This is a genomic window from Bisgaardia hudsonensis (assembly GCF_004345785.1).
Taxonomy (GTDB): domain Bacteria; phylum Pseudomonadota; class Gammaproteobacteria; order Enterobacterales; family Pasteurellaceae; genus Bisgaardia; species Bisgaardia hudsonensis.
On sequence record NZ_SLXI01000002.1, the window covers coordinates 433,792 to 477,311 of the forward strand.

The 43,520-nt window shown below is 32.6% G+C and carries 44 protein-coding genes, 1 pseudogene and 1 riboswitch (1 of these 46 running past the window's edge); of the genes and pseudogenes, 15 read left to right on the top strand and 30 right to left on the bottom strand.

What is annotated here, in order from left to right; genetic code table 11:
- Positions 1–1,126: the 3' portion of an oligopeptidase A gene (gene prlC / locus EV697_RS04555; protein WP_132023085.1), read on the top strand. 917 nt of this gene lie to the left of the window's left edge; 1,126 of the gene's 2,043 nt are visible here — the last part of the coding sequence; its start codon lies beyond the left edge, outside the window; the stop codon is at positions 1,124–1,126.
- Positions 1,127–1,264: 138 nt separating this feature from the next.
- On the opposite strand, the gene degS is transcribed toward prlC, so the two are convergent.
- The 3 genes from degS to nrdR are packed head-to-tail and all read right to left on the bottom strand — an operon-like array spanning position 1,265 to position 3,874.
- Entirely contained in the window at positions 1,265–2,293 is a 1,029-nt protein-coding gene (degS, locus tag EV697_RS04560) for an outer membrane-stress sensor serine endopeptidase DegS (RefSeq protein ID WP_132023087.1), read from the bottom strand.
- A gap of 4 nt (positions 2,294–2,297) precedes the next feature.
- Complete coding sequence (gene ribD / locus EV697_RS04565; protein ID WP_132023089.1) at positions 2,298–3,422, bottom strand: bifunctional diaminohydroxyphosphoribosylaminopyrimidine deaminase/5-amino-6-(5-phosphoribosylamino)uracil reductase RibD; 1,125 nt, start codon at positions 3,420–3,422, stop codon at positions 2,298–2,300.
- Positions 3,422–3,874, bottom strand: coding sequence for a transcriptional regulator NrdR (gene nrdR / locus EV697_RS04570; protein ID WP_132023091.1), 453 nt, complete (start codon positions 3,872–3,874; stop codon positions 3,422–3,424). Before nrdR ends, ribD begins: the two co-directional genes overlap by 1 nt.
- Before the next feature lie 190 nt (positions 3,875–4,064).
- Here nrdR and tehB point away from each other — a divergent pair, with 190 nt between their 5' ends.
- Positions 4,065–4,925 carry an SAM-dependent methyltransferase TehB gene (gene tehB / locus EV697_RS04575; RefSeq protein ID WP_132023093.1) on the top strand — a complete coding sequence of 287 codons (861 nt, stop codon included), beginning with the start codon at positions 4,065–4,067 and terminating at the stop codon, positions 4,923–4,925.
- Positions 4,926–4,996: 71 nt separating this feature from the next.
- On the opposite strand, the gene serS is transcribed toward tehB, so the two are convergent.
- From serS to EV697_RS04610, 7 genes are all read right to left on the bottom strand, one after another.
- Positions 4,997–6,286: a serine--tRNA ligase gene (gene serS / locus EV697_RS04580; protein WP_132023095.1), complete on the bottom strand. Its 1,290-nt coding sequence runs from the start codon at positions 6,284–6,286 to the stop codon at positions 4,997–4,999.
- Between the two features lie 78 nt (positions 6,287–6,364).
- Positions 6,365–7,708, bottom strand: coding sequence for a replication-associated recombination protein A (locus tag EV697_RS04585; protein WP_132023097.1), 1,344 nt, complete (start codon positions 7,706–7,708; stop codon positions 6,365–6,367).
- 124 nt (positions 7,709–7,832) lie between these two features.
- The gene (gene lolA, locus EV697_RS04590) at positions 7,833–8,450 is read right to left on the bottom strand and encodes an outer membrane lipoprotein periplasmic chaperone LolA (RefSeq protein WP_132023099.1); all 618 of its coding nucleotides are present in this window, start codon (positions 8,448–8,450) and stop codon (positions 7,833–7,835) included.
- A gap of 136 nt (positions 8,451–8,586) precedes the next feature.
- Positions 8,587–11,355 carry a DNA translocase FtsK gene (locus tag EV697_RS04595; protein ID WP_132023101.1) on the bottom strand — a complete coding sequence of 923 codons (2,769 nt, stop codon included), beginning with the start codon at positions 11,353–11,355 and terminating at the stop codon, positions 8,587–8,589.
- Positions 11,356–11,364: 9 nt separating this feature from the next.
- Entirely contained in the window at positions 11,365–11,841 is a 477-nt protein-coding gene (lrp, locus tag EV697_RS04600) for a leucine-responsive transcriptional regulator Lrp (RefSeq protein ID WP_132023103.1), read from the bottom strand.
- Positions 11,842–12,060: 219 nt separating this feature from the next.
- Positions 12,061–13,437 (bottom strand): DNA repair protein RadA, encoded by a 1,377-nt coding sequence (gene radA / locus EV697_RS04605; protein ID WP_132023105.1) that lies wholly within the window; start codon positions 13,435–13,437, stop codon positions 12,061–12,063.
- A 10-nt stretch (positions 13,438–13,447) separates the two neighbouring features.
- The gene (locus EV697_RS04610) at positions 13,448–14,497 is read right to left on the bottom strand and encodes a CYTH domain-containing protein (RefSeq protein ID WP_132023107.1); all 1,050 of its coding nucleotides are present in this window, start codon (positions 14,495–14,497) and stop codon (positions 13,448–13,450) included.
- Between the two features lie 221 nt (positions 14,498–14,718).
- Here EV697_RS04610 and EV697_RS04615 point away from each other — a divergent pair, with 221 nt between their 5' ends.
- The 7 genes from EV697_RS04615 (at position 14,719) to EV697_RS04645 (ending at position 21,289) form a co-directional block, all read left to right on the top strand.
- Positions 14,719–15,399 (top strand): TIGR00153 family protein, encoded by a 681-nt coding sequence (locus EV697_RS04615; protein ID WP_132023109.1) that lies wholly within the window; start codon positions 14,719–14,721, stop codon positions 15,397–15,399.
- Positions 15,400–15,439: 40 nt separating this feature from the next.
- The gene (locus EV697_RS04620) at positions 15,440–16,702 is read left to right on the top strand and encodes an inorganic phosphate transporter (RefSeq protein WP_132023111.1); all 1,263 of its coding nucleotides are present in this window, start codon (positions 15,440–15,442) and stop codon (positions 16,700–16,702) included.
- A gap of 99 nt (positions 16,703–16,801) precedes the next feature.
- Positions 16,802–17,413 carry a TIGR04211 family SH3 domain-containing protein gene (locus tag EV697_RS04625; RefSeq protein ID WP_132023113.1) on the top strand — a complete coding sequence of 204 codons (612 nt, stop codon included), beginning with the start codon at positions 16,802–16,804 and terminating at the stop codon, positions 17,411–17,413.
- 23 nt (positions 17,414–17,436) lie between these two features.
- The gene (locus EV697_RS04630; protein ID WP_132023195.1) at positions 17,437–18,699 is read left to right on the top strand and encodes a multifunctional CCA addition/repair protein; all 1,263 of its coding nucleotides are present in this window, start codon (positions 17,437–17,439) and stop codon (positions 18,697–18,699) included.
- Positions 18,700–18,736: 37 nt separating this feature from the next.
- On the top strand, positions 18,737–19,375 hold the full coding sequence (gene lolB / locus EV697_RS04635) for a lipoprotein insertase outer membrane protein LolB (RefSeq protein WP_132023115.1): 639 nt from the start codon (positions 18,737–18,739) through the stop codon (positions 19,373–19,375).
- Positions 19,375–20,280 carry a 4-(cytidine 5'-diphospho)-2-C-methyl-D-erythritol kinase gene (gene ispE, locus EV697_RS04640; RefSeq protein WP_132023117.1) on the top strand — a complete coding sequence of 302 codons (906 nt, stop codon included), beginning with the start codon at positions 19,375–19,377 and terminating at the stop codon, positions 20,278–20,280. Before lolB ends, ispE begins: the two co-directional genes overlap by 1 nt.
- Before the next feature lie 61 nt (positions 20,281–20,341).
- The gene (locus EV697_RS04645; protein WP_132023119.1) at positions 20,342–21,289 is read left to right on the top strand and encodes a ribose-phosphate pyrophosphokinase; all 948 of its coding nucleotides are present in this window, start codon (positions 20,342–20,344) and stop codon (positions 21,287–21,289) included.
- Positions 21,290–21,366: 77 nt separating this feature from the next.
- On the opposite strand, the gene mepM is transcribed toward EV697_RS04645, so the two are convergent.
- Positions 21,367–22,851 carry a murein DD-endopeptidase MepM gene (mepM, locus tag EV697_RS04650; RefSeq protein ID WP_132023197.1) on the bottom strand — a complete coding sequence of 495 codons (1,485 nt, stop codon included), beginning with the start codon at positions 22,849–22,851 and terminating at the stop codon, positions 21,367–21,369.
- 192 nt (positions 22,852–23,043) lie between these two features.
- Between mepM and znuC the strand changes: the two genes are divergently transcribed.
- Both znuC and znuB read left to right on the top strand, forming a co-directional pair.
- Positions 23,044–23,835: a zinc ABC transporter ATP-binding protein ZnuC gene (znuC, locus tag EV697_RS04655; RefSeq protein ID WP_132023199.1), complete on the top strand. Its 792-nt coding sequence runs from the start codon at positions 23,044–23,046 to the stop codon at positions 23,833–23,835.
- The gene (gene znuB / locus EV697_RS04660) at positions 23,835–24,620 is read left to right on the top strand and encodes a zinc ABC transporter permease subunit ZnuB (protein ID WP_132023121.1); all 786 of its coding nucleotides are present in this window, start codon (positions 23,835–23,837) and stop codon (positions 24,618–24,620) included. Before znuC ends, znuB begins: the two co-directional genes overlap by 1 nt.
- Positions 24,621–24,674: 54 nt before the next feature.
- On the opposite strand, the gene modC is transcribed toward znuB, so the two are convergent.
- The 3 genes from modC to modA form a co-directional block, all read right to left on the bottom strand.
- On the bottom strand, positions 24,675–25,733 hold the full coding sequence (gene modC, locus EV697_RS04665; RefSeq protein ID WP_132023123.1) for a molybdenum ABC transporter ATP-binding protein ModC: 1,059 nt from the start codon (positions 25,731–25,733) through the stop codon (positions 24,675–24,677).
- Positions 25,720–26,448 (bottom strand): molybdate ABC transporter permease subunit, encoded by a 729-nt coding sequence (modB, locus tag EV697_RS04670; RefSeq protein WP_132023125.1) that lies wholly within the window; start codon positions 26,446–26,448, stop codon positions 25,720–25,722. The genes modC and modB overlap by 14 nt, the downstream gene beginning before the upstream one ends.
- 61 nt (positions 26,449–26,509) lie before the next feature.
- On the bottom strand, positions 26,510–27,271 hold the full coding sequence (gene modA, locus EV697_RS04675; protein WP_418883949.1) for a molybdate ABC transporter substrate-binding protein: 762 nt from the start codon (positions 27,269–27,271) through the stop codon (positions 26,510–26,512).
- A 142-nt stretch (positions 27,272–27,413) separates the two neighbouring features.
- On the opposite strand from modA, the gene EV697_RS04680 reads away from it, so the two are divergent.
- Entirely contained in the window at positions 27,414–28,187 is a 774-nt protein-coding gene (locus tag EV697_RS04680; RefSeq protein WP_132023127.1) for a TOBE domain-containing protein, read from the top strand.
- 49 nt (positions 28,188–28,236) lie between these two features.
- Here EV697_RS04680 and EV697_RS04685 read toward each other — a convergent pair whose 3' ends face one another.
- The 10 genes from EV697_RS04685 to EV697_RS04730 all read right to left on the bottom strand — a co-directional run bounded on the left by EV697_RS04685 (position 28,237) and on the right by EV697_RS04730 (position 36,604).
- Complete coding sequence (locus tag EV697_RS04685) at positions 28,237–28,539, bottom strand: ArsR/SmtB family transcription factor (RefSeq protein WP_418883955.1); 303 nt, start codon at positions 28,537–28,539, stop codon at positions 28,237–28,239.
- 90 nt (positions 28,540–28,629) lie between these two features.
- Entirely contained in the window at positions 28,630–29,160 is a 531-nt protein-coding gene (locus EV697_RS04690) for a rhodanese family protein (RefSeq protein WP_132023131.1), read from the bottom strand.
- Positions 29,161–29,195: 35 nt separating this feature from the next.
- A complete protein-coding gene (locus EV697_RS04695; RefSeq protein ID WP_132023133.1) occupies positions 29,196–29,411 on the bottom strand; it encodes a YgaP family membrane protein in 216 nt (71 codons plus the stop codon).
- Between the two features lie 133 nt (positions 29,412–29,544).
- Positions 29,545–31,731, bottom strand: coding sequence for a DNA helicase II (gene uvrD / locus EV697_RS04700; RefSeq protein WP_132023135.1), 2,187 nt, complete (start codon positions 31,729–31,731; stop codon positions 29,545–29,547).
- Between the two features lie 139 nt (positions 31,732–31,870).
- The gene (locus EV697_RS04705; protein ID WP_132023137.1) at positions 31,871–32,641 is read right to left on the bottom strand and encodes a hypothetical protein; all 771 of its coding nucleotides are present in this window, start codon (positions 32,639–32,641) and stop codon (positions 31,871–31,873) included.
- Positions 32,642–32,748: 107 nt separating this feature from the next.
- Positions 32,749–33,411 (bottom strand): thiamine phosphate synthase, encoded by a 663-nt coding sequence (gene thiE, locus EV697_RS04710; RefSeq protein ID WP_132023139.1) that lies wholly within the window; start codon positions 33,409–33,411, stop codon positions 32,749–32,751.
- A gap of 72 nt (positions 33,412–33,483) precedes the next feature.
- Positions 33,484–34,137, bottom strand: a complete 654-nt coding sequence (gene tenA, locus EV697_RS04715; protein WP_132023141.1) for a thiaminase II — start codon at positions 34,135–34,137, stop codon at positions 33,484–33,486.
- A gap of 16 nt (positions 34,138–34,153) precedes the next feature.
- Positions 34,154–35,098: an ABC transporter substrate-binding protein gene (locus EV697_RS04720; RefSeq protein ID WP_132023143.1), complete on the bottom strand. Its 945-nt coding sequence runs from the start codon at positions 35,096–35,098 to the stop codon at positions 34,154–34,156.
- Between the two features lie 8 nt (positions 35,099–35,106).
- On the bottom strand, positions 35,107–35,859 hold the full coding sequence (locus tag EV697_RS04725; RefSeq protein WP_418883948.1) for an ABC transporter permease: 753 nt from the start codon (positions 35,857–35,859) through the stop codon (positions 35,107–35,109).
- Positions 35,849–36,604, bottom strand: a complete 756-nt coding sequence (locus EV697_RS04730) for an ABC transporter ATP-binding protein (RefSeq protein WP_132023147.1) — start codon at positions 36,602–36,604, stop codon at positions 35,849–35,851. Before EV697_RS04730 ends, EV697_RS04725 begins: the two co-directional genes overlap by 11 nt.
- An 85-nt stretch (positions 36,605–36,689) precedes the next feature.
- A riboswitch (TPP riboswitch) is annotated at positions 36,690–36,778 on the bottom strand.
- 150 nt (positions 36,779–36,928) lie between these two features.
- Between EV697_RS04730 and EV697_RS04735 the strand changes: the two genes are divergently transcribed.
- A complete protein-coding gene (locus tag EV697_RS04735; RefSeq protein ID WP_132023149.1) occupies positions 36,929–37,255 on the top strand; it encodes an HI1450 family dsDNA-mimic protein in 327 nt (108 codons plus the stop codon).
- A 131-nt stretch (positions 37,256–37,386) separates the two neighbouring features.
- On the opposite strand, the pseudogene EV697_RS04740 reads toward EV697_RS04735, so the two are convergent.
- A pseudogene (locus EV697_RS04740) lies at positions 37,387–38,688 on the bottom strand (IS3 family transposase).
- A gap of 449 nt (positions 38,689–39,137) precedes the next feature.
- Between EV697_RS04740 and EV697_RS04745 the strand changes: the two are divergent.
- Positions 39,138–39,821, top strand: a complete 684-nt coding sequence (locus EV697_RS04745; RefSeq protein ID WP_132023151.1) for a hypothetical protein — start codon at positions 39,138–39,140, stop codon at positions 39,819–39,821.
- Positions 39,822–39,823: 2 nt separating this feature from the next.
- The gene (locus EV697_RS04750; RefSeq protein ID WP_132023153.1) at positions 39,824–40,018 is read left to right on the top strand and encodes a hypothetical protein; all 195 of its coding nucleotides are present in this window, start codon (positions 39,824–39,826) and stop codon (positions 40,016–40,018) included.
- A 477-nt stretch (positions 40,019–40,495) separates the two neighbouring features.
- Here EV697_RS04750 and EV697_RS04760 read toward each other — a convergent pair whose 3' ends face one another.
- From EV697_RS04760 to EV697_RS09820, 5 genes are all read right to left on the bottom strand, one after another.
- Entirely contained in the window at positions 40,496–40,945 is a 450-nt protein-coding gene (locus EV697_RS04760) for a contact-dependent growth inhibition system immunity protein (protein WP_132023155.1), read from the bottom strand.
- A gap of 1 nt (position 40,946) precedes the next feature.
- A complete protein-coding gene (locus tag EV697_RS10040; RefSeq protein ID WP_257793051.1) occupies positions 40,947–41,075 on the bottom strand; it encodes an endonuclease toxin domain-containing protein in 129 nt (42 codons plus the stop codon).
- Positions 41,041–41,640 (bottom strand): hypothetical protein, encoded by a 600-nt coding sequence (locus tag EV697_RS04765; RefSeq protein ID WP_132023157.1) that lies wholly within the window; start codon positions 41,638–41,640, stop codon positions 41,041–41,043. Before EV697_RS04765 ends, EV697_RS10040 begins: the two co-directional genes overlap by 35 nt.
- A gap of 187 nt (positions 41,641–41,827) precedes the next feature.
- Positions 41,828–42,328 carry a contact-dependent growth inhibition system immunity protein gene (locus EV697_RS04770; protein ID WP_132023159.1) on the bottom strand — a complete coding sequence of 167 codons (501 nt, stop codon included), beginning with the start codon at positions 42,326–42,328 and terminating at the stop codon, positions 41,828–41,830.
- Position 42,329: 1 nt separating this feature from the next.
- Positions 42,330–43,520 (bottom strand): endonuclease toxin domain-containing protein (locus tag EV697_RS09820; protein ID WP_481748680.1); only part of this gene is annotated, 1,191 nt, incomplete at its 5' end.

Sequence of the window (43,520 nt, forward strand, 5' to 3'; positions counted from 1 at the left end):
ACAAGGTGAACGTGAATTAGACGAATTAAAAACATTTTGTGAAAAAGAATTTAATGTAACTCAGTTAGCCCCTTGGGATATTAGTTTTTATAGTGAAAAGCAAAAACAGCATTTATATGCAATCAATGATGAAGAATTACGTCCTTATTTCCCTGAAAATCGTGTTATCTCTGGTTTATTTGAACTTATTAAACGCATTTTTAATATTCGTGCCGTTGAACGCTTTGGGGTAGATACTTGGCATAAAGATGTACGTTTCTTTGATTTAATTGATAGCAAAAATAATATTCGTGGTAGCTTTTATTTAGATCTTTATGCTCGTGAAAATAAACGTGGTGGAGCATGGATGGATGACTGTGTCGGTAGAAAAATTAAAGCTGACGGAACAATACAAACACCAGTAGCCTACTTAACTTGTAATTTTAATGCACCTATTGGTGATAAACCTGCATTATTTACTCACGATGAAGTTACGACCCTATTCCACGAGTTTGGGCATGGGATTCATCATATGCTCACACAAATTGATGTTAGTGATGTAGCAGGTATTAATGGTGTACCTTGGGATGCGGTAGAATTACCAAGTCAATTTTTAGAAAATTGGTGCTGGGAAGAAGAAGCTCTTGCATTTATTTCAGGACATTATGAAACGGGTGAACCATTACCAAAAGAAAAACTAACACAATTGCTAAAAGCTAAAAACTATCAAGCAGCAATGTTTGTATTACGTCAATTAGAATTTGGTTTATTTGATTTCCGTTTACATCATACATTTGATCCTGAAAAAGAAAACCAAATTTTAGATACTTTAAAACAAGTGAAAGATGACGTATCTGTCATAAAAGGGGTTGATTGGGCAAGAATACCCCATAGTTTTAGTCATATCTTTGCTGGTGGTTATGCTGCTGGTTATTATAGCTATCTATGGGCTGAAGTGCTTTCTGCAGATGCTTTCTCTCGGTTTGAAGAAGAAGGAATTTTCAATCCAGTTACAGGACAATCTTATCTTGATGAAATACTTACCCGTGGTGGTTCAGAAGAACCGATGGAATTATTTAAACGCTTTAGAGGTAGAGAACCAAGATTAGATGCTTTACTAAGACATAAAGGGATTTTGGTTAACTAATAGTTAAAAGCAAATAAAAAGTCAATCATATTCTTAAATGATTGACTTTTCTTTTATACATATAAATTATAAGATTTTACTTTAACGGAAATAGTAATTTTAATCACTTTACAATTAATTGATTGTAATTGCCGTTAATTAACTCTGAATAATATATTCTTGAATAGTTACAGGCAGTTTTATCGTTTTTCCCATTCGTAATATAACTACTTCTATTGTTGTTCCCGGCTTAGTATTTAAAATCGCTTTCATCATTTGTACTGGCGAGGTTGCTTTTGTATTATTAAATTCAATAATAATATCACCCGCTTCTATACCTGCATTATCAGCAGGACTTCCTGCTTGTACATTACTGATTAAAATACCTTTATTTGAGATACCTTGACCATTGTTAAATAACACATCACTTTGTACACCAAGATAACCACGAATCACACGACCATCTTGAATGATTTTTCTCATTATGTCATTAGCTAATTCAATAGGAATTGCAAAACTTAACCCTTCTGCAATCTCGGTAGAATCTTTCCCAATACTTAAGGTACTAATTCCTATGAGCTCACCTTTTGAATTAATTAATGCTCCACCTGAATTACCTTTGTTAATTGAGGCGTCAGTTTGAATAAAGTTTTGTCTTCCTATATAGTCGCCTACCGCATTTCTTCCTAAAGCACTAATAATTCCCTGTGAAACACTTTGTCCCAAGTTATAAGGGTTACCAATAGCTAATACAACATCACCAACATGGGAGTATCTATTCTTTTTCTGTGGTATGGTAGATAAATTATTTGCTTTAATTTTTAATACTGCTAAATCTGTTAAGCTATCAGAACCGACTAAATCAGCCTCATAAATATGCCCATTTTGTAAAGCTACAACAATTTGATCTGCATCTTGAATCACATGTTTATTTGTCAAGATATACCCATCTTCTGACATAATTACCCCTGAACCTAAATTATTTACTTTGGTCTGGTAATTACTATTTGCAGTGGTAAAGGATTGGTTATATACATTGACAACAGCAGGAGACGCTTTTTGCACAGCTGTTCGATATGAGATTACCCCATCATCAAATAAAGTATGATTAATTTGTGGTAATATATATAAAATAATAGCTGCCGTAGCTAATCCAATTAATGCGGAATGAAGCAGTTTTTTTAACATATCATTATCCCTTACGATGATAGATTATTTTTATATCTGATGATAATTGCATTAATTTTTCTAATTGCCATTCTGGTGCATCAGCTAATTTTGTTAGCTGTGGTAAATAACACAAGCCTTTTGCATTAGAACCTAATAGTTTAGGGGCAATATAAACAATTAACTCATCAACTAAATATTCATTAATTAATGCCCCTGCAAGTGTTGCCCCAGCTTCAACCCAGATACTATTAATTTGTCTTTTTGCTAATTCGATTAATAATGTTTGCAAATAACTGGCTGAATTTTCTACGTTAAGCTGAATATGTTTGCAAAAATCAGGAAAACCTGCAAGCTCTCTTTCCTTTTCACTAACAAGCCATACTGGCGAATTAATTTGAAATAATTTGTGTGTAGGCAAAACTTGATGGTGATTATCTAAGATAATACGAACTGGCTGTCTTAACGTTTCTTTTGGATAATCTTGTTGTAACTGTTCAGAAAATTGTTCCCAACGAATATTTAAGAGAGGATCGTCTGCTAATATAGTTTGGCTTGTTGATAAAATAGCTGAACTTTTGGCTCTTTCTTGTTGTACATCTTGGCGAGATAATTCATTAGTAATCCATTTACTTTCACCACTTGCCATTGCAGTTTTACCGTCAAGGCTCATTGCCATTTTTAGTTGCACAAAAGGTTTGCCTGTTCGCATTCTTGTTAGAAAACCTTTATTCAATAATTCAGCTTGATCGGCTAATAATCCTACTTTCGTTTCAACGCCTACATCGGAAAGCATTTTTAATCCTTTACCTGCTACAGTAGGATTAGGATCTGCCATAGCTGCAATAACTTTACCTATTCCCGCATCAATTAATCCTTTAGCACAAGGGGGGGTTCGTCCATAATGTGAGCAAGGTTCTAAGGTAACATAAGCAGTAGCACCTTTAGCATTCTCTCCTGCTTCTCGTAATGCCATAACTTCCGCATGTGCTTCACCCGCTTTAAAATGAAAGCCTTTACCCACAATATTACCATTTTTTACAATAACACAGCCAACGGCGGGATTAGGTGCGGTAGTAAATTGCCCTTTTTTTGCTAACTCAATAGCAAGCTGCATAAACTGTTTATCTTGTGCTGTAAATTGTTGCATTAAGAATCCTTTAATTTTTCAATTTCCGCACTAAACTGATTAATATCATCAAAACTTAAATAAACTGAAGCAAAGCGAATGTACGCTACTTTATCTAAAGTTTTTAATTCTTCCATTACCAGTTTACCCACTTCTTTACTTGCTATTTCACGCTCTCCTGTCGCTCGTAATTTATAGATAATATGGTTAATTGATCTTTCTATATCATCAGAACTAACAGGACACTTTTCTAGTGCATGTAAAATACCATGACGTAATTTGTTTTCATCAAATGGTTGTCTTGACCCATCATTTTTTATCACTTTGGGAAGTAATAATTCTGCCGCTTCAAAAGTAGTAAACCGTTCATGGCATACGCCACATTCTCGACGGCGGCGGACTTGATAACCATCAGCGATTAACCGACTATCAATGACTTTTGTTTCTTCGGTTAAACAAAAAGGACAACGCATATTTTTACCTAATTTACTCTATAAGAAGATTTACTCATTTTAACAAAGTTTACATAAGTTTACGATTGATTTATAAAATTGAAAATACCCACTTAACAATTAAAATCTGAAAGATTCAAAAATATAACTATTGCACATCAAATAAAATTAACCTACTATTACAGTCAAGTATTTTACTTGGAGAAAAATAATGAAAAATCAGCTAATTTGTTATAAAAAAATGCCTATTTGGACAGCGACGACCCTCCCTAAAATGTTTCAAGAAAAACATAATACAAAATCAGGAACTTGGGCGAAATTAACTGTACTAAAAGGAAAAATTAAATTTTATGTTCTCAATGAAAATGGGGATGTATTAGAAGAACATTTATTTACTAGTGAAAAACAAGCAGACTTTGTTCCACCACAGTTATGGCATCGTGTAGAAGCAATTTCAGATGATTTAGAATGTTATCTTGAATTCTATTGCACTAAGGCTGATTATTTTAATAAAAAATATAATCTCACTGCGACACATTCTGAAGTAAAAGAAGCCGTCAAATTAATTAATCCTTGTAAAACTTTAGATCTTGGCTGTGGACAAGGGCGTAATGCTTTATATTTGAGTTCTCTTGGTTACGATGTTACAGCTTGGGATCACAACGAGCAGAGCATTTCATTTCTCAATGAAATAATGAATAAAGAAAATCTTAAAATTAATACCGCACTTTATGATATTAATTCTGCTAACATTCAGGAAAATTATGATTTTATTTTATCTACTGTTGTTTTTATGTTTCTAAATAGACAAGCTATTCCTAATATTATTAAAAATATACAACAACATACTAATAGTGGTGGTTATAACCTTATCGTAGCCGCAATGGATACAAAAGATTTTCCTTGTAGCGTTCCTTTTTCTTTTACCTTTAAAGAAAATGAATTAAAAGAATATTATCAAGACTGGGAATTTATAAAGTATAGTGAAGATATTGGTGAATTACATAAAACAGATGTGAATGGTAATCGTATCAAGTTAAAATTTGTTACAATGCTTGCTAAGAAAAAATAATCAATTTACTTTATAAAAAAATCCCTTTAGTAATACACTTAAAGGGATTTTCTATAAGCAATAATCTTTAATTATCGACCAACTACCGTTAGTCCGCCCATATATGAACGTAATACTTCTGGTACAGTGATCGAGCCATCTGCATTTTGGTAGTTTTCTAAAATAGCGACTAATGTACGACCTACTGCTAATCCAGATCCATTTAAAGTATGCACTAAATTCGTCTTTTTATCGCCTTTAATACGGTAACGCGCTTGCATACGGCGTGCTTGGAAATCCCACATATTTGAGCAAGATGAGATTTCACGATAAGTATTCTGTGCAGGTACCCAAACCTCTAAATCATAAGTTTTTGTTGAGCCAAAGCCCATATCTCCAGTACATAACAGAACTTTACGATATGGTAGGTTTAATAATTGTAGTACTTTTTCCGCATGCCCTGTTAATTCTTCTAGGGCTTCCATTGATTTTTCTGGTTCAACAATTTGTACTAATTCCACTTTATCAAATTGGTGCATACGAATTAAGCCACGTGTATCACGACCATAAGATCCCGCTTCTGAACGGAAACAAGGTGTATGTGCTGTCATTTTAATTGGCAAATGACTTGCATCTAAAATTTCATCTCGCACAAGGTTGGTAACTGGCACTTCCGCAGTTGGGATTAATGCGTAAGGCTGTTCTCCCTCTAATGGGTTGGTGTGGAATAAATCCTCTCCAAATTTTGGTAGCTGTCCTGTACCATAGAGGGTGTCATGATTCACTAAATAAGGCACATAAGTTTCTAAATAACCATGTTGTTCGGTATGAAGATCTAACATAAACTGCGCTAAAGCACGGTGCATTTTTGCAATATGTCCTTTCATCACAACAAATCTTGCGCCACTTAATTTTACGCCAGAGGCAAAATCAAGCCCTTGTAAATTCTCGCCTAAACTAACATGATCTTTTACGTCAAAATCAAAGGTCCTTGGGGTTCCCCAGCGTAAGATTTCTTTATTTTCAGAATCATCTTTACCTAAAGGCACTTCATCAGATGGAATATTTGGGATCGTTAAGGCAATATGATTAATTTCTTTTAACACTTCTTCTAAGCGTGCTTTTGCCATACTTAACTGAATTCCCATATCATCAACTTCTGCTAATAATGGCTCAATATCCTCACCCTTTGATTTCGCAATACCAATCGCTTTTGAGCGAGTATTACGCTCCGCTTGTAAGGTTTCTGTTTTTACTTGTAACTCTTTGCGTTGTTCTTCTAGTTGAGTAAATTTTTCTACATCTAAGATGAAGCCACGTCTAACTTTTAATTTTTCTGCCACTTCTGCAAGATTATTGCGTAGTAAATTCGGATCAATCATTTCATACCCTTAATATTTAATTGTCATAAATTCTTTCTATTCTAGTGAATACCGAGATAACTGTAAACCGCTAAGCCATTATTTATAACGAACTTTATCACTATTTTTATCTAATTCTCTTAATCTTGTTAATTTTTCACTAATTTGAATTTCCATTCCTCTTGACATTGGGAAGTAAAATTGTGTATTTTTTAGTTCTTCAGGAAAATAATTTTCTCCTGCTGCATAAGCATTGTCTTCATTATGTGCATAACGATATTCGGCTCCATAACCTAAATTTTTCATTAAATTTGTTGGCGCATTTCGTAAATGTTCAGGTACATCATAATCAATGCTTTCTTTTACTAATTTTTTTGCTTGATTAAATGCCACATAAACCGCATTACTCTTTGGTGCAACGGCAAGATAAACAATCGCTTGTGCAATGGCTCTTTCACCTTCTGCCGCCCCTACTCGAGTAAAACAATCCCAAGCAGCTAAGGCTACTTGCATCGCTCTTGGATCGGCATTACCCACATCTTCCGAAGCAATAGCTAATAAACGTCTTGCCACCGTTAAAGGATCGCCTCCAGCATTAATAATTCTTACATACCAATATAGTGCAGCATCAGGAGCTGAGCCTCTGATAGATTTATGTAAAGCAGAAATTAAATCATAAAAACGATCACCTTGTTTATCAAAACGAGCTTGTCTTTCACCTAGAACTTCGCTTAATAAAGTGCGGTCTAAAATTTTCTCATTTTGTTCTTCTCTCGCCATATCAACCATTAGTTCTAGGCAATTTAATGCAAAACGAGCATCACCATTCACATATTCAGCTAATCGCTCAAGAATATTCTCTTGAAAATTTAACCGCTCTTTACCTAATCCTCTTTCTTTATCTTCAATGGCTTGAGTTAAAACTTGTAATATATCTTGTGATTCTAATGATTTTAATAAATAGACTCTTGCCCTAGATAGCAAAGCATTATTTAATTCAAAAGAGGGGTTTTCTGTTGTTGCACCAATAAAAATGATCGTTCCATCTTCAATATGTGGTAAAAAAGCATCTTGCTGACTTTTATTAAAACGATGTACTTCATCAACAAATAAAATCGTTTGTTTGTTCTCTAGAAGACGTTGTTTTGCTCGTTCAATCGCTTCTCTAATCTCTTTAATACCACTTGTTACCGCAGAAATATTTTCTACATTTGCATTAATTCTATTCGCTATAATTTCAGCAAGAGTCGTTTTCCCTGTTCCTGGAGGGCCCCAAAGAATCATTGAATGAATACGCCCCGTTTCTATTGCTCGTCTTAAAGGTTTTCCAATCCCAACTAAATGCGATTGCCCATAATATTGTTCTAAAGTGATTGGACGCATTCTCGCCGCTAATGGTTTAAAATCATTATTTGAAAAATCAAAACTAAGATTATCTGTCATATCATACTCTTTAAAGACTTGTCGAAATTATATTGGCATTAATATTTTTAGCACTAATAGGGCTATTCTTCATAAAATTAACCCCATACAAATGTATGGGGTAGTAAATATTATAATATATTAATTATTTGTTACGTTGATCATCCACTTCAACGCCTTTTGGAACATCAAATGTGAACAACTTATTCGCTAAACTTGTATTAGTAATATTACGTAAAATATAAAGATTAGATTGCCCATCTTTCTCCGTTGTACTAAAGTTTTTTAATACACCGTCTTTTTCAATACGAATATTAAATTGTTTAATTGTACTTTTCGCTGACTTCGGTTTGAGAATAAAGGTATCAAACTCTTGCGTTATACTATATTGTTGCCAATGATTAGTATCTGTACTAGTTAATAATACAAATGGCGTATTATTAATAGCTTCTTTTACCCAATTTATCGTTACTTGTTCAACAAAGGGATCATAAAACCATAATGTTTTACCATCAGCTATAATAGTTGTTTCTTGAGGTGTTTTATTTTCCATTCTAAATAAATTAGGACGTTTTATTTGTAATTTACCCGATCCTTGTTGTACTTCTTTTCCCATTGGATCACTGACTTTTTGTGTATAATCCGCTGTTAATTCTGTTATTTTACTTAGTCTAGACTGTAATTCAGTTTTAGCATCCGCAAAAGCAAAATTTGTACTAAAAATTAGTAAAAGTGCGGTTAATTTTATAGCTATTTTTTTCATTATTTTTATCCTTAAGTTATCTTGGCTTATCATCATACCAATGTGTAAAAACGTTATATTAAATGTTAACGATAAAATTTAGAGCCTTATTTTTTAAAATAATTCCATTTATTTATTTTTATCTAAAAAAACAAAGTTAATAATCAGTATAAGTTCTTGATAATATCTCTCGTTTACCATTTTGCATTTCAGAAACAATGCCTTGTTCTTCTAATTGCTCCATTATCCGTGCAGCTCGATTGAATCCTACTCTAAAACGGCGTTGAACAGCAGAAGTCGATGTGGTTCCTGTGCTTGTGACAAATTCAACCACTTGATCAAAAAGATCATCAACCTCATCCGAACTCTCTCCAAATCCTAAATTTTCATCAGTATCATCTTCGGTGCTTTCTAAGATATTATCAATATAATCTGGTTTGCCTCTTGCTCGCCAATCATCTGCGATTTTTGCCACTTCATCGTCGCTCATAAAAGCACCATGTACACGAATAAGTTCTGAAGACCCTTGCCCCGAATAAAGCATATCACCACGTCCGAGCAATGCTTCCGCTCCAGCTTGATCAAGAATCGTTCTTGAGTCAATTTTACTCGCAACAGTAAAGGCTATTCGACTTGGAATATTGGCTTTTATTAAGCCGGTAATGACATCAACGGAAGGACGTTGTGTTGCTAAAATCAGATGAATACCTATTGCTCTGGCTTTCTGAGCTAAACGTGCAATCAGTTCTTCAACCTGTTTACCTGCAACCATCATTAAATCAGCAAACTCATCAACTATAACAACAATATAACTTAATTTTTCTAATGCTGGAGGCAAGGTATCCATTGTATCACCAGGTTTCCAAACAGGATTAGGAATCGGCATACCTAAAGCATTATATTCATCAATTTTATCATTAAATCCCTCTATATTACGTACTCTTAAAGCGGAAAGTAACTGGTAACGACGTTCCATTTCATCAACACACCAACGCAATGCATTAGCTGCTTTTTTCATATCCGTTACGACTTCTGTCAAAAGATGCGGAATGTCATTATAAATTGATAATTCTACGACTTTAGGATCAATCATAATAAATTTAACTTGTTCAGGTTTAACTCTGAAAAGCAAACTTAGAATCATTGTATTGACACCAACTGATTTACCCGATCCTGTTGCACCCGCAACTAATAAGTGTGGCATTTTAGCTAAATCAACCACTACAGGCTTACCACTAATATCTTTACCTAATGCCATTGTTAACAACGAATTAGCATTTCTAAATTCATCACTATCAAGCACATCTTTCAAAGGAACGGTTTGTCTATGCGTATTCGGGGTTTCAATACCAATGTAAGGTTTACCTGGTATTACCTCCGCAACACGAATAGAACGAAACATTAATGCACGAGATAAATCTGTATCAATATTTGTTACTTTTGATGCTTTTACACCAGGTTGTAGTTCTAATTCATATCTTGTAACCACGGGACCAACTAGCACATCTCTTACATTTGCTTTTACGTTAAAATTACGTAATTGTTGCTCAATTCGTTGTGATGTTTCTAAAATTTCTTCTTTGGTAATAGTATGAGCCTCCACTGGTCTATCTTCTAATAGATCGAGTGAGGGCATTGGTGTTGTTGGCTTCGCATTAGTAACGGCTTTTTGCTGTAATGCGGGATGAATTAGTGTATCCTTATAAGAAGCATAATTAACCACTTTATTTTTATCTTCGTCTGTTGGAATTGACGTATCAGCCATAAGATCTTGGCTTTCATTTACAATACGGTTAAATGCATCTTCAGCATTGATTTCCTTTGCTCGTTTAGCCATTTGTTGAAGACGTTGCTCTTCTAACTGAGCAAATTCAAGCGCTAGATGATTATCTTCTTCAATATCATCAATTATATTTTGGATATTATCGACTTCTGATACTGATTTATTCAATAATTCCCTCTCTTGTGAAGGTAAAATTCTTACCTTAGGTAATACCTCTTCCGTTGTATTATGAGAAAAATCAAGATCACCAATATTATCTATAGCAGGTGGAACTAGATCTATGTTTTTCTGTTGTACTAGATTATCTGGTATATCAGGTATCACTGATACCGAAGCATTAATATCAGTCGTTAAATCTTGTTCTTTAGGCTGTTCTTTATTTCTTAGTCCGTTGATATTAATAAACTGATTGACATCAACTAAATTATCTGAGGCTTTTTGTTCATTTTGTTGCAAATGCTTGGGATTATAAAAAATAATTTCTTCTAATTCTGTTGTCTTATTTATATTACCATCATTCTTTAAAGCCAAATCTGTCTCATTTTCTTCTTGTATTGAAAGATCATCATTTTTCATAATCAGCCAATGATAAAATCTTACTAATAAATTAATCATTGAAATACCAGAGCATAACAAAAATCCAATGATGATAAAAATTGTAGAAAAAAAGAGTAGTCCAAATTTACCTAATATTGTATAAAAATAGCTAACAAGAAACGAGCCTAACACGCCACCAGAAAGATAATGCTCAATATCAGAATAACTGGTAGTAAAATAAATTGTTAAAATAACAGAAACACCCGATAAAAATAAAATTAGTCCAACGCCTCCTAATGCGATCTTTAATTTCGTGATATTTTCACTACCATTTAATAATATATAAATTGGTATAAATACCATTAAAAAAGGAATTAAATTGCCAGAATAGCCTAAAAAAGTAAATAATAAATCAATTATCCAAGCACCTAAAAAACCTGCTTTATTAATCGTGTATTCATAAGAATTGGCTACCGACCAAGAATTGTCAAAAGGACTATAACTAGACCAAGCTACAACCAAATAACAACCTATAAATACAGCCAAAATTAGCAAAAGTTTCACAATATATTGTTGTGGAGAAAGTCTTTCTATAATAAGTTTCATTGTTATAAATTATTTTAATTGTAAAAAGCTGGTTTGTTTAACTTCTTCCATTACAACGTAAGTTCTCGTGTCATTAACACCGGGTAAACGTAGTAATGTTGTTCCTAATAATTTTCTATATTCCGCCATATCTGCCACTCTCGTTTTCAATAAATAGTCAAAATCACCAGAAACGAGATAGCATTCTTGAATTTCATCTAATTCAAGTACTGCTTTATTAAACTCTTCAAAAACATCTGGTTTTCCTCGAACTAATGTTATTTCAACAATTACCAATAACGGTGAATTTAAAAGTTCTGGATTTAAAATAGCTCGATACTCGGTAATAATACCTTGACGCTCTAATCGTTTCACTCGCTCTAAACAAGGCGTTGGTGAAAGCCCGACTTTTTTTGATAAGTCAATATTAGAAATTTTCCCATTTCGTTGTAATTCATTCAGAATAGCTATATCAATACGATCTAATGCTTTCATTTTTTTATCCATAATTAACTGACTCTCCCTAAATATATATTTTTTTAAATGATTATTATAAATCTTAGAACATTATGCTATTTTTTAACAAAAATGCTACCACTTTTATAGAAAATACTGTTGTAGAGAAAGATTACTATAGATAAATAATAAAATACAGGCTTCAGAGTAAAATTAAAAGTCTAGATAATGATTGTAGTGAAAAATCACTACAAATAAACAATAAAATCATTAAAAATCATCTAAAATAGACAGAACATCAGCTAATTTCTTTACTGTAAAAACTTGCATATTTTGTAAGCTATTCTTAGGTTTATTTGCAAAAGGAACAATGGCTCTTTTGAATCCATGTTTAGCTGCTTCACTAATACGCTCTTGTCCACTTGGCACTGGTCGAATTTCACCAGCTAATCCAACCTCGCCAAAAACCACTAGATCTCGTGGTAAAGGCACATTTCTAAAACTCGAGATAAGCGCTAATAATAATGCTAAATCAACGCCCGTTTCTGTCGCTTTTACCCCACCAACAACATTAACAAAAACATCTTGATCCGACATTTGTAATCCACCATGTCGATGTAATACTGCCAGTAATAATGCTAAGCGATTATGCTCTAAACCAACAGCAACACGTCTTGGATTAGCTAACATAGAATGATCTACTAACGCTTGTATTTCCACCAATAAAGGACGAGTGCCTTCCCAAAGTACAGTAACTGAGCTACCTGCGGTTTGCTCCTCTCCACGACTTAAAAAAATGGCAGAGGGATTTTTCACTTCTCGCAAACCTTGTTCTGTCATACCAAAAACCCCAAGTTCATTGACTGCACCAAAACGATTTTTATGGCTACGCAATGTTCTATAGCGTGAATCCGTTTCTCCTTCGAGTAATATAGAACAATCAATACAATGTTCTAATACTTTAGGTCCCGCTAACGTACCATCTTTTGTTACATGCCCCACCATAAAAATAGAAACTTGTTTGGTTTTAGCATAACGTGTCAAAAATGCAGCACATTCTCGTACCTGAGCGACACTACCAGGTGATGATTGAATATCAGCTAGGTGCATTACTTGAATTGAATCAATCACCATAATTTGTGGTTTTAGTTGATCAGCTAAATTACAAATTTTTTCCACTGATGTTTCAGATAACATATTTAACCGATCAGTAGGTAACCCTAACCGATTTGCTCTCATCGCAACTTGTTGTAAACTCTCTTCGCCTGTTACATAAAGTGCGGTCATATTTTTAGCCAAATTACACATTACTTGTAATAATAAGGTACTTTTACCTGCTCCAGGATGTCCTCCAATTAAAATCGCACTTCCAGGAACAATCCCACCACCGAGTACTCGATCCAATTCCTGAAAACTACTATTAAAACGTGGCACTTCCTGTAAACTGATTTCGGATAAAGTTTGAATTTTAGCCTGTGTATCGCCTGCATAGCCACTAAAACGATCGCCTTTACTTGGCTGAACCGAAATCATTCTTACTTCAGTAATCGTATTCCAGGCTTTGCAAGCAGTACATTGTCCTTGCCAGCGAGAAAACTCCGCTCCACAATCATTACATACATATGCTTTTTTAGGAGATTTAGCCATCTATTTATCCTTAAACAGTTAATAAAATTAGGTCAAGTTGACGCTTAACAAAACGTCCTGTTTCTAACAATGTAAATAACTTATCTATTGCTAACTGATTATTTTTGGTTTTACTATGCTGAGATATAATTTCTTGTATTTCTGTTAATAAATATTGGTTTGTTTCAATAATATTAACAAATATTAATTGATCTAAATATGAAATATTTTTCTTCTTTTGTTGCTCAAACAACTCATCTTTAATCAGGTTATCATTAGTTACATAAAAATGAAAAAGATTAAAAAACATACCGATTCTTTCAATAGTTCTTATAAAATCATCATAAAAAAATGATTTTCCCAAAATAAAGGTTTCTTCAATCAAATTTTGTTCAAATTGAAATAAATGATATAACTTACTAGGTTCATCAATCGCTAAAAAATATCTCCAATTATCCAACCAATCTTGATTATCTAAATTTGTACCTCGGAAAAGTAGATAACCGTATTTTGCTTTGCTGGTTGCACTTAAACGTACACCATTTTCAAAATTTAAATTTCGAATAAAATATAATAGACTTTCAACATTGCCTTTTTTTAATTCAAATTCAAGTTCACAAATAGATTGTGCTAATTCTCTTGATGTAATTTTGCCTTTATCTAGAGCAATTTCAATCTCTGTATCACTTCCTACCTCAACTAACCAAAAGTCACGATTAAAGTCAGTACTAAAAACGGCAATCAAGGGCGATTTAGGTAAGTTTTCATGTAGGGGATAAATATCCTTTATTTTATCTAAATTAGGTTTAAACTCGGATAACGTAACATTATATTCAAGACGAGAATGTAAACCACCTAAGATCTCACCATTCGTTTTTAATGTTTGCGTAATAATTTGATTTTCTTTGCGAATTCTAAATCCCATTTTATTATGTGCAAAAAATAAATCTTGGGTATCATAATAGGTATTTTCTAAAAAAATATTCCCTTTTGATAATATCTTAAAGGCGCTTATTTCTTGACTAAAAAAATTTGCTGCTTCTTCAGAAAGTACTAGCTTTACTTCTATCTCATTAGTCATTTATCTATCCTTAAAATTTAGTTCATATTTGAACTTTCTATTGCTAAATTTTACTATATCGTCTGATATATTTATTAATATTTGACGAATTTTTCAATAAAAATACCATAGTAAATACTATTATTATCTACTAAATTTCGTTTTTTTACGATTAAAATCGTGAGTTTTTCATTAACATAGGTTAATATAAATAATTATTAATCTATCTCTAGGAGTCTTTTATGGCAATGAACAATATATTAGGATTGTTTGCCCATTCCCCTTTTAAGCCACTACAAAGTCATTCAAATAAAGTAACTGAATGTTGCAGTTTTTTAGTACCTTTTTTTGAACGAACATTTGAAAATAACTGGCAAGAGGCTGAAAAGATTCGCTTGCAAATATCAGAAGCGGAACGTCAAGCTGATCTTTTAAAACGTGAAATTCGCTTAAAACTACCAACAGGTTTGTTTATGCCGATAAATCGTACTGACTTACTGGAGTTAACCACTCAGCAAGACAAACTTGCAAATTATGCAAAAGATATTTCGGGACGAATGATAGGAAGACAATTTTCATTTCCGAAGGAAATGCAAGCTGAATTTATGAAATATGTTGCCCGTAGTTTAGAAGCAACCGTTCAAGCTCATAAAGTTATTAATGAGCTTGATGAGCTATTAGAAACTGGATTTAAAGGGAGAGAATTAAAACTTGTTAATGAAATGATCCATGAATTAGATTCTATCGAAGATGATACTGACCAAATGCAAATTAAATTGCGTTTAATGTTACGTCAAATTGAAGATAGTTATAATCCTATTGATATTATATTTTTATACAAAACTTTGGAGTGGATTGGTGTACTAGCTGATCAAGCGCAACGAGTAGGCTCTCGCATTGAATTAATGCTTGCTCGCTCATAATATGAATTAATTTTTAAAATCAATACATAGGGAAAACACTATGGAAATTATTCAAGAGTACGGGACTGTTCTCGTGTTTATTACGGCTGTTTTTGGCTTTTTTATGGCATTTGGGGTCGGGGCAAATGATGTATCCAATGCAATGGGAACATCAGTAGGTTCAAAAACAATTACAGCAAAGCAAGCAATTATTATTGCGATGATTTTTGAATCAGCCGGTGCTTATTTAGCTGGTGGAGAAGTAACAGAAACAATAAAAAGTGGTGTGATTGACACAAGCCAATACACATTGATACCAGAGGTCTTGACATTAGGTATGATGTCAGCGCTATTTTCTGCAGGTATTTGGCTACTAATAGCTTCAAAAATGGGCTGGCCAGTATCAACAACCCATACAATTATCGGTGCTATTGTCGGCTTTGCTTGTATTACTGTCGGCCCACATTCTGTAGATTGGAGTGAAATTAGAAATATAGTTGGAAGTTGGTTCATAACACCACTTATTGCAGGATTAGTAGCTTATGGTATTTTTGTCACTACACAAAAACTAATTTTTGATACTGAAAATCCTTTTAAAAATGCACAAAAATATGGTCCATACTATATGGGAATGACTATTTTAATCATCAGTATTGTGACGATGGTTAAAGGTTTAAAACATGTTGGATTACATTTAACTCATTTAGAAACGGCAATTATCTCTATATCTATAAGTATCCTATCAATTATTATCAGTCATTTTTATTTCCGTAGCCAATCTTTCCAACATAGAATAAGTAAATCTACATTTGGATCGGTGGAAAAAGTATTCAGTATATTAATGTTACTGACTGCTTGTGCCATGGCATTTGCACATGGATCAAATGATGTAGCAAATGCAATTGGACCACTTTCAGCAGTGGTTTCTATTGTTGATAATAATGGCTTAATCATTGCCCATTCTCCATTAACTTGGTGGATCTTACCTTTAGGGGCAGCTGGAATTGCAACTGGTCTTATTGTTATGGGCTATAAAGTAATGGCAACGATTGGTACAGGTATTACCGATTTAACGCCAAGTCGTGGTTTTGCAGCACAATTTGCAACAGCAACAACTGTTGTTTTAGCCTCTGGTACGGGATTACCTATCTCAACAACACAAACTCTCGTTGGTGCAATTCTTGGTATTGGCTTTGCAAGAGGGATTGCGGCTTTAAATTTAACAGTTATTCGAAATATTGTTGTGTCTTGGGTAATTACATTACCTGCAGGTGCATTTTTTGCTATTATTATCTATGAAATATTAATGTTAATATTTCATTAGAATTTGGCTTATTTCATAATGATAACTTTGTAACATGATAAAAGTGCGGTACAATTTATCGCACTTTTATTTACTTACTTTTTTTACTGGAAATTTGGTATGAAAAAAATTGTCGCTATTTTACTTTTCTCAATTCTATTTAGTTTTTCCTCTAATTCATTCGCAGAAGCAACAAAATATGTAACAGATGATCTTTATACATTTCTACGTAAAGGGGCTGGCGATCAATATAAAATAGCTGGAAGAGTAAAAGCAGGGGAAAAAGTGACTCTTTTAGAACAAAAAAATAAATATAGCCTTATTCGAGATAGTAAAAATCGTGACTCGTGGATTCTCACATCAGAACTAAGCGATACACCAAGTAGTAGAGAAGAAAACCCTAAATTAAAAACTAAAATCCAAGAATTAACCTTAAAACTAAGTAATATTGATAACGACTGGAAACAACGCACTTTAGAAATTCAACGCCGCAGTAAACAAGCTGAAGAACAAAGCAGTCAATTACTAGAGCAAAACTCTCTTTTAAAACGTGAATTAGAAATGACTAAAAATCAAAATCGAGATTTAGAAGCAATGCTTGATGCAGGAAAAAGAGAAATTGCAATCCAATGGTTTATTTATGGTGGTGCTGTTTTAGGTATCGGTTTATTATTTGGTTTAATTATTCCACATATTATTCCTAGACGCCGTCGCCAAGATGGCTGGAGATAAGATAATTTATCGTAAAGTAAATGATGAAAATTTATCTCGTTGGTGGTGCGGTTCGTGACAAATTATTAAATATACCAATAAAAGATCGAGATTGGGTCGTTGTTGGTGCAACCCCTGCACAACTACTCCAACAAGGTTATCATCAGGTTGGTAAAGATTTTCCTGTTTTTTTAAATCCAAAAACTAAAGAAGAATATGCATTAGCAAGAACAGAAAGAAAAATCGGTTCTGGCTATACTGGTTTTATTTGTGATTTCTCCCCTGACATTACTTTAGAACAAGATCTCATACGTCGTGATTTAACCATTAATGCAATAGCCGAAGATTTACAAGGTAATATTTATGATCCTTATAACGGACAAGAAGATATAAGGAATCGCTTATTACGCCATGTTTCTTCAGCTTTTTCTGAAGATCCTCTTAGAGTGTTACGAGTTGCTCGTTTTGCAGCTCGATATCATCATTTAGGTTTCAAAGTGGCAACAGAAACCTTATTTTTAATGAAAAAATTAGCTGAAACAGAAGAGTTACAAAAAATTACTCCTGAGCGTATTTGGTTAGAAACAGAGAAAGCATTAACTGAAAAAAATCCTGAGGTTTATTTTTCTATTTTAAATGAAGTTGGTGCATTAGCTGTTTTATTTCCTGAACTTGCTAAATTAGATGGTATTCCTAATCCTAAGCAACATCACCCCGAAGTAGATAGCTTTATTCACACTATGCTAGTATTAAAACAAGCGGTAAAGCTATCGGAGCATTGTGAATATAATAAAATTGCTATTCGTTTTGCAGCACTTTGTCATGATCTCGGAAAAGGATTAACGCCAAAGGAAATTCTACCTCATCATTATGGTCATGAAAAATCAGGGATAAAACCTACTCGAGATTTATGTAATCGAATTAAAGTCCCTAATTATATCAAAGAACTAGCGATATTAACTTGTGAATATCATACACATATTCATAAAGCCTTTGAATTAAAACCCGCAACTATACTAAAATTATTCAACACATTAGATATTTGGCGGAAACCACAACGATTCAAAGAATTAACTTTAGTTTGTATTGCGGATAGTCGAGGAAGGACAGGATTTGAAAATATTCACTACCCACAAGCTGATTTCCTATTTCAACTCTATGAAGTCGCTCGACAAGTTGATGTTCAACAGATCATTAGTGATGGATTTGAAAAGCTAGAAATTAGAAACGAGCTAAATAAAAGGCGATTAAAAAATATCATAGAAAAACGTACAGAAATATTACCGCACTTTACTCAAAAAGAGTAACACCGTAAAATACCAAAAATTTTAGAGAAAAATATTTATGAACCTTTTAAAAGTAATAAAACATATAGTTTCTATCGTTTTAATCAGTCTTTTTGTTGTATCTTGTAGCTTAAATATTGATAATAATAGACCAACTAGTATCCAATATATTGATCAGAATGATGCAACTTGGTTACAACACCTATCTAAATTAGAAGCAATTACTCAATATAAGGCAACAGGGCAATTAGGTTATATTAGCTCAAAGGAAAGATTCTCTACACAATTTGAATGGCGATATAATAATCAGAATGCTTACTCTTTACTTATTTCTTCAACGTTAAGTCGCTCAACTTTATTACTCGAAATGCAAGGCAATAAATTAACTATATCAGATAATAAGGGAAATTACCGTTCAGCAAAAGAAGCTAATATATTGTTACGTGAAATGATCGGTATAGAGGTCCCCTTAGAAAAACTTACCTTATGGCTAAAAGGTCAAGCTGAAAGAAACACTCAATATAATGTAGGTACGAATCATTTACTCGCCAATTTTAGCTATAAAGTTGATGGAACATTATGGACTGTCGATTATTTAAATTATCACCATAAATTTGAAATACCAATGCCAAGAGATATATTATTAAAGAATAAAGAACAAACCTTAAAAGTTCGTATAGAAACTTGGGAATACTAATGGAAACTTATCGATTTTCTACCGCACTTCTTAGTGAAATAAAAAATATCAAGCAAGGAGAGCCTATTCGTTTTCCTTCCCCAGCAAAACTAAATTTATTTCTCTATATCAATAACAAAAGAGATGATGGCTATCATGAGCTACAAACACTCTTTCAATTTTTAGATTTTGGGGATTGGCTAACCATTAATAGCACTATTAATCGAGAAATTCATTTAGTTTCTCCAATTACTAATCTTAATAGTCAAGATAATTTAATTTATAAAGCGGCAAAAAATTTGCAAGAATATACAAACTGTAAATTAGGTGCGAGTATTCATTTGGACAAGATATTACCTATTGGAGGAGGAGTTGGTGGTGGTTCTTCAAATGCAGCAACAACATTAATTGCTCTTAATTATTTGTGGAATACGCAGCTTTCATTGAAAGATCTTTGTCATATAGGACTTAAGCTAGGGGCAGATGTACCTATTTTCTTACACGGTAAATCTGCATTTGCTGAAGGTGTAGGAGAAAAAATCACCTATTGTGAACCTCCTGAAAAATGGTTTGTAGTACTAAAACCGAATGTGTCTATTTCTACTGCGAGTATTTTCAATGATCCTCACTTACCAAGAAATAGCCCAAAGCTTTCCTTATCAGAATTATTAAATAAAAAATACGAAAACGATTGCGAAAAAATTGTTTTAAATCATTATTCAGAGGTTGAAGAAACATATAACTGGTTGTTACAATATGCACCAGCAAGATTAACTGGAACTGGCGCTTGCGTTTTTGCTGAGTTTAATGATAAAAAATCTGCGCAATCTGCATTTTTAGCTAAACCAGACAAAATTTTTGGTTTTATTGCAAAAGGATCAAATATATCACCACTACATAAATTAATGGGATATTTGCTTAAATAAGATCAATATGCTTTTTTATTTACTTTAAACATACTATTAACTCCAGAGGTTATAATTTACAATGCCTGACATTAAACTTTTCGCTGGTAATGCTACGCCTGAACTAGCAAAACGAATTTCTGAACGTTTATATATTTCTCTTGGTGATGCGACTGTTGGTCGCTTCAGCGATGGAGAAATTCAAGTTCAGATTAATGAAAATGTACGTGGTTGCGATGTTTTTATCATTCAATCAACCTGTGCTCCAACAAATGACAACCTAATGGAATTAATCGTAATGGTTGATGCATTACGCCGTGCTTCAGCAGGACGTATTACAGCTGTTATTCCCTATTTTGGTTATGCACGACAAGATCGTCGTGTACGCTCTGCTCGTGTTCCAATTACCGCTAAAGTTGTTGCTGATTTCTTATCAAGCGTAGGGGTTGATCGTGTCTTAACTTGCGATCTTCATGCTGAACAAATACAAGGATTCTTTGATGTTCCTGTGGACAATGTATTTGGATCACCTGTACTAATTCACGATATTCTGAAGAAAACAGATCTTGAAAAACCAATGGTTGTATCTCCCGATATAGGTGGGGTTGTGCGTGCACGTGCTGTTGCTAAATTATTAAATGATACAGATATGGCAATTATTGATAAACGCCGTCCAAAAGCAAATGTTTCTCAAGTAATGCATATTATTGGTGATGTAGCTGGTCGTGATTGTATTCTGGTCGATGATATGATTGATACAGGGGGTACATTGTGCAAAGCTGCTGAAGCATTAAAAGAACGAGGTGCTAAACGAGTATTTGCTTATGCAACTCATGCTGTATTCTCTGGCTCAGCTGCAAAAAATATAGCAAGCGATTCTTTAGATGAAATTGTGGTAACAGATACAATTCCTCTTTCGCCAGAAATAAAAGCATTAGGTAAGGTTCGTACTTTGACATTATCAACAATGCTAGCTGAAGCGATACGCCGAATTAGTAATGAAGAATCTATTTCTGCAATGTTCAGTTAAGATCCTTTTCATTCGTTCGTTACTCTCTTAAAATAAAAGCATCTAAATGATGCTTTTATTTTTTATATCTAGGATATCTATAACTTCAAGCTTTTCTCTGCCTCTTTCGCTCTAACGAGAAAATCTTTACGTTCTTTCGTTCCCATTTGACTACTTGAGCCTGGTAATTTAACCGTTAAAGGATTAACAGGACGACCATTTATGCGAAATTCATAATGTAGATGTGGTCCCGTCGAACGACCAGTGTTACCTGATAAAGCGATACGTTGCCCTTTTTTGACAGACTGTCCTGCTTTCACTAAAGCACGACTTAAATGCATATATACGGTTTGGTATTCTCTACCATGTCTAAGTACAACATAACGACCCGCACCATTTGCTTGATAAGCAACTTTTTCCACAGTCCCGTCAGAAGGGGCGATAATAGGTGTCCCACTTGATACAGATAAATCTACCCCATTATGAGGACGCACTCGTCCTGTAACAGGATGTCTTCTACGTGGATTAAAAGGAGAAGAAACTCGTGCTGCTCTTAACAGAGGATAACGAGAAAAAGTTTTCCCTAACGTTTCTCCTTGCTTATTATAATATCGACCATTATTAGCTTGAACAGCATAATAATTTTTACCACCTGTTTTTATATGAATTGCTTCAACATTACCTTGACCAGTTAATTTATTATCTAAATACTCTCGATTAACAGAAATCGCAAATTTATCTCCTTTTCTTAGGTTTCGCATATTAAATTGCCATTGTAATGCTTTTGTTAATTGAGCAATTTGTCTCGAATTCAACCCTAAAGAGCTTAAACTTTGTGATAAAGAACCATTAATTTTTCCCTTTAATATTTCTTTTTTCCAAATAGTTTCTTTTTCTAGAATTAAACGTTTAAATTTAACCTCAGATTCTCTTTCATAAATACGCTCTTCTTTCAGCGAAACCAACCAATTAAGATATTCTAAATTTCCGTCTCTATCCAAGATCCAATAAAACTGCTGACCTGGTTTTATATTGGCTAACTCTGAATATTGTTTAAGCAAATCATCACTGACCTCTTTTAATAAACCTGATTGTTGCAATACATCAGAAAAACTATCACCATTTACAACGGTATAACTAAACTGCTCTCTTATCCGTAATGCTTGATCCGCTACATCTAATAATTCATCCAAAACTTTATTAGCTTCTTCTGGAAGCTCTTGTCCATTATCACTTAGTCCTAAATCAACCTGATCAACTTCATCATCTTTATTATCTAAATCATCATAAGAAAGTGTTGTATTCTTATTATCCGTTTCTTGTATTATTCTATCTTTATTATCCGAAGACATATCATCTTCATTGAGGTTGTTTGAATGAGATAAAGTGGAATTCACATGTGAGCTGTCTAAAGGATGATATTCTGTTTCAAATACGTGATCATTTTTAGGAAGGGATTCGTCACTAGTATCATTGAAAGTTAATAACACCCCCAATAAAATTGAAAAAATAGCCCCTGAAAAGATAACAAACTTAATTCGTTTCTTTTTTCTTCTATCCCTAGCTAGCTTAATATGATACATCATTCACCCATAGTTATAAGTTATACTAAAACACTACGCGTAGCGTTAGACAAAGAATTATAAAAAAAATTCCACTATTAAAATAAAAACTGAATAACTGAAGTATTTTTAAACATAATTATTCAGAATACTTGTTGTTCAATGAAAAATAAGCTATTTTATGCCGATTATCATATTCCTATATACTTAATAATGAAAATTAATTCAATAAAACAACCATTAGTAATATTAAAGGATATCAATGTTAAGTTATCACAAAATATATTACAAGATATTAATTTAACACTTTACCCTAATTCAATTATCACTATTGTCGGGCCTAATGGTGGAGGAAAATCAACTTTACTAAAAGTATTATTAAAATTATTAACACCGACATCTGGTGAAGTTATTCATAGTAAAAATCTAAGAATAGGCTATGTTCCTCAAAAAATCCATATTGATCATAGCTTGCCTATTAATGTCAGAAAATTTTTATCTTTAAAAAAAGGAATAAAAAAAACTGATATTGAGGAAGCATTAGCATTATTAGGGATCGCTCATTTAAGTGATAGCAATATGCAAAAGCTCTCTGGTGGAGAAATGCAGCGTGTATTATTAGCTCGTGCTATTCTCAATAAACCAAATTTATTAGTATTAGATGAGCCGACACAAGGTGTTGATATTATTGGACAAGCTGAGCTCTATCAATTAATCCATCAAACCCAACAAAAATTACAATGTGCCATTTTAATGGTTTCCCACGATTTAAATATTGTGATGGCTGATACGCACGAAGTGCTTTGTATTAATCAGCATATTTGCTGCGCAGGAACTCCCGAAATAGTGTCTAATAATCCAAAATTTATCCAGTTATTTGGTAATCAATTTTCAAAAAATATTGCCGTTTATACTCATCATCACGACCATAAACATAATATTCATGGCGATGTATGTTGTCGCTCTGAACAACATTTTGATAATTGTACACATAAGGAACAATAATGTTTGAAATTTTATTTCCCGCTTGGTTTTCTGGAATATTGCTTTCTCTTATTACTGCACCACTAGGTGCGTTTGTTGTATGGCGAAAAATGGCATATTTTGGTGATACACTTTCTCATTCTGCCTTATTAGGCGTTGCCTTAGGTTTATTTTTAGAAGTTAATCCATACTTAGCAATCATTATTTTAACTCTCGTTCTAGCTATTTTGATGGTTTGGCTAGAAAATAAAACCCAATTTTCTGTTGATACTTTACTTGGTATTATCGCACATAGTAGCCTTTCATTAGGCATTATAACGGTTTCTTTACTTAAAAATGTCAGAGTGGATCTGATGGCGTATTTATTTGGTGATTTATTAGCGATGAATTATCAAGATATTATGCTTATTAGTATTGGTGTGGTCTTGATCTTAGCTATTCTCATTTATTTTTGGACGCCATTACTTTCAATAACAATCAGTCCTGAGCTAGCTCAAGTTGAAGGAATTAATATTCATAAAATGCGTATATTATTAATGCTATTAACTGCATTAACCATTGCATTAAGTATGAAATTTGTCGGAGCCTTAATTATTACTTCACTGTTAATTATTCCTGCGGCTACCGCTAGACGTTTTTCAAAAACACCAGAAATGATGGTATTTTTCGCTGTCATTTTTAGTATGCTATCAGTATCGTTAGGATTATTTTTATCTGGATTATACGATACACCATCTGGTCCTTCAGTTGTAATTAGTTCGACAATTTTCTTTGTTCTATCGCTATTAAAAAGAGAAAAGAATTAGTACTACATCACGAAAAGCACGCTATAAATCAATTAAGCGTGCTTTTTATTAAGCTTATTTCACCACTGAAATAGCTTTAATTTGTAAATAAACATTTTGACCAATGGCTAATTTTAATTCATCGCAAGACCATTGGCTAATACTTGCCCAAATAACATAACCTTCTACCTCAACTTTAAGCTCTATTTTTGTTTCTAAGGAAAAAAGTGCGGTAATTTTTCCGTACAATATATTACGAATGCTAGTTTTCTCTGGAATAAGTAAACTAATAGATACATCAGAACTATAAATACATATTCTCATATTATCCACTAAATTCTCAGAAAGACGACTTACCCATAAAGATTGAGAGCCTATTGCTAATGCTGTCATTTTATAAATAGGATGATGTAATTGAACAGGTAAGTTCATAACTGCACTCTGCTCATTTTCAGCTTTCCATACAGAAAAAACCTCAGATTGCCAAATATGCTCTAATTTATCGTAGGCTTTAACTTTACCATCTTCAAGTAAAATAACATTTTCAGCTAAACGTAATAATTCATCTAAACTATGAGTTACATATAAAATAGGAATATTAATTTCTTGAGATAATCGATCTAAATAATCTAATAATTCTCGTTTTCTTGGAATATCTAAAGAAGATAATGGCTCATCCATTAAAAGAATTTCGGGATCAGTTAATAATGCTCGTCCAATCGCAACTCGTTGTTTCTCTCCACCTGATAATGTGGTAGGATAACGACTTAATAAATGTGTTATGCCTAATAACTCAACAATATAATCAAATTCATTTTTAGCTACATTTCTCATACCATAAGTAAGATTACCTTTTACACTATAATGCGGAAATAAACGTGCATCTTGAAAAACATAGCCAATATGTCGATGATTTGCTGAAATATTGATTTTTTTTGAACAATCAACTAATACTCGATTATTTAAACGAATATGGCCTTCATCAGGATCAGATAATCCACTAACTAAATTAATCAGTGAAGATTTCCCTGAACCTGATAAGCCAAATATTGCCGTAACACCTTGAGCGGGGATTTGTAAATCAGCTATTAAATCAAAATGCCCTAATTTCTTTTTTATTTTAATTTCTAACATCTATTTGCCCTAATCTTTTTTGTGTTCGTTTAGCCAGCCATTCTGAAATTAATAAAGAAATCAATGAAATAGCAATAGCAATTAAACAAAGTCGCCCAGCTTGGCTTTCAGCATTAGGCGTTTCAATTAAAGAGTACATAGCAAGAGGGATAGTTTGTGTAACTTTAGGAATATTAGATACAAAAGTAATAGTCGCCCCAAATTCCCCCAAAGAACGAGCAAATCCAAGAACAAGTCCAGCTAAAATACCAGAAAATGAAAGGGGTAAAGTAATAGTAAAAAAGACTTTCAAGCTAGAAGCACCCAATGTTCTTGCGGATTGTTCCAATTTAAAATCAACATTCTCTAATGCCAAGCGGATAGAACGTACTACTAGCGGAAAAGCCACAATAATAGAGGCTAATGCCGCACCATACCAGTTAAAACCAAAACTAAATCCAAACCACTGTAATAAATATTGTCCAATCAATCCATTACGCCCCATTGATATTAATAATAAATAACCAATGACTACAGGCGGAAGAACTAAAGGCAAATGAATAATGCCATTTAACACCGATTTCCCATAAAAATTTTTACGCGCTAAAATCCAAGCAACAAAAATAGCAAAAGGCAAGCTCAATACCATTGAAACTAATGCAACTTTAATACTTAAAGTAATTGCATTTATTTCGGTGTTAGAAAGATGAAAATATTGAATGAAGTCATAAAACATAAGTGTTTCCAAATAAAAAAATAAAGGCAAAATTTGCCTTTATTTACATAATAATGATCGATTATGGAACAGAAAAGCCAAATTTCTCAAAGATTTTCTTACTTTCTGGTGATGTCAAATAAGATAAAAATACTTTACTTTCTTCTGTATCTTGCCCTTTAATCAATGTTACAGGATAAACAATAGGCGAATGGGAATCTTCAGGAAATATCGCAACTACCTTCACCTTTTTACTTGCTTGTGCATCCGTAGCATAAACCACACCTAAAGGGCTTTCTCCTTGCTCCACTAATGCCAATGCACCTCTAACATTATTTGCTCGAGCGAGTTTAGCCTCCAAATTATCCCATTGTTTCAAAAAAATAAAAGCAGATTTTGCATATTTTCCAGCGGGAACATGATCTGGATCCCCTACTGCAAGATAACTATTATCTAACGTTGATTGCCATTTACTACTCGCTAAATCGACGGACATAATATTGCTTTCCTTAGGTGCAATCATCACTAACCGATTACCAACCAGATTCACTCTACTTTCTTTAACGATAGCCTCTTTTTTTTCTAAAAAATCAGTCCATTTTTGATTAGCAGAAATAAAAATATTTGCAGGGGCACCCTGACTAATTTGTCTTGCTAATGTGGAAGAGGAAGCAAAAGATAAATCAATTTCTGCTTTAGGATTAATCTGCAAATACTGTGTTTTCACTTCTTCTAAGGCATTAGTCATTGAAGCAGCAGCAAAAACAGTTATTTTAGCTTGTGTAGATAATGCTGTCATAATAGAAAGTGCGGTAATAAAAATATGTTTTTTCATTTTAAGCATATATTTCTCCTAATAAAAAATATCGGTTATATAAAGAATTATATAATGATAAAATTATATATTAAACTATATGTGAAAAGCTATATAAAATTATAAATTTTCAGTAAAATACTAAACCCAACCTCAAAATTAAAATACCGCAATGGACGCTGAAATACTATTAACAATTAATTTACAAAAACAACTTTTTGCCGATCCTAAAAGGATACGCTTACTCAAGGAAATTAAGCAATCAGGCTCTATCAGCCAAGCGGCTAGAAATGCAAAGGTCAGTTATAAGAGTGCTTGGGATCATCTGGAAGCAATGAATAATATAAGCCCTAAACCATTATTAGAACGTAATACTGGTGGAGTCAAAGGCGGGGGGAGCTATCTTACATCTTATGCAGAACGCCTACTTCAACTTTATGATTTATTAGCACAAACCCAACAAAAAGCATTCTCTATTCTACAAGATGAAACTATTCCATTAGATAGTTTACTTTCTGCTACAGCTCACTTTTCTTTACAAACCAGTGCTAGAAATCAATTTTTTGGAAAAGTGATAGCAATACAGCCAAAAGATATTTATTGTGATATAGAAATATCCATTGAACATTTTCCCAAACCAATTATCGCCCAAATAACACAGCAAAGTGCGGTCAAATTAAAATTAGTTTTAGGAAAAGAAGTAATGCTATTGATTAAAGCACCTTGGATACAGTTGACACATTCATCAAAACATAATGAAACAAACGAATTTGAAGGGATAATTAAACAAATTATCCCTAAAGAAAGCAATCAAGAAATTATCGTTGAAGTAAACAATAAAATTCTATGTTATGCAACTGTTGATAGCAAAGAAAAATTTTACATCAACGAAAAGATATACTTTAGTATTGCAACTGAAAAAATTATTTTAGCAACACTATTTTAAAACAAATAGTTAAATAAAATAACTAAAATGAAATGATACAAATTTACTTTTAATCATTAATTTTCTTATCACAGAAAAATGTATATAGTAACTTTATTACTTCTTCAACTCTTTCATCTTTAATATAATAAAGTCGTTCTCTGTGTTTTATATCACAGTCAACAAACCCAGCAACTTTTAAGATACTTAGTTGATTAGAAACAACAGCTTGTTGTAATTCAACCAGTTGTGTTAATTCTGTCACATTCCTTTTTTGCCCCATTAAACAACACAAAATGGCTAAACGATTTGGATTAGATAACGGCTTTAAAAAATTAACTGCCGCATCACTATTTGATTTAATACCTTCAATCATAAAGATTCCTGCCCTAAAAAATACTCAAACTACAAAAACAATATATAAAAAACATCTATTAATAAATATAATTTTAATAGTAATTCTCTATGATACCTTATTCCAAGGCATTTTTGCAAGTAAAATAGCCATACCACAGAAACCACTAATTCCAGCAAACATTAATCCAGATCCAACAAAAGCCGATAAAAGATAAAATTTAGGGGAAACTAACCAACCTAATAACACTCCAATTAATACCAAAGATCCTGCTACTATTTGTACTTGACGCATCAACTCTAAAGGCTGAGAACGATTAATTTCCGTTAAATTTCCAGCCTCTTTCCAGCCAATAATTCCTTTCTCTAAAATAAATATTTTACAATCCATATTTTCGGTTATTTGTTTTAATAAAGCTGCGTTATTGACTGTTCTTGCACCAGAACGGCAACAAAAAATGAGTTCCTTAATACCTTTTACTGCATTAGAAATACCTTGTTTTTGTAATTGGGACATAGGCTCATTAAGAGAATCTGCGATATGCTCTCTTTTAAATTCATCGGCTTCTCTAATATCGACTAATACTGCTCCATTTCTTAATTTCTCTTGAACATCAGCAACTGAAATTAAATCGATCATAAATTTTTCCTCTATTAACTAAATCATAGAATATTTTACTTTTTGAATGGACAACCACAATTACGCTCACGATTGCAAGTATTAACACCTAGTAATGAATATAATCCACATCGAGAGAATATCCCCGTTATAAGAGGGAGAATACCAATCCATCCCCATACATCAATAACCTGAGTTAACGTTAATATAATTAGAACAACACCTAAAATGATTCTAAAAATACGATCAAGACCACCTACATTTTTATTCATAATAATTTCTCCTAGATAAAAAAATGCATCAAAACATTTAAAAATAAATATATATTAATTTCAAAATATTTCAATGCAACTTTAAGTTTCTTAAAATTTTTATCAAAGGATAAAATGGCTGAAACTAATTATCTTATGCTATTTTCTCTAATTTTGCCAAATGAGCAATTAACCACTTGATACCTTGTCCTTGAAAAGCAATTTGTAATCTGGTGTTATTATCACTTCCTTCAACATTAATGATTGTACCTTGCCCAAATTTATGATGGGTAACTTTTTGCCCAATTTTCCAACCACTCTCAGAAAAACTATTATTTTTTAACAAAGATCCAACTGCACTTTTATTATAAGCTCTTGTTACCGTTCCCCGTAAACGAATTTCTTGAATACAATCTTCTGGTAATTCAGCAATAAATCGAGAAGGTAAATGTTTTTCCTCCTTGCCATACAATCGGCGTGATTCAGCATAACAAAGCGTTAATTTATGCTTAGCCCTTGTAATTCCTACATAAGCTAAACGACGTTCTTCTTCAAGCCTTCCCGGTTCTTCAAAAGAACGACCACTTGGGAAAATACCTTCTTCTACCCCAACAATAAATACTCTTGGAAATTCAAGACCTTTTGCTGAGTGTAACGTCATCATCTGTACAGAAGATTGATGAGCTGAAGCTTGTGCCTCGCCCGACTCAAGAGAAGCGTGAGTTAAAAAGGCTGTAAGATCAGTCATATCCTCCGCATCATCTGGTTTAATAAATTCTTTTGCAGCATTCACTAATTCTTCTAGATTTTCAATACGCACTTCACCTTTATCACCTTTTTCTTGCTTATACATATCATATAAACCAGAATGTTTTATCGTAAAATCAGCTTGAGCAAATAAAGGCATCTCTTCTGTTTCTTGGCGTAATGAATTAATTAGCTCAACAAAACGTAGCAAAGATGTTGAGGCTCGATTTGGTAGCATATTTTCATTATGTGCTACTTGCACAGCTTGCCATAAAGTAATTTCTCTTTCTCGGGTTAAGTTTCTCAAAATATCAAGTGTACGATCACCAATTCCTCTTGGTGGTGTATTCACAACACGCTCAAATGCAGCATCATCTTGAGAATTTGCTACTAAACGCAAATAAGCCAGTGCATCTTTAATTTCCTGACGTTCAAAGAAACGCATTCCACCATAGATACGATAAGGAATTTTAGAACGAATCAACGCTTCTTCAATAACTCGAGATTGACTATTACTACGATATAAAATAGCACAATCATCTAGTCGCCCCCCATCATCTAGCCAAGTATTTATCTGACTCGCCACAAACTGTGCTTCATCAATTTCATTAAATGCAGCATAAATACCAACAGGATCACCTTTATCTCCAGCCGTCCAAAGATCTTTCCCCAAACGATCGGTGTTATTAGCAATTAATTCATTAGCACTTTGTAAAATATTGGCACTAGAACGATAATTTTGTTCCAATCGAATCGTTTTTGCTTGATGAAAATCCTCTAAAAAACGTTGAATATTTCCTACTTGTGCACCACGCCAGCCATAAATAGATTGATCATCATCACCAACGATCATCACATTTCCAGTATCCCCTGCCAATAACTTAATCCAAGCATATTGAATTTTATTGGTATCTTGAAACTCATCAACAAGGATATGCTGAAAACGTTGTTGATAGCGTTGCAAAATTAACGGTTTTTTTAACCATAATTCGTAAGCTCTAAGTAATAGCTCCGAGAAATCAACTAATCCTGAGCGATCACAAGCATCTTGATAAATTTGATAAATTTTTATCCATTCTTTCTCTTGACGATCATTATGATCATCAATTTGATGTGCTCTTAACCCTTCTTCTTTTTTATTATTGATATACCAGCAGGCTTGTTTAAAAGGATAAATTTTTTCATCATAATTATGTAATTTCATTAATCGCTTTACTAAGCGTAGCTGATCTTCTGAATCAATAATTTGGAAATCTTGTGGTAGGTTTGCATCATTATAATGGGAACGTAACAGACGATGAGCAATACTATGAAAAGTCCCAACCCACATACCAAATAAATGATGCTCAGAATATTGTGAAAGGGTTGATTCTATACGATGACGCATTTCTTTTGCGGCTTTATTGGTAAAGGTAACTGCTATAATATTTCCTTCTGAAATATTCTCAACAGAAATCAACCAAGCAATTCTGTGGGTTAATACCCTCGTTTTACCACTCCCCGCCCCTGCTAAAACTAAATAATTGCCTAATGGTGCCGCCACGGCTTCCCTTTGTTTATCATTTAAGCCATCAAGTAATTCTGAAATATCCATTACATCGCCTTTTTACTGTTTTTTTATACAGTTGAATTATATTGAGTTTTACTAAAAAGGGCAAGAAAAAAGGAAATCCACTAATCGAAAGATAATTAGTGGACTTAGACTTATTCATAATTTACTTATATTATATAAATCATGCCTTTTCTCTAAAAAAAATAGAATATAAATTCTCACTTTTTATTTGAGGATATTCTTTATAGAATTCTATATGTCCAAAAATTGCTATTTGATAAATGGCATTTTCATCAATATCATCCTTTATAGTATTTCTATATATATTAGTTTTATCAATCCATTGATCCTCTTTTTTTCTATATGTTCTAATTATTAATTTATAAATCGGTTTTTCTGACACGGTTGAATTTCTTCTAATTATTTCTTCTACTTTAAGCTTAACTTCACCATAAAAAATATAAACATTTCCTTCATCTTCTCGATCTAACCAGCCATTTAAACTTTTCCTAGGAATACAATTGTGCATTATTTTAGTGCTAGTATTTGTTCTAAGAATAAAAGGATTTTTCTCATTATTATTTTGATTATTTAAACTTAAAGTATCTTGTGATCTGTATAATCTATTCAATGCCGACTCTAAACGCTCTCTGATTTTTTCATTATTCATATTTCCCACAAAATCTTTTAATTTTTTATTGGATGCATAATTATGAATATAAGAACAACCTTCAGCATGTTCCGAAGTCGGTAGTTTTGATAAAAAAGCTTTTCTCAAAGAAGTTTTATGTGTAAAACTTAACTCCGCAGTCTTACATTCAGGACATCTAATATATCCTTTATATAGTAAAATATTACCATTTTTATTTTTATATTCATTTTGTATAATTTGTACATTATGTACAGATTGATCTTTTAAATAATAAAAAGTTTCAAAACTTTTTCTCGTCATAATTTATTCCTTACAATATTGATTAAAAACTACAATAACTATTTAAGAGTACTATACTTCAATAATATACCTAGTTATAAATATATTGTAACTATAAGATTTAATATTTACTCCCCTAACAACCTCTTAACTGTTTCAGCAATATGTTCAGATTGGGTAATTACAGAAATCACCGCTACACCATCTGCCCCTTTTTCTCTTAAAACTTGTGCATCTTTTTCTCTAATTCCACCGATTGCCACAAGTGGTTTATTAATGCCTCTTTCTCTTAGCTGTTTAATAAAATCCACGCCAACTGAGGGCTTCGCATCTTCTTTGGATTGGGTAGGAAAAATCGGTCCAATACCAAAATAATCAATTTCATTAATATGATTACTAGCTAAGGCTTCTTCCATTTTATTCACCGATAAACCAATAATAAAAGGGCGGTCTGATTTTGAGATGATTTCTTGTACTTTCATATCCGATTGCCCGACGTGGGTACCGTCTGCTTCAATTTCTAAGGCTAATGATAAATTATCATCGATAATAAAAGGGACATTATACTGACGACATAAATCACGGCATTTTATGGCTAAGGCTTTTTGCTGTTGTGGATTATCCATTAGAGAATATTTCCCCTTATCTCTAAATTGAAAACAAGTAATTCCCGCATCTAACGCTTGCTGTAAAATATGAAGTAAATTATCTGCATTTGATCCAGATAAATGGCGACAATCTTGTGATCCTGCCACAAAATAAACTTTTAGCATTGCTTTAATATTAAACATAATAATCCTGTCATAATTAATGATAAAAAAGAAAGTGCGGATATATCTAAAAAACAACCGCACTTTTACAAGTTAACTTAAATCTAATCCCATTTGCCAGAATCCACTTTCCATTCTGGTTGCGGTATTAAAAATAGTTTGTAAATTTGTTTTTTGGTTTTCCGTTAAATCAAGGGCTAATTCATCTAAAATACAAATGACCCCTTGAGCAGCCTGTTGAAATTCTTCCGATGCGTAAGCATCAATCCAAGCTTGATAAGGATTATTTTTAGGGCTAATACCTTTTTCTACAATAGTACGCCCTATTTCTGCATAGCCCACTGCACAAGGTGCTAGAGCAGCATATAATTCGGGTAATCCCCCTTTTATGCCACAATCTAAAACATAGCGAGTATAAGCCACACAAGCAGGACTTTCTACGGTAGCAAATAATTCTTTTTCGGAAATACCCCATTCTTTACAGAAATTAATATGTACTTGAATTTCCTTTAATAAATCCGTATTTGCTTGATGAGCTGTTTCAATTTGCTGAAAATTATTCGCTTTAAAAATGCCTAAAGAAATGGCTCGGCTATATTGAAATAGATATAAATAATCCTGTTTTAAATAATGCTGAAAACTCGCTTTTTCTAAAGTACCATTTGCAAGCTGTTGTACAAATTTATGATCAACATAGTCTTTCCAAAAAGGATCCGCATTTTTAATTAATTTTTGGGTAAACGACATTATTTTCTCCTATTTATTACTCAACTTGTATCGCATAATCAGTTAAATTTGGTACTGTTTTAATTAAGCCTTTTTGTTGCATAAATTCAGCCATTTTTTGATAACGTGCATTATCCAATGCTCTTGGTCGTAAAGCCAAGCGTGGTAAGGTGTCTTTCCAAGCAAGGCGATTTAATTCGTTATCTAATTCTTTTGGTTTATAACTCACAAAATCGTTCCAACTTTCTTCTGGGTGGTTAATTAAATAAATCGTCGCTTGTTCAAGTGCGGTCAAAAATGTAGAGATTTTTTGTTTCGGAAGTGTTTCTTTTTTTGCCACTAGAATTAATTCATCATAAGCTGGCACGCCATATTCTTCTGGATAAAATGCTTTTCCTGGACGTTTTTCAAGTGCCATTTGATTGAGTTCAAAATTACGATAAGCACCAATTACCGCATCAACTTGCCCACTAAATAAAGATGGAGATAATGACCAATTTACATTCACAAATTCCACATCTTTTTCTGATAAATTGACGGACTCAAGCATTGTGCCTAATAACACACTTTCAAATCCACTCACAGAATAACCCACTTTTTTACCTTTTAAATCAGCTAAAGTTTTAATTTTACCATCAGCTAAAATTGTTAAACTATTCAATGGAGTAGAAACCAACGTGCCCACACGTACTAAAGGTAAACCTTCTGCCACTTGTAACTGTAATTGTGGTTGATAATCCACAGCAAGATCCGCTTTTCCTGCTGCCACTAATTTAGGTGGCATAGATGGATCCGCTGGTTCAACAATCTCAACAATTAAACCATTTTTTTCAAAAAATCCTTTTTGTTGTGCCACAATAATAGCAGCGTGATCAGGATTAACAAACCAATCTAATAATAAGGTCAATTTTTCTTTCGCCAGCGAAACATTACTAAAAAATAATGTAAAAATTGCTATCAAATTAATAAGTAACTTTTTCATAGTTTCTCCTATCGTAAATATGATGCCCACGGAATAAACCGTAAAAGCAATTTATCAACTAAAAAATAAAGACATAATGTCATTAACATTAAGATAAATAATCCAGCAAACATTAAATCTACTTGCATTCGAGCATTAGCTTGCAACATTAAATAACCTAATCCTTGTGATGAGCCTACCCATTCACCAACTACGGCACCAATAGGTGCAACGGAAACCGCAATACGTAATCCCGAAGCAAGCGATGGCAAAGCAGCGGGTAAACGAACTTTGAATAATAAATTTAATTTTGAGAGTGATAAGGTTTGGGCAAGTTCTAACCACTGTTTAGGTGTATTTCGTAACCCATCATAACAAGCTGCCGTAACAGGAAAATAAATAATCAATATACTCATAGCAATTTTTGATGCCATTCCATAACCAAACCATAGTACTAACAAAGGAGCAATAGCAAAGACGGGGATAGCTTGCGATAACACTAACACAGGTAATAAAAAACGAGATAACGCTTCAGAACTTGCTAACACTAAAGCCGAGATTAAACCCAATGAAAAACCAAAAAATAAACCTAAAATAATTTCGATAAAAGTTGTTTGACTATGTAAAAATAATAATTCCCAATGAGAATATAATTGTTCGCTGACTGCTTTTGGTGAAGGTAACAAATAATGAGGAATATCAAAAAAAACCACCGCACTTTGCCATAATATTGCCAATAACAAAGTGGTAATAAAAGGACGAATAAAACGATTACAACGCATTTTCATCTTTTCCTATCAGTTGATTAAATAACTGTTGCTGTAATTGCCATAAAGTAGCTTGATGTAAATCTCTCGGTGCATTTCCTTGTAAATGAATAGGTTCTGATAATATGGCAGGTTGACTAAATGAAATATCCTTAGTATCTAGATGAGTTTGCAAGATATAAATTTGATCCGCTAAACGAATCGCTTCTTGTGGATCGTGAGTAATTAATAAAACTGTTTTATCCGCTAATAATTGTCGAGAAAGATTTTGAAGTTGTAACTTTGTTACAGCGTCTAATGCAGAAAATGGCTCGTCCATTAAAATAATATCGGCATCTTGCATTAAAGTTCTTGCTAAAGCCACACGTTGACGTTGTCCACCTGAAAGTTGATAACAAGCTTTATCTAAATGAGCTGTCATACCAACCGCATTTAATAAACTTTCTGCTCGTTGCTTCGTTTCTTTGGTTTTACGATGTGTTAAATATTCTTTTAACTGCACATTATCAAGAATAGATAACCAAGGATAAAGGCTATCTTGCTGCGCTAGCCAAGCAATTTTTCCTTGAGTGTTAATATTACCTTGTTGTATGCCGTTTTTTTCAAGTCCAGCAATCGCTCTTAATAAGGTTGATTTACCCACACCAGAACGCCCAAGCAATGCTACCCAATAACCAAAAGGAACGGATAAATTCAATTCCTTGAATAAAACTTGCTTGTCAAACGTGATTGCTAAATTGTTAATTGAAACTGCCGACATCTAAATCCCTTTGCTTTTTAACTAAACATAAAGCGAATTGAGATGCGATTTTGTGAAATGAAAACTTAAACAATAAGAAAAGATTACGATACATAAATTAGTTTCCTACGCCAGTATTAACTGTTTCAGGTTCACGGGTATCATCTCAGCCCAAAGGCACCCCGACTAAATATCTTTGATGAAGTTTATCTATAAAAGTAAAAAAATCAAGTGAGATTTTAAATTTATGTTAAATTTTCAAAAAAGTCCTTATTTTTAAAATAACAAATAGTATTTTATGCTAGAATTTCACAAAATAATTTTTCACAATGGATACTCAAAAATATGACCGAAAAAATTCAAAAACTTAATCCTGATACAGCTATTGATATTGCTTATGATATTTTTTTAGAAATGGCGAGTGAAAATCTAGACCCTGCCGATATTTTACTTTTCAATCTTCAATTTGAAGAAAAAGGAGCAGTAGAAATGGTAGAAACCGCAGAAAATTGGGAACAAGAAATTGGCGTATTGATCGATCCCAATGAATATGCTGAAATTTGGGTCGGCTTAGTTAATGAGCAAGATGAAATGGACGATGTTTTTGCGAGATTTTTAATCTCACACCGAGAAGAAAATAGAGAATACCATGTAGTTTGGAAAACCAATTAGCTCCTTGATTAGTTAGTTTCTAGTCTAACTTTTAGAGAGCAAATCAAAACTAAGAAAAAATTCACCGCACTTTCTCAATAAAAGGCTGTCTAATTTTCTAAGATTTTGATCTAATCATAAAATTTAGACTGTTATTTTACAGACTGTATCCGTTTTTCATTGTAGTAGCGAATATAATCGTGGATAGCTTGTTCTGTTTTTTCAAATTTATACTTGTAAAAACACTTCGTTTTCAATCGTCCGAAAAAACTTTCCATTGTAGCATTATCCAAACAATTCCCTTTTCTCGACATATTTTGTTGAATACTATTTGATTTCAAGAAACATTGATAACATTGATAACATTGCATTTGGTATTGCCAACCTTGGTCTGAAGGTAATATGGGATTAGCATTTTTAGGCAATTTTCTGAATGCTTGTTGCAACATCTCTTGTATCTGTTGAAAGTTAGGGTTTTGCCCCATCTTATAAGCAATGATTTCATTATTAAACCTATCTAAAATTAAAATGGATGAAAGATAACATTTCTTGCCATCCAGTGCTTTGAACTCCGTCACGTCAGTTAACCATTTTTCATAAGGCTTTGTTGCCATAAAATTACGTTTTAGTCGATTTGGAGCAATTCTCTCTAGCGTACCTTAATAGCTGTTATATTTTCGTTTTTTCTTTCCTATGACTTGCCAACCTTGTTGCTGAATTATACATTGAACTCGTTTCTTATTGACTGACAATACTGTAGCAACACGACAGTAATCATACTTCATACTGAGGATATTCTGCTTTTATTTTCTGAATACAGGCTTTTAACTCGGTATAATTATCTCTTTTTGGTCGTAAATGATAAAAAAGACACGACAAACCAAGCCAACCAATTCAAGCAATAAACTCAGGGGAAATGTTAATCGGAGTTTTGGACAAGACCCGTTTTAACTTCGTTTCTTTCTATATTATTTTCTGACGATATTCTTGCCACTTTTTTAGGTAAGCTAACTCCGCACGTAATCGTAGATTTTCTAACGCTAATTCTTCTAAGCGATTAGTCAATTTGGGAGGCATTTTGGGGTACTCAAATTTCGTTATAGAGTCCTATCAGTTTTAGTTCAAGCCCTTTTTATACCCTCTTTAAGATGAGTATGTAACCATTAACTGACCATTCCTGAACTTGCTAGAGCAAATTTTAATGCCAATTTTTCAGCTGAATGTTCCCCAGAGATGACTGCTTGTATCACAACAAGTTTTTGTTCAAGTGTATAGATTTTTTTAGTTCGAGAAACTGTGAGCCCGTTCATACCAAAATGCTGATATTTAGCTATCCATCTGTGAATAGTTTTCTCTAGGAGATTAAAGTGACGATAGGTTAATGGGAGAGATTGTTGGTTATCTAGGTAGAAATCCACAACATGCTTTTTAAAAGATTGAGTATATTTAGTTATAAAAATCTGCTCCTTAATTCGTTGGTTTATAATCCAACTTTTGGGGAGTAAATCAAATTTTACCGTACTTTTAAACTTAGCTGAGGAAATCTATTTTCCCAAATTATCAAAAAAGTTTTTTACATCATCTAAAAAACTTGAATTCTTAGGACTATGAAATGTATCGCCTGCTGTTTAAATAGTATTTAAATTAGTAATATGAACCATCAAAAACACGAAATTTAAACATATTTATTTTTCGTAATTTAGGTGGTGTGTAGTAATTGATTTGGTGTTGAGATACATTCACTGCTACGCAAATCAAACATTCTGCTTCATTTGATGGAAACAATTTATGGCAAGATTTTGACGTATTTGTATGATTTAGGAACACATGTATGAAATAGGTACTTTTTGATAAACGTTTAATGTAAAATACAAGGGAGATAAATATCAAAGGGGGGCTTTATATGGATGAACTAAGCATAAAAATCGTTATGCTACTATTTCCAGGTATTATTACAACAATGTTTCTTGATAAATTTACAGAACATAAACCTTGGGGTAACTATGTCTACTCCTTATTCATTATTTTTTATGGAATCTTAGCTTATTTTAATTTACAACTCATACAATTTATTTATCAATTTCTTCATGTTGGAGCTGATAATTGGAAGGATTATCAGGTGATTTTGCTTGCTTCTTGGAAGTTTGTATACAATGTTTCACAAAATAACGAAATCCCTTACTCGGAAATCATGTGGGCTGCCGTTGTCGCATTAGGAAATGCAATGATTTTTTGCCGATTAGAGAAAACAGAAGTCTTATCCAGATTTTTGCAAAGATGCGGTATTACTGATAAGTATGGAAGCTATAGTACCTTTGTTTTAATGTCAAAAAAATATGAAGGTGAGTATATAGATGCTATTTTTTATAATCAAAACTTGATGTATCGCGGAATTATTGAGTCTATCAATGAAAAAGAAAATGAGTATGAGTTGATTTTTATGGATGTGACACTATATAGGATAGATGATAGTGGTAATCCAAAACCAATATCTGAAATGGATCATGTCTGTTTGGCTTGTAGTTATAAAGACTTGATATTGCAATCACCTAATAAATCATATTCAAACCAAATGGTAGGAATTTAAAAATGTCAGATGAAAAAAAAACTAATACCATAACAAATAATAATACAGTCTCTATGGAAGGGATAACAATTCTCATTAATGAAGGACTAAATTTTAAATCTAAAGTATTATCTAAAAATAAGGATGATTACACTAGGAGAATAAATAAAGGAGATTCAAAACCAATCAAACCTCAACCACCATCATCACTTAAATAATTAAAGTGATAATTCCTTTAAAGTAGGGCATTCAAAGTTACAAACTAGCCATTAAAATTGCGAAACTAAACTTAAGATTTTTTCGTTGTTTTGATGGTTTTTTGGTTCGCAACAATGACCTATAAGTTCTAAGCTTTCAAATTTAAATGGCCCTTTAACAATAATCAAAAGGGCATTTCTGTTTCTCAAATTTAATGGATTTTAACCGCTTAAAATCGAAAATGTGAAAAATTTTAAATTTATCATTTTTAACGGTTACGTTTCTCAAATTTTGCGATCAGCTACATCCAGTTTTGGTTTTAAAGCAATGGTTGTCGCATATTGACTAATCTCACCAATCAAAGTGCAGTCATTTTCCTTTAAGTTTTAAAAGTTTGACCGCACTTTGCTAGCTAGAAACAATTAGATAAATACACATATTAACGATAAATACTCGTACAATATTCAAAGGCTTCCATTGTTGCTTTGCCTAATTCTTCATCTGAAATGGTTAATGGTTAATGGATATTCAAATTTTATTGCTTTCTTGTTTTCATCTTTTACAGAAGTAAATGATCCCAAACTATAATGATGGCAAGGTTCTATGTATAACATATCATTATTAACCTTTATTATAAGAGAAATAGTATCCTTATAGAGGCTCGTTTTATTTTTATAGCCATAAGTTGCCATAACTTTTTTTTCTTCAAATTGAGTAAATTTATCCATTTCATCTTGATTATTCCAATGATACATAAATACCTCATCAGTAACTTCTTTACTTTCCGATAGTTTTGCTCGAATTTCTTTTCCAAAATCTCCAAATGGAATATCTAGTTCTAAATAACTCACTTTTTGATTAATATCAGCAAATCTTAAACGTGCTATTAAATTTGCTGTTATTGATATATATTTACTTGTTTTTTCAAGAAGAATATCTTTTTTCATATTATTTCACCTTTTTCACAATAATTTTGACACCTTGAGAATCTGCATAACGAACAGATTCATTAATTGCATTCATTTGTTGTTTGGTTGTTCCATTAGGAATCGCTAAATACAACTCTTTCCCCGTCATTTATATTTTTAACTTTATTATATAATTCATTTTTTATGCGTAACCCTTTATTTATTGTTGATAAATATAAATTATTTACATCATAATCACCACCTAATACAAATGGTATTTTAGGCATTAAAACTTCATCAAAACCAATTTTCCTGTAATATCGTTGCCACGTTATGCCAATGGAATAAGCACTAAAATAATTAAAGTCTGAAAATAAACTTTTTATAAAATTTTCCATATTGCTAGCTATAAATTCAAACTCACAAGTTTCAAAATCAAATCGCCCAATTTCATATCCTTTAAAACAAAAACCCTCTCCTAGTACATTGTCAGAAAAGAAAAACAAATCTGTATGGAATAATGAACTAATATAGTTATTCCAAGACAAAATATTTCTAGATGTATTTAGATCCCATGGTAAAAATCGCATACACCCTTCAAATAGTTCAAAACCATTTTTAATTGATAAAATACTATTTAATTCTTTCGCTATATACCCATATTTATTAGGTATCAATATTTGGTTTTTACTAATAGAATCACTGGAGTTATTAATTAACAAATCTATATTCATAACTTTAATCTTCCACAATAATTTTTACACCTTTAGAATCTGCATAACGAACAGATTTATTAATTGCTTCCACAAAATTTAGCTACATATCTTATTTACGGTACAAAAAAGTGCGGTCATTTTCCTTTAAGTTTTAAAAGTTTGACCGCACTTTGCTAGCTAGAAACAATTAGATGAATACATCATATTAACGATAAATACTCGTACAATATTCAAAGGCTTCCATTGTTGCTTTGCCTAATTCTTCATCTGAAATGGTTAATGGATATTCAAATTTTATTGCTTTCTTATTTTCATCTTTTACAGAAGTAAATGATCCCAAACTATAATTATGGCAGGGTTCTATGTATAACATATCATTATTAACTTTTATTATAAGAAAAATGGTATCCTTATAAAGGCTCGTTTTATTTTTATAACCATAAGTTTCCATAACTTTTTTTTCTTCATGTTGAGTAAATTTTCTCATTTCCTCTAAATGATTGTAATAGTACATAAACACCTCATCAGCAACTTCCTTGCTTTCCGATAATTTTGCTCGAATTTCTTTTCCAAAATCTACAAATGGAATATCTAGCTCTAAATAACTCACTTTTTGATTAATATCGGAAAATCTTAATCGCGCAATTAAATATGCTGTTATTGATATATATTTACTTGTTTTTTTAAAAAGAATTTCTTTTTTCATATTATTTCACCTTTTTCACAATAATTTTGACACCTTGAGAATCTGCATAACGAACAGATTCATTAATTGCATTCATTTGTTGTTTGGTTGTTCCATTAGGAATCGCTAAATACAACTCTTTTGATACAATATCCTCATTTTCTAATATAAACTCCGTTCCTTGTTTACTATCTCTATCAAAACTTACCATATCATCAACATATTTATTTAATTGAGATGTAATTCTCTTCGGATTTTGATACGTCTTTGAACCAATAGTATCCATCGTTTTCGCACTTACCGCCGTTCCATCAGGCAATAAATGGTCGAATGTTTTAAAATTAGATTTGATTTTGTTTAAATTCGTTGTTCCTTCTGGTAGATAAGACATTAAGTATTGTTCCCAAGGATACCCTTGTTTATCAATACCTTGCCCCCATGAAATCCCCACGTCTTTATTAGAAAGAACGCCTTTGGTGGGTAATTTAATTTTACCTAAAGTTGTTAAATCCTTAACTCCTTTTATTATTGGGGTAATTTCTGTCGCAACACCTAGTACTCTAGAGGCGGCAATATCTTTTACCTCATGAGAAACCTCTTTACCATAAAGTGAATTAAGTGCAACATGAGAATCCGTCGGAAATTTAGCATTGATAATATCGCTTGCACTATTACCTAAAGTATTAAATTCTCCTTTAATACAATCAATCTCTTTCAGACAATTCATATACTCATAAAAGCCATCTCTCATCGCTTTAGATGTTGCCTCTCCCGTCGATGATGGGTTAGTTACTAATGCTTTTCCGTAATTCCCCACGCCCTCTAAAGTATCAGAAACTACTTTAGTATAAAGACTATTTTTAACTAATGGTTGGAAACGTTTACTAAAATAACCATCATGGGCTTTGTCATATTTCTGTAACAACGTTGCATTCACATAAGGCGAATAATAGCTATCTTTATCAAATTCTTTAAAATAATTTTTCCCTGCCTGTAAAAGAAACGCATCAGCAGCGATATTTTTATCTTGGTATTTCTCGCTATCAATTTTTTTAGACGCTAAATAATCAACCGATTTAACCGCTCTTTCTATTAATTTAGATTCCGCTTCTTCAAGGCTTATCCCTTCTTGTTCAGCAAAACGTTTTGCATTTTCCTTAATCCATTCTATTTCATTTGGATGTAATTGACGGTTAAATTTCTCTGCATTAAA

What these genes read in the sequence shown, in the direction of transcription:
- nrdR (WP_132023091.1), bottom strand. Translation starts at nt 3,874, where the DNA reads ATGCGTTGTCCTTTTTGTTTAACCGAAGAAACAAAAGTCATTGATAGT.
- EV697_RS04705 (WP_132023137.1), bottom strand. Translation starts at nt 32,641, where the DNA reads ATGACGAGAAAAAGTTTTGAAACTTTTTATTATTTAAAAGATCAATCT.
- degS (WP_132023087.1), bottom strand. Translation starts at nt 2,293, where the DNA reads ATGTTAAAAAAACTGCTTCATTCCGCATTAATTGGATTAGCTACGGCA.
- EV697_RS04690 (WP_132023131.1), bottom strand. Translation starts at nt 29,160, where the DNA reads ATGATCGATTTAATTTCAGTTGCTGATGTTCAAGAGAAATTAAGAAAT.
- EV697_RS04645 (WP_132023119.1), top strand. Translation starts at nt 20,342, where the DNA reads ATGCCTGACATTAAACTTTTCGCTGGTAATGCTACGCCTGAACTAGCA.
- EV697_RS10040 (WP_257793051.1), bottom strand. Translation starts at nt 41,075, where the DNA reads ATGACGGGGAAAGAGTTGTATTTAGCGATTCCTAATGGAACAACCAAA.
- modC (WP_132023123.1), bottom strand. Translation starts at nt 25,733, where the DNA reads ATGTTAGAAATTAAAATAAAAAAGAAATTAGGGCATTTTGATTTAATA.
- EV697_RS04625 (WP_132023113.1), top strand. Translation starts at nt 16,802, where the DNA reads ATGAAAAAAATTGTCGCTATTTTACTTTTCTCAATTCTATTTAGTTTT.
- modB (WP_132023125.1), bottom strand. Translation starts at nt 26,448, where the DNA reads ATGTTTTATGACTTCATTCAATATTTTCATCTTTCTAACACCGAAATA.
- lolB (WP_132023115.1), top strand. Translation starts at nt 18,737, where the DNA reads ATGAACCTTTTAAAAGTAATAAAACATATAGTTTCTATCGTTTTAATC.
- EV697_RS04695 (WP_132023133.1), bottom strand. Translation starts at nt 29,411, where the DNA reads ATGAATAAAAATGTAGGTGGTCTTGATCGTATTTTTAGAATCATTTTA.
- thiE (WP_132023139.1), bottom strand. Translation starts at nt 33,411, where the DNA reads ATGTTTAATATTAAAGCAATGCTAAAAGTTTATTTTGTGGCAGGATCA.
- EV697_RS04720 (WP_132023143.1), bottom strand. Translation starts at nt 35,098, where the DNA reads ATGAAAAAGTTACTTATTAATTTGATAGCAATTTTTACATTATTTTTT.
- ispE (WP_132023117.1), top strand. Translation starts at nt 19,375, where the DNA reads ATGGAAACTTATCGATTTTCTACCGCACTTCTTAGTGAAATAAAAAAT.
- radA (WP_132023105.1), bottom strand. Translation starts at nt 13,437, where the DNA reads ATGGCTAAATCTCCTAAAAAAGCATATGTATGTAATGATTGTGGAGCG.
- serS (WP_132023095.1), bottom strand. Translation starts at nt 6,286, where the DNA reads ATGATTGATCCGAATTTACTACGCAATAATCTTGCAGAAGTGGCAGAA.
- EV697_RS04595 (WP_132023101.1), bottom strand. Translation starts at nt 11,355, where the DNA reads ATGAAACTTATTATAGAAAGACTTTCTCCACAACAATATATTGTGAAA.
- uvrD (WP_132023135.1), bottom strand. Translation starts at nt 31,731, where the DNA reads ATGGATATTTCAGAATTACTTGATGGCTTAAATGATAAACAAAGGGAA.
- EV697_RS04730 (WP_132023147.1), bottom strand. Translation starts at nt 36,604, where the DNA reads ATGTCGGCAGTTTCAATTAACAATTTAGCAATCACGTTTGACAAGCAA.
- EV697_RS04585 (WP_132023097.1), bottom strand. Translation starts at nt 7,708, where the DNA reads ATGACAGATAATCTTAGTTTTGATTTTTCAAATAATGATTTTAAACCA.
- EV697_RS04750 (WP_132023153.1), top strand. Translation starts at nt 39,824, where the DNA reads ATGTCAGATGAAAAAAAAACTAATACCATAACAAATAATAATACAGTC.
- EV697_RS04620 (WP_132023111.1), top strand. Translation starts at nt 15,440, where the DNA reads ATGGAAATTATTCAAGAGTACGGGACTGTTCTCGTGTTTATTACGGCT.
- tehB (WP_132023093.1), top strand. Translation starts at nt 4,065, where the DNA reads ATGAAAAATCAGCTAATTTGTTATAAAAAAATGCCTATTTGGACAGCG.
- ribD (WP_132023089.1), bottom strand. Translation starts at nt 3,422, where the DNA reads ATGCAACAATTTACAGCACAAGATAAACAGTTTATGCAGCTTGCTATT.
- EV697_RS04770 (WP_132023159.1), bottom strand. Translation starts at nt 42,328, where the DNA reads ATGAAAAAAGAAATTCTTTTTAAAAAAACAAGTAAATATATATCAATA.
- EV697_RS04610 (WP_132023107.1), bottom strand. Translation starts at nt 14,497, where the DNA reads ATGACTAATGAGATAGAAGTAAAGCTAGTACTTTCTGAAGAAGCAGCA.
- EV697_RS04760 (WP_132023155.1), bottom strand. Translation starts at nt 40,945, where the DNA reads ATGAAAAAAGATATTCTTCTTGAAAAAACAAGTAAATATATATCAATA.
- mepM (WP_132023197.1), bottom strand. Translation starts at nt 22,851, where the DNA reads ATGTATCATATTAAGCTAGCTAGGGATAGAAGAAAAAAGAAACGAATT.
- lolA (WP_132023099.1), bottom strand. Translation starts at nt 8,450, where the DNA reads ATGAAAAAAATAGCTATAAAATTAACCGCACTTTTACTAATTTTTAGT.
- EV697_RS04630 (WP_132023195.1), top strand. Translation starts at nt 17,437, where the DNA reads ATGAAAATTTATCTCGTTGGTGGTGCGGTTCGTGACAAATTATTAAAT.
- EV697_RS04725 (WP_418883948.1), bottom strand. Translation starts at nt 35,859, where the DNA reads ATGCGTTGTAATCGTTTTATTCGTCCTTTTATTACCACTTTGTTATTG.
- EV697_RS04735 (WP_132023149.1), top strand. Translation starts at nt 36,929, where the DNA reads ATGACCGAAAAAATTCAAAAACTTAATCCTGATACAGCTATTGATATT.
- lrp (WP_132023103.1), bottom strand. Translation starts at nt 11,841, where the DNA reads ATGGATAAAAAAATGAAAGCATTAGATCGTATTGATATAGCTATTCTG.
- znuC (WP_132023199.1), top strand. Translation starts at nt 23,044, where the DNA reads ATGAAAATTAATTCAATAAAACAACCATTAGTAATATTAAAGGATATC.
- EV697_RS04745 (WP_132023151.1), top strand. Translation starts at nt 39,138, where the DNA reads ATGGATGAACTAAGCATAAAAATCGTTATGCTACTATTTCCAGGTATT.
- EV697_RS04615 (WP_132023109.1), top strand. Translation starts at nt 14,719, where the DNA reads ATGGCAATGAACAATATATTAGGATTGTTTGCCCATTCCCCTTTTAAG.
- EV697_RS04765 (WP_132023157.1), bottom strand. Translation starts at nt 41,640, where the DNA reads ATGAATATAGATTTGTTAATTAATAACTCCAGTGATTCTATTAGTAAA.
- EV697_RS04680 (WP_132023127.1), top strand. Translation starts at nt 27,414, where the DNA reads ATGGACGCTGAAATACTATTAACAATTAATTTACAAAAACAACTTTTT.
- tenA (WP_132023141.1), bottom strand. Translation starts at nt 34,137, where the DNA reads ATGTCGTTTACCCAAAAATTAATTAAAAATGCGGATCCTTTTTGGAAA.
- modA (WP_418883949.1), bottom strand. Translation starts at nt 27,271, where the DNA reads ATGCTTAAAATGAAAAAACATATTTTTATTACCGCACTTTCTATTATG.
- znuB (WP_132023121.1), top strand. Translation starts at nt 23,835, where the DNA reads ATGTTTGAAATTTTATTTCCCGCTTGGTTTTCTGGAATATTGCTTTCT.